Raw genomic sequence first — 57,469 nt, 5'->3', positions numbered from 1 at the left:
ACACCTACACCTTGTGGGCCTCAGGACACGCATTTGGCTTCGCGACTTACTCTGGCCGCAAAGCAGCCCAAAATGCCCTTGAATACATCAAAACCGGTAAATGAGCGGAGACATTATGACTAAGTTAGCAGTTTTAGCTTCCGCCTTGGTGACTGCGAGTTTGTTCAGTAGCAGCGTACTGGCAACTGAAGGCGGTGGTGGTGTTTACCCGAACGGAGCCGAAGGCTATATGGCAGGAGCTTTGCCACCTGCAGGGCTGTACTATCAGAATTTTCTCAACCACTACACCGTTGACCGTCTAAACGATGCGGATGGTCACAACAGTGGCGTGAAAATCAACCTGCAGGCCAGTGCTGATGTATCGCGTTTTATCTACATGACGCATTACCAACTGTTGGGGGCCGACTACGGCGTGTATACCACCATTCCATTGGTACACATCAGTGGCTCTCTGCAAGCGGGTAGTACAGATATCAACTCCAGTGTCAGTGGTTTGGGCGATATTTCCTTCGCTCCCATCATGCTAGGCTGGCACTTTACCAACTGGCATTTTGGCGCAGCGCTGGAATTTACAGCACCTACCGGTGAATACAATCAGTACCGCTTTGCCAATCCTGGCCGTAACTATTGGGTAACAACGCCAGTATTCGTTGCGACTTATCTGAATAATGGCTTCGAAGCTTCTGGCAAGTTTATGTACGATATCAACGCCAAAAACGATGATACCGACTATAAATCCGGTCAGGAATTCCACTTCGATTACGCGCTGGGCTACCATTTGGCAAACTACACGCTGGGCGTAGCTGGATACTATTACCAACAAACTACCGACGATAAAGTGGGCGGAGTTGTTTATCAGGATGGCTATAAAGGCAAAGCTTTTGCTATTGGCCCTGCGGTAAAAATCGATGGTCAAATGGGCTCTCTAGAATTGAGATACCAAAAAGAAGTGACGGCGGAAAACCGTCCCGAAGGGGACAAATTCTGGGTCAAAGTGACCTTACCGCTCTAGCCTTCATCCTTGTTCAAATTGTGTTGTGTTACGAAATCCGCTGTGGTTAACCACAGCGGATTTCCCCTCAAAAAGTCACCTTTTACGCTCTCAAGAACCGCACTGTCACGCTGGTAAATACTGCAAGTTGATACCGTTGCAACAGCTATTGCCGCAACGCTTAAAGCAACGCACATCTGTCAGACATCATCAACCGTGCAATAGCGGCAGATCTTCTTAGTTCGTATTCTTGAAGAACGTTGCCATCAATCGCGTTATCGGCAGCGGTCTACTGAAGAAGAATCCCTGAAAATGACCACAGCCATGTTGTAACAGAAAATCTCGCTGCGCAGCCGTTTCTACCCCTTCGGCGATCACCTCCAAGGATAGCGAGCGGCAAATGCCCAGAATTGCCTCCACGATGGCCGCATCGCCAGGGTTATCCGTCACATCTTTAACGAACGAGCGATCAATCTTGACCTGATCGACAGGCAGTTGTTTCAAATAGGCTAACGATGAATAGCCGGTACCAAAATCGTCCAGGGCAAACTGCACGCCAGAGGCTTTCAACTGCAATATTTTCTGCTTGGCAGACTCGACATCCTGCAACACCGTACTTTCAGTCAACTCCAGCTTCAAGCGGTCAGCCCTCGCACCAGAGGTTGCCAGCTCATGGAGCACTTCGGTAACGTAATTACTGCGTAAAAACTGACGGGCACTGACGTTGATAGCAATGTGTAGTGCTTGGGTTGGCGACGATTGCTGCCAACTAACGAGTTGTCGGCACGCCTGCTGCAGTACCCATAAACCAATCTCATTGATGATCCCTGACTCTTCCGCTATCGGAATAAACTGCTCTGGCGACACCAGTTCACCCTGGGCATTTTGCCAGCGCAACAGTGCTTCCACCCCGAACATCCTGCCATGACTATCTACCTGCGGTTGGTAATAAAGCTGCAGTTCATGTTTCGGAATTGCTTGTTTTAATGCGTGCTCAATGTGACTACGGTAAGAGATGGCTTGCTGGATAGTCGCATCAAAAAACTGGATATTGTTGCGGCCACATGACTTAGCCTTGTTGAGTGCCATATCCACCTGCGTCAGCATTTCATCAATAGAGATGTCATCACCGCAGAAAATCGTAACGCCGATGCTGACCGTCGCCATATGCCCGACAAGCAACTGATCGATATCAAACGGCTGCAATAACTGCGCTCGAACTTTTTGGGCTATGGCGGTAGCCTCGGTAACCGCAATACTGAATTCTGAAGCGAGTCCTTCTAGCAGGATCATAAATTCATCACCGCCGATACGAGCGAGGGTATCCTGCTTCGGCAACATTTGTTGAATGCGTTTGGCAACTTCGACCAAAAGTCGGTCGCCCACACTATGGCCCTGGGTGTCATTAAGCATTTTGAAATTGTCGAGATCCAACATCAACAGCGCATCATAACGACCGCTGCGAGCACTGTTGATGCGCGCTGTTTTCAAACGCTCCAGCAGCAATCTACGATTGGGCAGCGCTGTCAGCGGATCATAAAAAACCAAAGTACGGATCTGCTCTTCCGCCTGTTTGCGTTCAGTAATATCGCGCATGACTGCCACAAAATAAGTTTCGCCACTTTGCTGCCAACTGCTCAGCGACATCTCAATCTGCAATTCGTGACCAAGGCGATGATTTCCCACCACTTCACTGATGCGCCCTACATAAGCTGCTGAACGCCCCAACGTCAGCCCGCCACTAGATAACCGCTGTGGCAGGTAGCGACTGGGGATCAAATTGGCTAAGGGTTTACCCACCATTTCATCTTCACGATAGCCAAATAGCAACTCGGCAGCATGATTACAAAAGATCACATCCCCCTGCTGATTAGCCTGTACGACCCCATCTTGTGCCACTTCAACCAACGTTCGGAATTTTGATTCACTTTCCTTCAGCGCGGCTTCCTTTTGCTTAATACGGGCAACCATCTGGTTGAATGCATGACCAATGCGACTGAATTCACCGGGTAAGATTTCCAATTGTGCTACTGGTGTTTTGCTGTCCCCCATGCTCTCAATGCCCTGGCTCAGCTTGGCAATCGGCCCAATAACATTGCGTTTAATCAATAGCAGAATCACCAGTAACAACAGCGCCGTGGAACAAAAAATCCACCAGAACTGCATGGTAAAAATATGCTGAACCCGCTGTGCCACAATCACGCCGGGGATTTTAATACTGACAATGCCGCGCAAATTGCCCACCTGATAGTTGTAGGCAGAGTCGTAGTGCGCACGAATAGTCGCTGGTGCCGATGCCTTGGCACCGTGGCAGCTCAAGCAATAGGGTTCCACCCAGATCGGTCGAGCATAATGATAAAACGCTCGCCCTTTGGTATCGGTGAAGGGGACAAACAACCGCTGCGCTTGCGGGTGTTGCTTAAAGTAGTCAATTGCCGTCTGTTCAACAGCATCTGCCTGGTGATCAGCATTACGAGGGACATCAGACACATTGTTGAATGAAAAACCGGATTGTTCCCAATGGGGGATATCCTTGGAGATCAATCCCAATGCGTGGGCGGGTAAGAAGCCTAACGTTTTATCCGTTAGTGGTAGGCCGCTTTCAAGAAACTGATGGTGGTAGACGCGGCGAGTCGCCATTAATACCGCCCGGATCCGCTCAGCTGACTGGAGTAGCTCCTCTTCTGACTCTCGCTGAATAAACCTATAAGTGGCGTATTGCAGAATAAAAAAACCTGCGACAAACACCGCCAGCACGGCAAATAATATTTTGCTGCTGAGTGACATTGACTGTGTCCTTGTCAAGCTAAGGCTGAAAAACACTAACGCTAATAAGGTTATTTTGCGGCCAGAAAGTCCAAAAATTCAACAAACAGCTAAGCTCTTTTAGCATAGTGCAAAACAGATCAAGTCACAGGTTGATATATTGTCATTTTTTCCAATCAAGACAGCAGGTTCCATCCAACCGATACCCGGCAACATTTGTCAGCACTAATCCGCAGAGTGCAGATTCTCACGCATCTGTTGCAGTACCTCATCTAGCTGTTGTAGTTGTGATGTGGAGATGCCTAACGTCATCTTGCTCACCACTTGCTGTTGTAACACGTCAGCCTGCGCCAGACAGGAAGCGCCTTTGGCCGTTAGTTGCAGTAATACACTACGGCGATCCTGCGGATGCGGGAGCTTCTGTAGCAGTCCTTGCTGCTCCATTTCAACCACCAAACGGGTGACCTGAGCCTTATCACGGTGCAGCTTCTGCGCTACTGACTGAGGGGTAATACCGTACCCCGCCCCCACTTGCCGCAGCACGCGAAAATATAGCAATGACATTTCTGGCAGCTCACGGTTAAACCGTTTTTGCAAGGCGGCTTTGTGCGATTCGAGCAACGCAAACAGGGATTGATTGATATTCATTGGTTGACTTTATCAACTAATCGGGATTTAATTGATTTTATCAACTAAATCTATAAAACAAAACTGTGACGGTGACGAATCACAGCGGGAATTTTCCTATGGCGCACCAATATCGTATTACGGTCGAAAAAATGGTAGACAATACCGCAGTGCAACAGATGAGCTTTGATACCACTAACCATGACGACATCTTTGCTATTCTGGACAAAGTAGATGACCGCTTGGATTTCAGCCATGAGCAAACCCAAGGTTTTATCGTGGGTTTGAAACTGTTTAGCGAAGTGATGCTGGCAGAACGTCAACATCCGCTGTTCAGCGAATTTGGCCCACAATTTAAACTATTTATGAAAAAACTAAAATCTGGGCGCTGAGTTACAGCGCCAACACCGTCTGCAACTGAATGCTACAAGTTGCCACTCGGCCATCGCTGAAGCTCCCCGACTACGTTATCGATAACCTTCCCAATAAAGCGGTCGTCCAGCCCGGTTGCTCATTAGTTGATTCGCTCGCCATCAACCGGCCAACTACCGATAATTTCGGCTCCACCCGCAACAACACCATCTAAGAGTTAATCTAGACAAAGCCCCCTGCTCTGCAATCAGCCGCAGAGGCCAAGTGGCAACCGCTATATCGTCACAATAAAAGGCCACAGATGGCTTACTGTCAGCGATGTGAGCCGATGTCATAGGTAAGAAATGTAGCCATCAAGCGACGATGAACTCGCCGCGGCTGGTAATGGTGGGAGATTGCTCCAACGGCACACAACACGATTGCCGCTAATTTCAGCGACCAAACCACAGTATGCCAATAGTCACAACAGCGCTGGAACCGTTCGCTATTCATGGTGGAGATTATGTGTACTCCCCCCCCAAGCTGTGGCGAATGTTTTACATACAGAGCGGGTGTTGAGCCGCAATAGTGTAGACTTCAAATTACTCAAGCGATGCTCGGCGCACCTTGTCGTTGCTGTCAAACTCAATCACACAACGATAATACCCTAAGGTGTAAGGGCTATCGGCCACTATGCGACTGCCATCGTTCAACGACTGCACGGACAGGCGTAAAAACTCGCCGGTTGCCAATTGTCTAAGCACTGAGGTTTTACTGACGCCAGGGGTAAAATTGCCGCAGAGAAAAACTACCTCATTCCGCGCTTCTCGCCAGACAAACAACCCGGTCAGTAACCAAGCAATCACCAGTAATGCGGCCACGATCAATACAGCCTTTTTCATAGCGCGCCTCACAAGGCTTATCTCTTTGATATTATTATGGCTTAATTTAGAAAACTTGCTTGATTACACCGCCTGTTCAACGATTGCTGGCAAGCCCACGCGCTGACTGCGACGTTCCATAAAGGCAACATCGCGCCAGACACCATGCAACTGTCCGAGTTTTTCGCGGATCCCCAGCAGTTTAAAGCCATACTTTTGGTGCAGTGCAATACTGGCAAGGTTTTCACTGAAAATCCCAGCTTGTAAGGTCCAGAAACCAGCCGCTTCCGAATCATCGATAAGACGATGCATCAAGGCCGAACCCACACCGCGCTGTTTAGCTTCATTAGCCACATAGATGCTGACTTCCGCAACTCCGGCATATACTGGCCGCGCCGATACTGCAGACAGCGCCGCCCACCCCAGTATGTTGTCACCAGATACGGCCACCAGCCGACACTGCGGCAGCATGGAGCCGTCCCACTCTTGCCAGCTTTTGTTGGCGACCTGAAATGTCGCTTTACCACTCGCAATACCTTGCTGATAAATGGCGCAGACAGCTGGAAAATCTGCCTCAGTAAACGCCCTGATGTCTAACATTACGGCTCCTTACTACAACTAAATACTGTGGCGTTATTCAGACGGTTCCTGCTGCCATTGCTCAATCACCTCTTTTGCAGCGCGAAAGGCTTCGATCCCCGCTGGCACCCCGCAATAAACGGTGGTCTGCAGCAATACATCCTGAATTTCGGCAACACTACAACCATTACGCAATGCCCCGCGCACATGCACTTTAATCTCTTCGCTAGCACGCAACGCCACCAGTGTTGCGATAGTGATCAGACTGCGAGTCCGAGGTGGGATCACCTCACTGCTCCAGATTTCTCCCCAACAATTGGCGGTGATCAACGCTTGTAGCGGCCGAGTGAAGTCAGTGGCATTTTTCAGCGAGTTATCAACATAAGCATCCCCCAGCACTGCCCGCCGTATCGCTAACCCTTGGGTATATTTATCCTGTGCCATTGTTTGCTCTCCATCGATTATTTCAGATAAGAGCAGCAATAATCGGTGACACTGTGCACTTTTAATGAAAAGCTGCTGTTACCCGGTACCGCAAACTGCTCACCCGCGGTTACGGTTAACCACTGCTCGCCACCGGGTAGCAGCACATCCAGTGCTCCGGCCTGGATCTGCATCAGTTCTGGCGCATCGGTGCCAAACTGATATTCCCCCGGCAGCATGATGCCCAGGGTTTTGACTGAACCATCCGCAAATGTCAGCTTGCGACTGGTCACTTTGCCATCAAAATAGATATTGGCTTTTTTCGCCACAGAGACTTGCTGAAACTCTGCCATATAAACCTCTTAAACCGGGGAAGCTCACCAGCATTTATTGGTGAAAGATTCGATTCTGCGCCAAGTTTCTCAGCATGAACAGTACTTTTGTTGCACTAACGTTAAAAAATATGCGCATGTTAAACGACACCAGATGGCCCATGTCTGTCAGCGCTAACGTGGCACCTTCACGCTATTGACTTACCATTGACGGTGACAGGCACAGCTAAGTTTATAGCAAGTGTTAAAGCTATCCCGGCAGAGCCACTCTGCCCGTCGGCAAAAATCTCTATGGAACTTTTACCAAGCAGGTACTGCGAAATTGCGGGGACAGCCGTTTACACTGACACCTCAAGACTACCAGCGACCACGTTGACCAGCGCATTCAAGGTATTGAGCGCTCAGAGCAGAAAGGTGTCACAGTTAAAGGCAAACGGCATTGCTCAACGACTAAGTCAATGGCCAGTTGCTGGGCGATGTTCATAGTTAGTCACCCGCAATTTGCAGATTGCTCTGAAGATCAAAACTGAGCTTTACTGACAGTGAATCAATTGATGCTAATATGAACAAGACTTCAGACCGTTACCAACATGGATCAACCGACAAGGAGTGTAAAATGAGCAATCTGCAGCAATCCACTTCCAGCCAATGCGACATCCATCAGGGATGTGGTGCCATAACGCAAATTATCCATCCGAAAGATAAAGATCTCGGCGGTTTCAGTGTCCGCCGGGCACTGCCTAATCAACAGATACGTCAGGTCGGCCCTTGGATATTTTTCGATCATATGGGGCCAGCAACCTTTGCTGCGGGAGAAGGCATAAATGTTAGACCCCATCCTCACATCAATATCGCGACGGTCACTTACCTATTTCATGGCGAAATCCTGCACCGGGATTCCATTGGTAGTGTGCAAGCAATCCGCCCAGGAGATATCAATTTGATGGTGACTGGCAGTGGCATGGTACATTCCGAGCGGGAAACGGCAGAGATTCACAATAGCGTCCATCAATTGAATGGCATACAACTGTGGCTGGCATTACCAGAGCAGGATGAAGAAACGGCGCCGGCCTTCTATCACTATCCTGCGTCGACTTTGCCGCAACTGCAACAGGATGGCGTGCCGCTACGGGTGATGATTGGCAGCGCTTATGGGGTCACCTCGCCCGTCAAAACCTTCAGCAGCACTTTGTATGTAGAAGCCCAACTGCGACAGGGGCAATCACTGCAACTGCCAGAAGCCCGCGAGCTGGGTTTATACGTGGTCAATGGTGAAGTGTCGCTCAAAAACACTGTGATTGCCGAACACGATATGGCCATCCTTGATGCCACACCCAGCTTAATTGTAACTGCCAGCCAAGACACTCAAATAGCCATTATTGGAGGAGATCCACTCGGCCATCGCTATATCGATTGGAATTTTGTGTCTAGTCGCAAGGAACGGATTGAACAAGCAAAACAACAGTGGTTGGCGATGGCATTCCCGCTGGTACCAGACGATGACAAGGAGTTCATTCCGTATCCGACACCCAAATAGTCATCGTCAGCGATTAATGAATATGCACATCGCGAAAATGCTCTGCTTACCGTAGACAAATCACATTATTAATGACGAGTAAAAAACCACCTACTACCATAGATGGTGTTAGTGTTGGCAATCTCAGCCGTGACTGCCTTTAAGGCCGGTCACTGTCACTGAAAACCAGGAGATAGCTGGAAGGTAGTACGCTTCTTAGAGCCTTCCATTGACGGAGCAAAGGCAAGCCCTATATTGTTGATAATCAAACCATCCACCAACAACGCAAGAGATAAATAGCTCAACTCCGATCCCAGGCTTGTATGGGCTTTGATGTGATGGACGCTAGAAAGGAGGTGCGTCCATCACATCAAAGCCGCTTGTTTGAGAAGAGGAACGCGAGCTGCGCCTCACGCTCCATCGATGGAAAATACTACTTTTTAATCTGTTACCAACGCAGTTCCGCCCCGATACCAATCACCCGTGGCGCCCCGGAAATGACATCCACATCGTCCCGCAAATATTGCACATAATTTTGATCGAACAGATTGTTGGCGAACAGGTAGGCACTCCAGTCGCCCTTATCATAGGCAATACGCGTATTAAACAGGGTTCGTGAAGACACGCGGGTACGATCAATGCCCATATCTGTATATACCTTGCTACGGTAATTGGCATTCAGATTCCAGCTGAGATGGTCAGTAACATAGATGTTAACCCCAGCGGCGGCAGTGTGATTTGGCGCGTAACTGAACGCCTCACCGGCATAGCTAGTGGTAGTGCCATTCACTATGGAATCAAAATCATCAAATTCGGTTTGAGAATAGCTGTATGACAGATACCAGTCGATGTCTTGCGTCAATTGCTGTTTGAAGGAGGTTTCTACGCCGTACAAATGGGCTTTACCGGCATTGACCGTATTGTAGTCATAACTGTTGAGGCCAAAATTGGCAGTAACCTGTTTGTCTGTCCAATTTACATAATACAGGTTGGCATTGAATACCCCATCGATGGCGGGCAAGGATTGCCGCCAGGCCAGCTCATAGTTGTCGGTATATTCCGGGTCATAAGCCACGACCGTACTACGGGCGATATTCAGGCTACTGCCCCCCGAGCGGTAAGCGCGCTGGTATGTGGCAGTAATAGACGTGTTGTCATCAATGTTAAAACGGGCACCAATCTTAGGCAGAAAGGTATCGGTGGTTGTCTCAGTTTCGGGACTACTGCCGCTGGCCTGTGCCACTAATCCCAATACGGCATTATTAATGCCCCCCGCCAGTTGATAAAGGAGGCTGCCTTCGGCACCAAAAAGCGTTGGTTCGGGCAGCATCCCGGCAAAACTGGAATCAGTATTGGCACTGAACCGATACTGCTGATGGTCATAGCGGAAACCCGCTTGCAGGCTCCAGCGACTGTTCAAGCGATACTCCATATCGGCGAACACTGCCTGGTTTTCTGATGTGCTGTCGTTAAGCGATTGGTAATCTACCGGAATTTGTGGCAGTGCCGAACCATAAAGGTTGGCAACTGAAGTGGCCGAGCTGCTATCGAGACCATATCCTTGCAGCAAGGTAGCAATAGTTGTCACCGGGGTATCGATATTGGTCAGGCTACCGAGCAAGCTATGGTTATCATGTTTGGCGGCATAGAGCCCGACCAATCCACTCAGCGCTTCTCCTTGGTAGTTAGCGCGAAGTTCTTGGGTGAACACTTTATAGTGGCTGTCTTGGTTCCCATAGTTGATGTCCTCGGCGCGCAAATCGACATCGTAAATGCGATCCACATCTGATTTACTGTAGGACGTAACAGACGAGAGCTGCCAGCGATTGTTTAACTGATACTCCACATTTAACGACGCCAACTCGGTGACAGCGTCGGAACGGTTATCACGATTAGAGGTATTCACTCTGCCAGCAAGATCGCGCCGATTGTAGGTGTACATGTATGGACCATCGCGATCGTCCCGGGTATAGCTGAGCAGTACTTTCAAACCATCAACTGCGGTCGGAGTCCACAATAGTTTTCCTCTAAGCATCAAAGAATTGAGTTCATCTTCTTTGCCACCGTGGGTGATGTTATCTGTAAACCCTTCAAACAGACGCTTATCTGCCGCGAAGCGAAACGCTAGCTCGTCTTCAATCAATGGCCCAGCAACGGCAACCGACATACGCTTGTCATCAGGATCAGACCATTGCACGCGCGCGCGGCCACTCCAGTCCATCGTAGGATCTTCGGTTTTAATCACCACAGCCCCCGCCAGCGCATTTTCCCCCTGGATGGTAGATTGCGGTCCCCGCAGCACTTCAACCTGCGCAACATCCCAGAGATCACTGGGGCCAGTGTCGCTGATCTGATTGGGCAACGGCACACCATCTACATAAATAGATGCGAGGGGATTATCAGCCCCCGATTCATTACTAATACCACGAATGGTAAAACCACGATTGCCGTACATCTGCGAAATATTGGGAGTTTTATTAAGAATGTCATACAGCGATTGAATATTTTCCTGCTCCAGTTTGAGTGCAGTAGTCACATCTACGCTCGCCGCAGTATCTTGAATAGAGCGGCGGGTTTTCTCCCCCATTACGGTAATTTTCTCAATGTTGCCGACCTCATCGGCAACAGCTGTTTGGCTGGTGACTAAGGTTCCTAATACGGCAAGTGACAGCATGGTTTTAGTCCGAGACAAATGTCCCATAGTTCCCCCTAGATTGATCTCTATCTTTAAAAAACAATGTGTTGGATACGTGTTTCAATATTTAGTAGGCAACAAGAGTCCTGCGCAATGACGTCGCCATTGCTGCAAAAACCTATAAAAATAAGGGAGCTAGCGCATCAGCCACGCCGCTGGCAGGGGCCAGGAGGTCACCAATGTGTTTCCTTGCCAAGTTTCCAGCGTCAACCACAGACGATCTCCGGTACTGAAACGTTCAGCGGCGAGCGCATGTACATGCTGTCCATAACGGGAGCCATGAAGGATACCCAAGTCACCACGCTCCATTTGAGATAGGGGTAAGGCGGTTTGGCCGATATTCATATAAGCCTGGCGAATTTGGGTAACATCGCCTTGCTTAAAGGTCACCATGAAATCTTTGATGTACTCGCCATCGTGCTGATATGGTGGTCCATCTTCCAGTGGCATTGGGACAATGCTGAACTCTCCTAACGATAATTCAGCCATAGCAGCAGGGAAACTGGGATGCAGCGAACGGTAAAGAAAATATACTGGCAGCAATAACAACAGGCCGCTTAGTTTAAATTTATTGCGATTCCAAAAGCTGGAGTTAAGTCTAGCCATCAGCAATGCTCCTCGACTTTCTTCCAAGAAGGTTGTGGCACAGCAGCTTTGGCCTTGACCAGACGCTGACTCCAAATAATAAAGCCAGTGATCGACATGCCCGTCAGCAAGCTGCCAAATACAAACCAGATTATCTTGGTCCAGAGCCCGCCAAAGGTACCGTAATGCAGCGGATCCGCAATATGCATGATACTTTGGATACCATTCATGTCCTTTGGCGAGGTGGCTTGCATAATTTCGCCCTGCCAAGGATTAACCGCAACCTGATAAGAATAATGGTCAAAGAAGATCTCGCCGCCACTACCATACAAGTGGTAGCTATCACGGTTATGCTCTGGCAACCCGATATAGCTGGGGCTGAAATTGGGATAGCGTTGCTGAGCCAACTGCAAAGCTTGCTCTAGCGATACCGGAAATACTCGTGGCTCAGTGGTCGGCAGTAATTTCCCTGAAATTGCCGGGGCATGAGGCTCAACTTCGATTCCTGTATGATAGATAACTCCCTGGATTAAATACCAAAATCCGGTCAGACTGATAATCAGAATGAACCAGATTGACCATACTCCCACCAATCGGTGCAGATCGGCTAACAAAGTCTTTGTACCTTGTTTGGTACGGATTTTAGGGGCGGAGAAAGCTTTCCAGAATTGCTTGTAAATCATGAGTCCACTGACGAGTGAACCCAGCATGACCAAACTCATAGCACTGACGAGGTAGTAACCAATGCTGTAACCATGTTGCCAGGGAAACAATAGCCAGCCGTGCAGCATGCGCATAAAGCCGATAAAAGTCAGACCGCTATTGATCTCTTGGATCTGACCACTGTATTGATTGACATAAGCAATAGCCATTGGTTGGTCATGATCACTAAATATCACCGCACTGACCAGATAAGGATCCATCACCATGACTTGCCCAATATCGGCCGTCGGGTGAGCCTTTTCAACAATTGCAACGAGTTCCGCCGGACTTTTGGCGGGCAAATTGTCGGGATTGGCGGCTCTAGCATGAGGGTTGGTCAACCAAGTGAGCTCGTGGCTGATGACGGCAATGGTGCCTGTCAGGCAGATAAAGCAGAACAAGACCCAAATGGGCAGTGAACACCAGCCGTGGAAAGAAAACCAGAACCTATTCGAAACCCTGAACATACCTTGATCCATTGTCACAAGCAGATTTGCGAATGGTATAGCCATTGATAATCATTATCAATAGAATAAGTCACAATGATGCCTTTTTATTGGCACATATCTCAGATACTGCCGATAGTGTGCTGTATGCATCGCGGAAATCTGCGATTAAGTCATTGCCTTGAGGCTTAAATCCACCGAAATTTCTTTCTCTATTTTTTCAGCACTAATGTTCCCGTTTTGACCAAAATCCGCAGCTTTAGCCAGTTTACTGGCTTATCACCCGATTTTAGGTAGTCTTCGGCTCATACCTTAACATCTGCTCTACTCTCACTATGTTGACCAACGCCAATAAAATCGCCAGATGGTTATCGTTTTATAGCAGCTTTCACAAAACCTCACTGGTACTTAATGATGCGAAACAGATGTTCTACCTTGGCTCAAATGCGGGCCTTCAGGTACTCAGTTCTGATGGGCACTTTGTTGAGTACGTGGATATTGCTTGAGGGTTCTGACTTTGTCTAGACATGCTGCTAAGCCAATCAACTTGCTCATCTACAAGGGGCTCACGCTTTTCTGCACCTTGATAACCAGCATGGGGGCTGACACACATTGCGCTTCACCGTGCAGTAAGTTGTCCAGCTGATTTAAATCGTGTTCATTCGCTGAGGTGGTCACCAAGCTAAGTTGTTGGGACTATTTCTGGCAAAGATTATATGAATGATATTCAAGTACTACCGGAAGCCATTTTTAACGCTAAATAAAACCTTCCACACATTTGCGTAACAGAAAGGGCGACATTCTGCGCCCTTTCTCATTATCACAAGCGTAATTACTGCTGCAATTTTTCCTGATTATCAGCTGTCATCATCAATGCTTTACCGTGTATTAGGCAGTCTGTCATTTTATAACGTGCAGATTTAACTAGATTCGCCAGTGTTTGACGCGAAACACCCATCTCTTGCGCGGCTTGCTGTTGCTGCATTCCCTGAAAATCCACCAATCGCAACGCCTCGAATTCATCAGCGGCCAAATAGACCCGAGGCAGTTCCGTCATCGGAATGCCGTTGGGTTTAAAACATGAGTCTGCCGGTCTACCACAGATCCTGCGTGGAATTTTCGGACGCCCCATAGCTGCTCCTGAAAAATTAAGGTTATTTTAATAGAGTAAGCATTCAGCAACGTGAGTAAAGCATTATCTGCCGTTACTATGACCTGTATCGACTGATGTTGTCACCTACAGGGGCCATTTCAATAAAAAACCAGTCATAAAGACTGGTCTTTGCGACTCATGAATAGCTTATTTAACCAGAGTGAGATGGGCGCGACGCTTCGCCTTATCAGGTGTCGCCGAGACATCAGCCTTTTCATCTGCTTCAGGCTCTGAGTCCTCAACAACATTGAGAAAAGACTCTTCACCCTCTTCCAGCAGATAGGCATCTTCCATGTCAAACACAGTGCCAGCACCATTTTCTCGCGCATAGATAGCGACAATTGATGCCATTGGCAGTATCACCTGTTGTGGAACGCCACCAAATCGAGCGTGAAACTCGACACTGTCATTCCCCATCTGTAGACCACCAACCGCAGAAGCTGCGATATTCAGTACAATCTGTCCATCTTTAACGTACTGCAATGGCACCTGTGTACCCTGTACATTGACATCCACGACAACATGGGGAGTCAGATGGTTATCCATCAACCATTCATAATACGCCCGTAACAAGTACGGGCGACTAGGGGTTAAACCTTTCATTACAGGCCCATGCGCATTTCGCGCTCAGCTTCAGTCAGAGATGCTTTAAATGAATCCCGTTCGAAAACGCGAGTCATATAAGCCTTGATATCCTTGGCTGATTTGCCTTCCAGTTCAATCCCCAATGCAGGCAAACGCCATAATAATGGGCCAAGGTAGCAATCGGCCAAGCCGAATTCTTCACTCATAAAGAAGGGCATTTCGGCAAACACAGGCGCGATAGAAAGGATGCTGTCCAACAGTTCCCTACGGGCGTCGTCAGCACGATCACTTTTGCGAATGCGGTCAACCAAGCTATACCAATCTCGCTCGATACGATGCATCATCAGACGAGTCTGTCCGCGGGAGACCGGATATACGGGCATTAACGGCGGATGTGGGAAACGTTCATCCAGATATTCCATAATGATACGGCTTTCATATAACACCAGTTCCCGGTCAACTAGGGTTGGCACTGAATTGTAGGGATTGAGTTCCAATAGATCTTCCGGCAGATCATTAGGGTCAACCTGCAAAACATCCACTGTCACCCCTTTTTCAGCTAGCACAATACGTACCTGATGGCTATAGAGATCGTCAGCCCCGGAGAACAGGGTCATGATAGAGCGTTTATTGGCAGCGACAGCCATTGATACCCTCCAGAATCGAAAAAAACAAATGTAAACGAGGGGCTAAGCCCCCCGTTTACATTATGCGGATGGTATATTCTACCTTGTAACCGCAGTTAGTGTACATCTTTCCAATACTCTTTCTTAAGCATCCATGCGAGAAACAGAAATAACAATAAGAAAGCCATCACCCACAAGCCAATATGTTGTCTTTGTTGCTTCATGGGCTCCGCGGTGTAGGCAAGATAACTGACAAGATCTCGCACTAAGCGATCATACGCCTCGGCGGAAAGTTGCCCGCCCTGAGCGGCCCCTACCCCCACAACTTTCTGTCGGCTGCGACCATCAACTGTTTCTGTCTTATAAATAGGTTCAGCAAGACCCTGCAAATCCTGCAACACATGTGGCATAGCAACATAGGGGTACTGCAAATTATTCACCCCAAATGGCCGTTTCGGATCATGATAAAAACCGTGTAAAAAACGGTACAACCAAGCTTCCCCGCGCACCCTAGCGACCAGGGTAAGATCCGGCGGCGCCATACCAAACCAACGCACAGCCTCTTGCTTAGACATGGCATTTTCCATCAGCTCAAAGGGTTTAGCATCGGTCACAATGGACGACTGCAGTTGAGCTTCAGACAACTGTAAGTCTGTCGCAACTTGATTATAACGTTGGTAATGAGTGCTATGACAACCGGCACAATAGTGCTGAAAGGCAGCGAAACCGCGCTGCATTGCTGGCAGATCGGCATTGCCAAGATCTGTCGGTAACGGCGGAATACCATCTGCCGACAGCGCCAATCCCGGCAACAGGAGTAATAAGGTCAGCAATCGCCTCATCTGAAAGTCACCCTCTCTGGCACAGGTTTGGTGGGTTCACGTTTACTGTAGAACCACAGCGCCACAAAAAAGCCAAAATAACCTAGAGTTAAAATACGGGCGATCACCTTGAGCAGCATGGTCTCCTGCATCAAACCTATTACCCCTAATGCAATAAAACAGCAGGCAAACTGCAAGAGATTAAGTTTGTGCCACCAACTGCGATAACGTACGGATTTAACCTTACAACGATCCAGCCAAGGAACTACAAACAACATACCCACCGCCATCGCCATCACCACCATGCCCCCTAATTTATCTGGAATCGCCCGTAACATGGCGTAAAACGGCGTGAAATACCACACGGGCGTAATATGATCCGGCGTTTTCAGCGGGTCGGCAGCTTCAAAATTAGCGCCTTCTAGCAACAAGCCCCCGCCTTGCGGCATGAAAAAAATCAGATAGCAGAACACCAACAGAAAACCGGCAATTCCCACTAAATCCTTAACGGTGTAATAGGGATGAAACGGAATACCATCCAGTGGCCAACCATCTTCATCCTTATACTTTTTAATCTCTATGCCGTCGGGATTATTCGAACCAACTTCATGGAGTGCAATAAGATGTAAGAATACCAGCACGACCAAGATCAATGGCAAGGCAATGGCATGTAACGCAAAAAAACGATTGAGGGTGGCGCCGGAAACCACATAATCCCCTCTTACCCACAGCGCCAAATCATCACCAATAACCGGAATGGCACCAAACAATGAAATGATGACCTGCGCCCCCCAGTATGACATCTGACCCCACGGCAACAGATAGCCCATAAAAGCTTCTGTCATCAACACCAGAAAGATCACCATACCAAAGACCCACAACAATTCGCGTGGTTTCTGGTAAGAGCCATAGAGTAAGCTACGGAACATGTGCAGATAAATAACGAAAAAAAACGCCGACGCACCGGTAGAGTGCATATAGCGCAGCAACCAGCCATATTGCACATCTCGCATAATGTATTCAATGGAAGCAAATGCGCCTTCTACGGTGGGAACATAGCTCATGGTCAACCAGATCCCAGTGAGCAACTGATTCACCAGCACCAACAACGATAATGCCCCGAAAAGGTACCAGAAATTAAAATTTTTAGGTGCGGGATACTGACCCACATGCCGTTTATAGGTAGCAGTTACCGGTAAGCGTTCATCGAGCCACTGTAACAATCTACTCATCAGCCAATTTCCTCATCCACGCCGATGATTACCCGTTCATCGTCCAGATAACGATGTGGCGGTATCACCAGGTTAAGTGGCGCCGGTTGCCCTTGAAATACCCTTCCCGCCATATCAAATCCTGACCCATGGCAGGGACAAAGAAATCCCGCGGCAATGCCTTCCATTTGCCCTGAAAAACCATCACGCTGATAAACAGGAGAGCAGCCCAGATGAGTACAGATACCAACCGCAATAAAAACGTCTGGCTTTATCGAACGAGTCGTATTGGTGGCATAAGCCGGTTGTTGAGGCTCAAGTGACAGTGGATCGCGCAGTTTGTCATTGTGAAGCCCCAAGTCTTGCAGCATCTCCTGTGTGCGGCGCACCACCCAAATGGGCTTGCCCCGCCATTCGACACGGATCATCTGCCCTGGCTCCAGCTTGCTGATATTGACCTCAACCGGCAATCCTGCCGCCTTCACCCGCAAGGTTGGGTTCCATGACTTGATAAACGGAATCGATGCCGCTGCTACCCCTGCACCACCAACGGCCGCTGTTGTAATCGCCAAAAAGCGGCGTCGACCGTTATCAGTTGCTGCATCACTCATCCATTATCTCCAAAACTTCTTGGCATTCAGTTATTTTTCTTAAGCTGTTAATGCCCGACTACCATACAGACAGATGACCTGCGGCGCATTATAAAAAAAAATCAGATGCAAATCATGATAATTACACAAAAGGTAACGAACCATTGCTGCCCCGCCGCAGTTGAGGTGGTACTGAAGGTCTCGGTTATTGGCTAAGTGATAAATAAAGAAGCCCGGTACTTACCGGGCTTCATTCAACAACAGCGTTTTAATAATCGATTAATTATTATCTTCTTTCTTCATGTATTTGAAGAAATCACTGTCGGGGGCTAACACCATCACGTCAGATTTGCCATTGAAGCTGGCACGGTAGGCGTCCAAGCTACGCAGGAAGCGATAGAATTCCGGATCTTTTTTGTAGGCATCCGCGTAGATCTTAGCCGCAATGGCATCGCCCTCGCCTCGCATGACCTGCCCTTGGCGTCTAGCATTTGACAAGGTAACCACGACGTTAGCATCAGTACGCGCTCGGATTTTTTCCGCCTCTTCCTTACCTCTAGCACGGTGTTCCTTGGCCACTGCTTGACGTTCAGCTCGCATACGTTGGTAAATGCTGTTACTGACGTTAGCGGGCAAGTTGATCTGCTTAACCCTCACATCAACCACTTCAATCCCAAGGTCAGATGCACTTTTCGCCGCATTTTCCAAGGCTCGGCGCTGCAGTTCATCACGGGTACTACCTTCTCCCTGGCGACTAGCATCTTCACTGACCCCAGACACAATTTCCTTAATGGTGCGTTTACCAAACTCAGTACGCAAATCACTGTTGATCTTACGTTGTAATAACGCTTCGGCATTAGCTTTAATACCGCCATTAGTGGCCAGATAGTACATTTCAAAATCTTTGATACGCCACTTCACGTAAGAGTCCACCATCAGGTCTTTCTTCTCGGAAGTAACGAAACGATCTGCGGCACCATCCAACGTCTGGATACGAGCATCCAGATAGCGGATTTTATCGATCAATGGGATCTTGAAGTGTAACCCTGGGGTGTATACCCGGGTCACCATCTTACCATCAACATTGTCTTTCACCACTTCACCGAAGCGCGCCACAATTGCCCGTTCGCCTTCGTTCACCACCATCAGCGAAGACAGCACAATCCCAACACAGAAAACAGCAACTACCAATAAAATTCTGTTCATGGATTATTCCCTCCCCTGGCGAGTACGATCTTCACGGGGAAGCCGTCCAGAAATACTGGTATCGCTGTCTCCAGCGTTACGAGACTTCATGCCGAAATTAGTGACAGGATCGCCGCCATGACTATCGGTCGCGGCCGATGTTGGCGATGGAGTCGCTGTGTGCTGTCCTGATAACAATTTATCCAGCGGCAGATACAACAGGTTGCCGTTGCTTTTCGTATCGACTAACACCTTGCTGGTATGGCTATAGACATCCTGCATAGCATCCAAATACAAACGGTTGCGAGTCACCTCTGGCGCCTGTTTATATTCAGGTAATAACTTTTCAAAACGAGCAACCGCACCTTCAGCATCTTGGACAACCTGCTCTTTATAAGCACGAGCATCTTCACTGATACGTTGTACCTGACCACGCGCTTTAGGCTCAATTTCTCGTTCATAAGCTTCGGCTTGACGAATATAGGTCTGCTCATCTTCCTGTGCAGCGATGGCATCATCGAAAGCTTCTTTTACTTCTTCCGGTGGTCGTGCTGGCAGGAAGTTCACATCGACGATGGTCAACCCTAAATTATAAGGTTTGACTATCCGTTCAATTTCCGCCCAGGTGTCATCACGGATCTGTGCCCGGCCTGTGGTCAGGATATCATCCATATTGGAGTGACCCACCACGTAACGCAGAGCGCTGTCTGTCGCTTCGCTGAGGCTAGAACGCGGATCCACTGCACTGAACAAGAACTGGTAGGCATTAGTCACCTTATACTGCACATCCAGTTCCACCTGCACGACGTTTTCATCACCGGTCAACATGCTGCCAGAGGCCGGCAATGAGCGAACAGATGAAATATCCACAGGTGTGACGCTGTCGATGAATGTCGCTTTCCAGTGCAAACCGGCACCAACGTCCCCAACATGCTGGCCAAAACGTAACACCACGCCACGCTCAGCTTCCTTGATGGTGTAAAAACCAGAAAAGGCCCATACAGCCACAGCAATCGCCAGCACAATCACTACTGCGCCGATGCTAAAACCTGATCCGCCTCCTTTGCCACCAAATCGTTTGGACAGATTGCGGAACACTTCGTCCATATCTGGCGGTCCTTTGTCATTGCCGCCCTTATTTCCCCAAGGATCATTACCCTTGTTACCGGGCTCATTCCAAGCCATTTAATACTCCGTTAAAGGATGAATTAAAGAGAATATTAACAGACTGCATTATCTTCTTCAGGAATGTAGACCAGACGCATAATCTCGCCTTCACTCTGTTTGATAAGCCGCTGCCAATCCGCTTCAGGCAAACGCACGGACAGAATACAGTTCCCCAAGTCGTCATACGCTTTCTGCTGTATCGCGTCCAGGTTATAAAACTGGCCAAGATAATGGCCTTTCGCGGCTGGGATTTTTAGCGTCACACTGACAATTGTGCTGCCGGTGATCTGCTCAATCGCCTGCTTCAACAGATCCAGTCCCAAGCCTTTTTGCGCTGAAATCCATACTCGAGAAGGATGTCCATCAGCGTCGATATCTATCTTAGGTTCCACCTCATCAAGCAAATCAATCTTATTGAAAACAACTAGCTGCGGTATTTCACCAGCATCAATTTCACGCAGCACTTCCTGTACTTGTGCAAAATTGTCATCCATATTGCCATCGGCACAATCCACTACGTGCAGCAACAAGTCTGCCTGACGAGTTTCCTGCAATGTCGCTTTAAATGCCGCGACCAATTCATGAGGCAGATGACGGATAAACCCCACGGTGTCCGCCAAAAATACTGCACCATGTTGCAGATCCAGTTTACGTAATGTTGGATCCAACGTTGCAAACAACTGATCCGCTGCATAGACAGTGGATTCAGTTAACGTATTGAAAAGCGTAGATTTACCCGCATTGGTGTAGCCCACCAGAGAAACTGTGGCAAGATCGCTGCGCTGACGAGCTCGACGGCTCTGTTCGCGCTGCTTGTCCACTTTCTCCAAGCGGCGATTGATATACTTGATGCGACCGCGCAATAAACGACGGTCAGTTTCCAACTGTGTTTCACCGGGGCCACGCAGACCAATACCACCTTTTTGTCGTTCAAGGTGAGTCCAGCCCCGAACTAGGCGCGTTGACATGTGGCGCAATTGCGCTAGCTCCACCTGCAACTTACCTTCGTGGGTACGGGCGCGTTGGGCAAAAATATCGAGGATCAGCGTGGTACGATCCAACACCCGGCACTGGCACAACATTTCCAAGTTGCGCTCTTGAGCAGGACTCAACGCGTGGTTAAAAATCACCACATTAGCCTCTGTCGCCGCTACCATTGTGGCTAATTCTTCGGCCTTACCGGTCCCGACAAAATACTTGCGATCAGGTGCCTTCCTGCTACCAGTGATTACCCCAACCGACCGAGCGCCGGCAGACTCCACCAGTAACTGCAGTTCCAGTAAATCTTCCCGACTATCTTCATCGGTAAATTCAATGTGCACCAGAACGGCAGTTTCCCCCGCTTCATAGCGTTCAAACAAGAAGTAACCCCTCGCTATTACTGCTCACTGCTGCTGTCATCACCGGCCGTATAACCAGCGGCTTGCGCGCCTTGATGACCACTTCCCATATTGAATGGACGGGAAGGTACCACTGTTGAAATCGCGTGCTTGTATACCATCTGACTTACAGTGTTTTTCAGCAGAATCACAAACTGATCAAAAGACTCTACCTGCCCCTGCAACTTAATGCCGTTAACCAGATAGATTGAAACCGGAACACGTTCACGGCGTAACGCATTCAAAAATGGGTCTTGTAAAGATTGCCCCTTAGCCATTTTTATTTCCTTTTTGCTTTATATGTATTAATCCAACAGTGACACTTTCTTATTTAGTTTTAGTATTATACAGCAAGGACCATTAAGCTAGCGGCATTGATGTATAAGTGTAACTAAATTTCCTGCTGCACCGCTCTCGAGCCAATTCAGTCCAGGCCATCCCCGTAACCATGTTAATTGACGCTTAGCCAATTGCCTAGTGGCGGCTATGGCTTTTTCTGTCATAGCAGTGTAGTCATAATCGCCATCAAGATACTGCCAACATTGGCGATATCCGACACATCGCATCGAAGGCAAATCCAGATGCAGATCACCCCGAGCTTTTAAATTGGCTACCTCATCGATAAAACCGGCAGCCAACATCTGTTCAAACCGCAACGCAATACTTTGGTGGAGCTGTGCACGCTGCGCTGGAGCCACTGCAAATTGCACCACGTCATAAGGCAACGCATTACCTTTCGTCTGCGTTAGTTCGGTCAACGTCTTGCCACTGATGCGATAGACCTCTATGGCCCGCGACAAGCGCTGCGGATCGTTAGGATGGATCCGTGCGGCGGCATTCGGATCGATCTGAGCGAGTTGTTCATGCAGTGCCAACCAGCCGTTGCTGGCAACTTCTGCCGCTATCTCCGCCCGGACGTTTTCGTCAGCACTAGGCAATGGCGATAATCCGTCCAGCAATGCCTTGAAATACATCATGGTGCCGCCCACCAACAGTGGTGTTTTCCCTTGTGCCAGCACCGCTTCAATCTCCCGCAGACAATCTGCGCGAAAATCCGCTGCGGAATAACTTTGCAACGGGTCCAGAATATCAATCAAACGGTGCGGAGCCCGTTGTAACTCTGCCGCCGAGGGCTTAGCGGTACCTATGTCCATCTGCCGGTAAATCAGTGCCGAATCGACGGAAATGATTTCACAGTTGTGGTGCTCCGCTAGCGCTAACGCCAGTGCTGTTTTTCCGGAGGCTGTCGGCCCCATCAGGGTAATAACTCTGGGTAATGCCTCAGTCACACTACAGTTCCAACCATTTACGCCAAGGCAATACCTGGGCCAATTTAAAAATCCGCGCCTTAGCCGTGTCGTCCAACACGCTGAGCATCTGCCAAACGGTTGGGGCTGAGACAAAGCCTTGCGTACTCTTTTGCGCTAGCCATTGCGCCAATTCGCTATCTGCCGGAACGCCTTGTAGCAACCACTGCAACAGTTCCGGCACCAGTTCCGCAAGCTGCGTGTCTCTGAGATATGGGGGTACTTTTTTGATTATCAACTGCTGATAACGAATATTGAGTTCTAACCCCAAGCGATTCAGTAACACTTGCTGTTCCTCAAGCACAGACTTCCATTCTTCGACAAGATCCAGTGCCACGGGCATCAACAGCGGCTGCGCAGGTAATCCCTGAGGCAGCTTATCGGCAATCTGCTGATATTTGAGTTGCTGCGCCACAGGTTTTATCGGTAACAACAGCAGTTTGTCAGCGTCAGTCAGTACCCAGAATTCACCATCCAGCAGCGGCGGCATTGTGGGCACAACATCGCTTGTTTCATTGACGTGTCCAGGAGTACTGAGCAACGCCCCGTAGCTGTGCAGAACGGCTTTAGATGGCGTTGTAGGTGCCGTGGAAGTCCTTCCGCCACCGCTATATGTCGCTGTGGAACTTGTTTCCCGTTGAGGAGCAAAACTCCGGTCATCAGCAGGTTGCGAAGCAAATGACCGCGGCGGCTCACTATACGGATACTCGCTTAATTGCGGCTTAATGGGAAATGGGGCTGTCGGCAACAATGTTGCCGATTGTTCCAATGCCGACGTTAATGCCTGCAGAATAAAATCATGTACGTATCGCGCCTGATGAAAGCGGACTTCGTGCTTAGCCGGATGCACATTCACATCCACTTGATGAGGGTCTAACTGCAACATCAACACATAACCTGGCTGCTCGATTTCATCAAGATCTGCAAACGCCTGCCGCACCGCATGATTGACCAGTCGGTCACGCACGAGTCGGCCATTGACATAAAAGTAATGGGTGTCCTGTAATTCTCGTTGTTGTGGTGATTGCAGATAACCGCTCAGAGACAGATCATCATGCTGGCATTCAATTTTTACGGCTTGCTCGGCAAAACTGCGGCCAGTGACCTGTGTTAAGCGTTGTAAGAACTGGTTGTCAGTATTGGCGGGCCGATAATGCCGTACCTGCTTGCCGTTGTGCTTGAGTGTTAGCTGAATATCCGGGCGCACCAACGCCATGCGTTTCAACCATTCATCAATATGGGCAAATTCAGTCTTATCACTTTTGAGAAAACGCCGACGCGCCGGAGTATTGAAAAACAGATCGGCCACTTCAATGGTCGTCCCCACGGGATGTGCCGCAGGTTGCAGCTTCACCGCCATTTCTGAACCTTCGGCGTATGCCATCCAGGCCTCGGACTGTGCAGAGGTGCGGGATGTCAGCGTCAAACGAGAAACTGAACTGATACTTGCCAAGGCTTCCCCACGAAAACCAAAGCTAAGAATCGCTTCCAAATCATCTAAGGTATGTAGCTTTGAGGTGGCGTGCCGCGACAACGCCAGCGGCAAATCATTTTGTTCGATGCCACTGCCATTATCCTGAATACGGATCAGCTTGGCCCCACCTTTTTCAATGTCGATATCGATGCGGGTTGCGCCCGCATCAAGACAGTTCTCAACCAGCTCTTTAACGACTGACGCCGGACGTTCTACCACTTCACCGGCAGCAATCTGGTTAGCCAGTTGCGGCGGCAATATCTGAATAGCCATGTCAACCTCAGGCTCTAGGAATGATCAGCTGCTGACCGATACGCACGACGTCTGATTTCAGATTATTGGCCTTTTTAATCGCGGCCACAGACACCTGATAGCGCTGCGCAATAATGGATAATGACTCACCGCTGGCAACCTTATGTTTGATGTTGCCGCGTTTAGCCAACAAGGTGCCTTCCGGTGGATAGCTCTCAAAATACTGGCGGATCCCCTGCGCGATTGCAGTGGCCAGTTGTTCCTGATGTGTTGGGCTTTTCAGCAGTTTTTCTTCTGACGGATTAGAAATAAAACCGGTTTCCACCAGCAAAGAGGGGATGTCTGGTGCCTTCAGCACCGCTAGGCTGGCATACTCTGGATTTTTCTTATGTAAACGCGTCACTTTGCCAAGATCACTGAGAATATTGCTGGCAACCCGATAGCCTGTTGAGCGGGAATTATCCATTGACATGTCGATCAACGTCCGCATCAAATACTGTTCATTATCGGTGTTTTGAACAATTTCACCCACGCCGCCGAGCAGATCGGACACCTTTTCACTTTGTTCCAGTAATCGTCCCATTTCACTGTTGGCGCGACGATTGGACAATACCCACACCGATGAGCCTCGGGGTTGCGGTGAGGTAAATGCGTCGGCATGAATCGACACTAGCAGATCGGCTTTAGCTTCACGAGCCAACTCAGAGCGCCGATTGAGTTCAACAAAATAGTCTCCGGCGCGGATGCGAACCGCCTTAATTCCTGGAACTGTGTTCAGTTTAGCCGCCACTCGATTGGCAATCTGCAACGCGACCATTTTTTCGTAAGTACCCGAAGGGCCAATAGAACCTGGATCATCACCGCCATGCCCCGCATCAACAGCAATCACCACATCACGGTCGTCCGCTGCGCGATTATCCACTTCGCGGGCGATGCTGCTGGTGCCACCGAGTTCAAAGTCCACTACCAGTCGATCACCATAAGGGCCGGTGGGCGGCAATGAAAACATATTGGCTTTCGCTGGTTGGTTGAGGTCAACCACCAAGCGCAACGTGCCCTTTGCCGGTGGTGAACTGAAGCGTATACGTTTAACCAGCTTGCTGTTATGGCTGAGTTTTTCAAGGACTGACTTGGCACCACGGGTATCGCTCAGGTCAATCACCAGGCGTTCAGGATTTTTTAGGGTAAAAGAGTCGTACTGAGGCTTTGTCGCAAGGTCGAACACTACCCGTGTAGAATCCGGTGCTGCCCAGATCCGTACACTGTTGAGTGTATTGGCCGCCTCGGCAGGAAAAACCACCGTAAAAAATAGAAAAAAAACTATATATTTTAATAAGATGTTATTAGTTCTAGGCATCGTTCTGTAATTTTTCTAATAGCATCCTTCCGGAATCCGAGCAGGCGCTGATGACAACTTCTCGCTCAGTATTAACATACTTAATATGCAGCTGTATATCCGCTGGTGGTAAACAGCCGTCACCGCGTTCTGGCCATTCAACAATGCACACGCTGCGGTTGTTGAAGTAATCACGGATCCCCATGTACTCCAACTCTTCGGCGGAACTTAGCCGATACAGATCAAAATGGTAAACGTCCAGCGGTTCGAGCTCATAAGGTTCTACCAACGTATAGGTTGGGCTTTTCACGTTCCCCTGGTGACCGAGTCCCTGGATCAGTCCACGACTGAAAGTGGTCTTTCCCGCCCCAAGTTCACCGGTAAGATAAATCACCAACGGCGGAGCCAATAAGCCAGCAAAGCGTTGACCTAAAGCCACGGTTTGTTGTTCATCCTTAAGATGCAAAATTAATGATTGCAGACTTGTCATTTTCTCAGGGATCCAAGCTCAGGGCCTTCTGGCCCGTGTTATTCCGTATTCACTAGACGACGGATCCAAGGCATCAGATCACTGGCAAGCATCCCACGTTCACCGTCGCGCGCTGCGAGGTCTGCCGCCTCACCATGCACTACGACTGCGGCAACTGTTGCTCGGCAGTTATCTAACCCTTGCGCCATCAGCGCGCCGATTATACCAGATAACACATCACCACACCCACCGCTGGCAAGGCCTGGATTGCCAACCGGTGCAACATACAGCATTTCACCATCGCAGATCAGTGTGCCCGCACCTTTTAACAGTACCGTACCACCATATTTCTGTTGCAATGCACGCACCGCAGCAAAGCGATCGGTCTCGACAGTTTGTCCATCGCAACCGAGCAATCGGGCGGCTTCTCCGGGGTGAGGCGTTAACACCCACTTGGTTTGTTGTTCTGGTTCACTACTGAGCATATTCAGGGCATCAGCGTCGACAACCGCTCGTTTATCCGTCAATCCCGCCGCCTTAAAGAGGTTATAACCCCAGTCTTGACGACCAAGGCCCGGTCCCAACACTAAGACATCAGCCCAGCCGAGTCGCTGATACACTTCCATATCCACCAGCTCACAACTGCGAAACATCAGTTCCGGGCGACCATCGTTGATGGTCAACTGATGTTCAGGACGGCTGATGACGGTGACAAGACCAGCACCGGCACGCAGACAGGCCTCACCGGCGAGTCGGATAGCACCTGCCATGCCGTGGTCACCGCCGATAACCGTCACCTTACCTGACTTTCCCTTGTGACTATCACGTGGTCGCGCCTTAAAACAGGCAGACAAGAAATGCCGATCCACCCGTAATACATTGGATTCGGGCAAATAAGGTGTCAGACCAATATCGGCGAATGACAGCTCACCGCAACAATGACGGGCTCGACCGGTAAGCAGCCCCTGTTTGACCGCCCCCATAATCAGAGTGATATCCGCCATAACGGCAGCACCGGTGGCGGCGCCAGTATCTGCCACAATACCTGAAGGTAAATCCAGACTGAAAACCAAGGCTTGGCTGTGATTAATACGTTCAATCAATGCCGCCACCTGTGGTCGCAATTCGCCACGCACACCGGTTCCCAGCAACCCATCGACAATAATGTCGGCTTCAGGCCATTCATCAGCAGTTATCTGTGCAAACTGGAACGCCTGCAACTGTTGCCAGGCCTGCTGCCATTCGGCGGTGGGCATGCGGGCAGGATGCAGCAGCAACGATGCCTCAACCCCGGCCTGCAGTAAATGGCGCATACATACCAAGGCATCGGCGCCATTATTGCCTTGTCCGGCAATGACCAAGACTTTCTGAGGTAATTTGAGATGTTGTTTGAGCAGCTCGAATGCCGCTTTACCAGCGCGTTCCACCAGTTGATAAAGAGGCCCTTCGTCAGCCGCAACCCAGGCAAGTTCAGCCTGTCTGACCGCGGCGGCGGTATACAAACGAGAAGGTAAGTGTGACAAGTCCTGTGCCATAGCTGTTCTCCGGAACTTTCTGTACTGCCGAGATATAAGTTCTGTCAGCGTATTGCTGATCTTACGTTAGGCAGACTAACAACCCTGTCACCAGCGGTTTATGACCTATATCAGAAGATCATACTATTGCCATAAAAAAGCCCGGTGAAAACCGGGCGCAATAAAAGTGCTATTTATCAACCGTAAGCATTAAAACTTAAATGTCTTCCATTCTGATAGTGCTGTGAACCAGACGATGCTGGTGAATTTTTTCCACCCGCACGAGGTCTTCCAGCGCACTTTTTACTTCCGCTGAAGAGGAGGAGGCTGCGGTTTTTTCCAGCAATGCAATCAAAGCATTGTCGAGTTCGAGATGCAATTCAAGTACATCATCTTCACTCATGTTCGCTGGTAACATCACATCCTGACAACGCTTTTTAAAATCTTCAAACACAAAGTCTTTATACCAAGCATCAAGGATCTTTGACGGTGCCGCGTCGATATAGTCTTCCAGATGCTGGGCGACATCTTTCTGGTGTTTTTCAAAATATTCCAGCACCAGTTTTGCCCGGGAAGAATCAGCCTGATTATGTAATCTGTGATACATCTTGGCCATATCAAGACGACATTCAGCGATATAATCCAGAAGTTCACGCAGTTGTTGGATACGCATCCGGCACCCTCCATTTTGGTAGCGATTTGCTGAGGTTGATTCGAACTGTGTTCATTATGAAAGCAAACGCCTGTTGAATACATGACTGCCGTCATAATTTGCAGGTAACGGCCAACCTTATATTAGTGATCATGCAACAAACCTGCGATGGATCACGAAATCCGTCTCGTCAATCCTGAACACAGCAACAGTTATTCCGCGCCAGTATAATCTGCTTTAAAAAAGAAAAGCCAATGTATACAGCAAATAAGCAATTTTGATTGCCGCTGCTATGGCTAGCTAAATAGGGCTGAAAGGGAAGATTGGAGCGACATACCGGGTTCGAACCGGTGACCTATACCTTGGCAAGGTATCGCTCTACCAACTGAGCTAATGTCGCAAAGAGAAAAACACCCGAACTTGGAGCGACATACCGGGTTCGAACCGGTGACCTATACCTTGGCAAGGTATCGCTCTACCAACTGAGCTAATGTCGCATCTACTGTCAAAAACAGTAACACTATTCGGGAGTTGGAGCGACATACCGGGTTCGAACCGGTGACCTATACCTTGGCAAGGTATCGCTCTACCAACTGAGCTAATGTCGCACCGCATTCCTACCAGTGTTGAGAACCAGCAGGAAGGTGAGGCCGCATTATAGGCAAATTTCTACCCCCTGCAACCCCCCTGATGACAATTATCTGTCAAACGCTCAAATTTTAAATACCCGCTCCCGGTAAAACTTCAGTTCCGCAATAGATTCCTGAATATCCTGTAAGGCTTGGTGGGTATTTTGCTTTTTGAAATCTTTCATAATTTCTGGCTGCCAGCGCCGCACCAGCTCTTTGATGGTACTGACATCAATATTGCGATAGTGGAAATAATTTTCCAGCTCAGGCATGTATTTGTTCAAAAAACGCCGATCCTGACCGATGCTGTTGCCACACATGGGAGACACACCTTGCGGCACATACTGCTGCAAAAATGCAATCGTTTCACGAATGGCATCCTGTTCACTGTAGTGGCTGGCCTGCACCCTGGCGATCAAGCCAGATTCGCCATGATGTTGCTGATTCCAGTCATCCATGGCCGCCAATACTGCATCACTCTGGTGGATGGCAATTACCGGGCCTTCGCCAACAATATTGAGCTGTTTGTCTGTCACCAAGGTGGCAATTTCAATTATGCGGTCAGTTTCCGGCTCCAGTCCGGTCATTTCCAGGTCTATCCAAATCAGGTTTTCTGCATCGGCTGCCATAGTGCGCCCTTCTCTCTGCTGCCATATTCAGGCTTTTTTATTCAAGACCGTGTATCATACTGCTTTTTTAAGCCAGTCAACAAACCAAGGTATCCGTGAGCAAAAAGAAGCTGACCCATGGCCAGTTGCGCCGCATGAAAGCAAACCATGAAAAACGCTTGCAACGCGGTAGTAGCACTGAGACTACAGCCACTGAATTACAGGATAATCTGCTGGGGCCAGAACAGGAAGGCACAGTGATATCGCGCTTTGGCCAACATGCTGATGTGGAAACAGACACCGGTGAGCTAGTACGCTGTAACCTGCGCCGTACCATAGGCAGTTTGGTGTGTGGTGATAAAGTGGTTTTTCGCCAAGCGATTGATGCTAATCACACAATTCCAGGGATCGTGGAAGCCGTGCATGAGCGCCACTCCAGCCTTACCCGCCCTGACCTTTATGACGGTGTGAAAGTAGTGGCGGCCAATATTGATCAGATCCTGATTGTTTCCTCCGTGGTCCCAGCATTTTCCAGCCAGATCATTGACCGTTACCTAGTGGCCGCTGAAGACTGTGGTATTCCCCCGGTGATAGTGCTCAACAAAATTGACTTACTGACAGAAGAACAGGCTCCCGTAATTGATAAAGCGTTAGAGCAGTATCGCGCTATTGGTTACCAAGTGTATGAAGCCAGTGGCCGCACTGGCGCTGGCATTGAAGAGTTAAAAGCCTTGTTGGATGACAAGGTCAGCATCTTTACCGGCCAGTCAGGTGTAGGGAAATCGTCGCTGATCAATGCCGTGTTACCCAATGCCAAACTGCTTATTGGTGATATATCAGACAACTCTGGGCTGGGCCAACATACCACGACAACATCAAAACTATTGCACCTGCCATCAGGTGGCGATCTGATTGATTCTCCCGGTGTACGAGAATTTGCCCTGTGGCATCTCAGCGCCGAGCGTGTTAGCTGGTGCTTTGTAGAATTTCGTGATTATCTGGGCGGCTGCAAATTCCGTGATTGCAAACATCTGGACGACCCCGGTTGCCGATTGCGAGAAGCAGTCGAGCAAGGCAAAATTGCCCAGGATCGCTTTAACAACTACCACCGCATTATTGCCAGTCTCGATGAACAACGTCATGCACGTCAGTTCCGCGCTGGTGTGGATGATTTTTAAACATCGTAAAGAAGGAACTCTACCTTGGACAAACTGAAGATTGCACTGCAATACTTGTTGCCCAAACATCTGCTTTCTAGAGTGGTTGGCAAATTGGCTGCCGCGGAAGCTGGCGCGTTGACAACTAACGCCATTCGCTGGTTTATTAAACATTACGGCATCAATATGGCCGAAGCGCAGCTCCCAGAGGCTGCAGATTACCGTAGTTTCAACGCATTCTTTACCAGAGCGCTAAAAGCGGGAGTCCGTCCATTGTGCAATGACCCGCTGTATCTGGCCCATCCAGTCGACGGTACCGTCAGCCAATGTGGCGCCATTGTGAATGGCAGGATTATTCAGGCCAAAGGTCATGACTATAGCGCGTTGGCGCTGCTGGGCGGTGAAGAAGCGCTCGCGGCACGTTTTGATGGTGGTGACTTCGCCACTATCTACCTAGCCCCTAAGGACTATCATCGTATTCACATGCCAATAGATGGCGTGCTGTCAAAAATGATCTATGTTCCCGGCGAACTATTTTCAGTCAATCCGTTGACCGCCCGCCATGTCCCAGGACTATTTGCCCGTAATGAACGGGTAGTGGCAATTTTTGAAACCAGCATCGGCCCGATGGCGATGGTATTGGTAGGCGCAACGATTGTTGCCAGTATTGAAACCGTCTGGGCGGGGACAGTAACGCCACCAACCGGAGATAAGGTATTCACCTGGGATTATGATACCCAAGGAGACAACGCCATCACCCTGCGCAAAGGTGAAGAGATGGGGCGTTTTAAGCTCGGTAGCACAGTAGTATTGCTGTTTGCTAAAGATGCACTGGCGGAATTTGCTGAGGGCGTTGAAGCGGAAGCAGTGACCCGTATGGGTGCTGCTTTTGCCAAGATTGCTGACAGCACCGAGATCTGAACAGATGTTTACGATGTCGGATATCGCCATCGCAATGAAAGGCTGATGTGGTTGTGAGAGGCTGATTATGTTGGTTTTTGCACATCGAGGTGCCAGCGGCTATGCGCCAGAAAACACCCTCAAGGCGATGATGTTAGCTGCAGAGCTAGGTGCTGATGCCGTCGAGCTTGATGTACATAATGTGGAAGGTGAGTTGTTGGTGTTTCATGACCGGCAGTTGGCTCACAAAAGTACTGGCAGTGGCCTAATCCACCGTAAAACACTGCAAGAGATCGCCGAATTACGGGTGGGCGGTGAACCGATCCCGACACTTAAGCAAGTGCTACAAGCGTTGAATGGCCGCTTACTGGTCAACATCGAATTGAAAGGGATCGGCTGCGTGGCGCCATTTCTAGTGCAATATCCAGAGTACCTTAACGCGCTCGGATACCGTCCTGAACAACTATTGATTTCCTCCTTCAACCACCCTTACCTACGCCAGGTAAAGTTACAGTATCCAGAGGCACATGTTGCACCATTGCTGGCCAGTATTCCTGAAGATCTGGCGGCCTGCGCCAGTGCCTTAGACGCTGTAGCACTGCATGTGGATATCAACTTTATCAGCCATCAGTTGGTTGCCGATGCCCATCGCCGTGGTCTGAAAGTAAATGTCTATACCGTTGATGATGCTGACGATATTCGTGCCCTCCAGCAACTCGGCGTCGACGGCATTTTCAGTAATTTGCCAGATAAAGCCAAGCAAGTCCTTGGGGAGACTGGCGCGGAGAATTACAGCGATTGGTTTGAGTAAACTCAGCTTTGATTATTGCGCTGCGCCCAGCTACCTACAACAATGAAGGTAGCGACAACCAGTAATAACATCCACATGGCTGACATATGCGCCAACTGTCTGGCAAGCCAAGGGCTGACAACCACGATTAACATGCCGTAACCAAATGCGTTCAACACAATGAAAATCAGCGTGCGCACAACGAAGTTGCGTGCGCCCAACTGGCGCCGCAACCAGCGGTTTACATCGGCACCAAACACCAGCACGATGCATGCAACCATAGCAGTAGCAATTTCACTCAGCCAAGGATGCAGCATAGCGCCAAATTTGGTTAAATATTCAACAAGATAATGCATTTTATAACAAGCACTGGTCGTAGATGACTGCCAGCATATAGGTATCTGAAATGGTTCACAAGTTGCTACTGCTTACCCGTGAAAATCAACACTACCAGACACTACTGCAACAACTGGCATTACCAGAACTGACATTACTGGATGATTCACCTACGGCTATTCGCGAAGCTGATATCTGGTTAGCCGAACCTGCGCTGGCAGCGCCATTATTGCCTCTCGCCGCTAAACTGCAGTGGTTGCAATCGACTTTTGCTGGGGTGGACAAATTGCTCACGCCCAAGAGTCGTCAAGATTATCAACTTACCAATATCAAGGGGATTTTTGGTCCGTTGATGAGTGAATACGTTTTTGGTTATCTGTTAGCACACTGTCGTCAACAGCAGCGGTATCGACAACAGCAGCAACAAGCGTTGTGGTCTCCCGGCGAATACAACAGCCTACAGGGAAAACAGATGTTGCTGTTAGGTACAGGTTCTATCGGTTGTCATATTGCCACTACCGCGCAACATTTTGGCATGAAGACCATCGGGCTCAATCGCAGCGGAAAATCAATAATGCCGTTTGCGCAAATCATTACTGAAAGCCAGCTAACGCTAGCGTTGGCGGCAGCCGATGTGGTCGTCAATACCTTGCCAGCATCAGCTGCAACCACAGAGATACTCAATAGAGAACGTCTTAACTGTCTGAAACAAAGAGCGTTACTGTTCAACGTCGGTAGAGGCAACGCTATTGACTTAGAAGCACTGAGTGAATTGTTGCTCAGCCGGCCCGATATCACCGCCATCCTGGATGTGTTTCCACAAGAGCCCTTGCCTGCCAACCATCGCTTATGGCAGCAGACTAATGCATTCATCACACCACACATATCAGCACCGAGCTTCCCGACACAAGTGGTAGAGATTTTTGCTGATAACTACCAACGCTGGCGACAACACCATTCGCTGAAGTATCTAGTGGATTTCAGCCGTGGTTACTGACGCTATCGAATATATCGCACCTAATCATTAGGTTTTGACGCCCTCAAGAAATGTAACCTTTTGAATTTTTTATTGATTAAAAAACAACATGTGATCCCCCCAGAAAAACCATCAAACACTATTGTTATTGAGAACTATTTTTATTTATAATAATAACAATTCCCATTTCAAGTGTTCTGGAGTCTAGCAGTTATGTATGTTTGTCTGTGCCACGCCATTACGGATACTCAGATAAGACAGGCTGTCAGCCAGGGAGATACCAGTCTTAAAGAAGTTCGCCAGCGTTTAGGTGTTGGTGATCAGTGCGGTAAGTGTAGCCGTATGGCAATGCAGATCATCCAGCAGCAACTGGAGCTGGAACCTAACTACTACGAAGTCGCTTGACGTCAATTCTTAATAATGAAAAAGCCGCAGAGAATGCGGCTTTTTCATTACGCTTCAGTCATTATCTAACGGGACATCGCTACTGGTATCTGCCACTGGCGCGTCCTGATTGATCTCAACACTGTCTACCCGCTGCAAGCCTCTTGGCAATTTCGCACCACGGCGCCCACGTTCACCACGATAATATTCCAAGTCACTGCTTTTCAGGGTTAACTTACGTTTACCGGCCCACAACGTAACACTGGCGCCCTGCGGCACCAGATACAGGTGCATCAACAGCTCTTCACGCAGTTTCGCACGCTCTGATGGAATGCCGATGATTTTGTTCCCCTTGCCCTTGGCAAGTTGCGGTAAGGCATCAACCGCGAACAACAACATCCGCCCTTCATTAGTGATCGCTAGAATGGCGTAATCCACCCCGCTTTCCAAGCGCCGTGGAGTTAACACCTTGGCATTGGCCGGTAGACTCAATAAGGCTTTGCCCGCTTTATTGCGTGAGACCATTTCCTTGAATTCACATACAAATCCATAGCCAGCATCACTTGCCAGCAGGAACTTGTTGTCATCGTCGCCAAGCAACACATGTTCCATAGTCTCACCTGGAACTAAGTTAAAGCGAGTGGTGATAGGCTCGCCCTGACTACGGGCAGAAGGCAGTGTATGCGTTTCGGTAGCAAACGCTCGTCCTGAACCGTCGATAAATACTGCCTGCTGATTGCTACGGCCGGTGGCCGCACACAGGAAATTATCTCCCGCTTTATAGGAAAGTCCTGCAGCATCAATATCGTGGCCTTTGGCACAACGGACCCAGCCTTTCTCCGACAGAATGACCGTAACGGCTTCAGTCGGGACCAGCTCCTGTTCTGACAACGCCTTGGATTCTGCGCGCACCACCAACGGTGAACGACGATCGTCACCGTAAGTTTCTGCGTCTGCCTGCAGCTCTTTCTTAATCAAAGTCTTAAGGCGACGTTCGGAACTCAGCAACAGTTGCAATTGTTCCCGTTCTTTTTCCAATTCATCCTGCTCAGCGCGAATTTTCATCTCTTCGAGCTTGGCCAAATGCCGCAGTTTCAGTTCCAGAATGGCTTCAGCCTGCTTGTCACTGAGATTGAAACGGCGCATCAGTTCTGCTTTAGGTTCCTCATGAAAACGAATAATTTCAATAACTTCGTCAATATTGAGGAAAGCAATCATCAAGGCTTCGAGAATATGCAGTCTGGACAAGACCTTATCTAAACGAAATTCCAGACGCCGACGTACCGTGGTGGTGCGGAAAGTGAGCCATTCGCTGAGCAGTTGCTTCAGACCTTTCACCTGTGGCCGACCATCCAATCCCAATACATTGATGTTGATGCGATAGCCTTTTTCCAGATCGGTAGTGGCAAATAGATGTGCCATCAATTGTGCGCAGTCCACCCGGTTAGAACGCGGCACAATGACCAGTCGCACTGGGTTCTCATGATCCGATTCATCACGCAGATCGGTCACCATTGGCAGTTTCTTGGCTTGCATCTGCGCGGCAATCTGTTCCAGCACTTTGCTAGAACTGGATTGATGCGGCAACGCAGTTACCACGATTTCACCATCTTCCACGGTATATACCGCACGCGCTTTGATGCTGCCACGCCCGGATTCGTAGATTTTGGCAATCTCTTCCGGCGGCGTGATAATTTCCGCTTCAGTTGGGTAATCGGGGCCGGGAACGAACTCCATCAAACGCGGCAGATCCGCAGTGGGGTTGTCCAGCAATTCAATACATGCCAACGCCAGTTCGCGAGCATTATGGGGCGGAATATCGGTGGCCATCCCCACCGCAATACCGGTAATACCATTCAGCAGAATATGTGGCAGTCGCGCCGGTAACACTATCGGCTCTTTAAGAGTCCCATCAAAGTTGCTGCCCCAATCTACAGTGCCCTGCCCCAGTTCACTGAGCAGCACTTCCGAAAAGCGCGACAGACGCGCTTCAGTGTAACGCATAGCAGCGAAGGATTTTGGGTCATCCGGGGCGCCCCAGTTTCCCTGACCGTCCACCAGCGGGTAACGGTAAGTAAAGGGCTGAGCCATCAACACCATCGCTTCATAGCAGGCACCATCCCCATGTGGGTGATATTTACCCAGCACATCGCCCACGGTACGAGCTGACTTCTTATATTTGGCGGTCGCTGCCAGCCCCAATTCGCTCATCGCATAGATGATGCGCCGCTGCACCGGTTTCAGGCCATCACCTATGTGAGGCAGTGCGCGGTCCATAATGACGTACATTGAGTAATTGAGATAGGCATCTTCCGTGAAACGCCGCATCGGGATCTGTTCCACGCCATCCATACTCAGGGCCAATGGATCACTCATGATCGTTTTCCTGTACCGTAGTTATGATTGTTATTCATCAGCTTCATCTGCACTGTTGCCTTTATAAAAAAGCCGGTAGATGTTGCCTTTCAGATCGTCAGAAATATATACCGAGCCATCGGGAGCCAATGCCAGAGAATAAGGCCGCGCCACGGGGAACTCACCATCAAGGAAACTTACCAAGGTAGAACGGCTGACGACTTTATCGCCCTCCATTTTTAACAGCACAACCTGGTAGCCCACTTTACTGGAGCGGTTCCAGGAACCATTTTCCGCCACCAGCATCTGGTGCTGATATTCCGCAGGGAACTGACTGCCGTCATAAAACAGCAACCCCGTGGGAGCGACATGGGCGGGAAGCTCAAACACGGGAGGTTCGATAATGAGGTTTTTCGGTTTGTCATATGCGGGTTCCTTAATGGATTTACCATGCATATATGGAAAGCCGAAATGCTCACCTGAGGCATCAACTCGATTAATTTCATCTGGCGGAATATTGTCCCCCATCCAGTCGCGACTGCTGTCGGCAAACCACAGTTTGTTATTCACCGGATTCCAATCAAAACCGACGACCTGACGGATACCAGTAGCAATCTGCTGCGATTCACCGCTATCCACATCTAGGGCGATGATACTACCAAACGGCGCGACGGGCTCACACACATTGCAAGGTGCGCTAATTGATATATACAGCCGTCCATCCGGCCCGAATTTAATACCGCGGGTACTTTTATTCCCTTTGCCAGGCAACCGGTCATAGATCTCCTTTGGTCGACTTGGCCGCTTAAGCCTTTGTTCAATATTGTTAAACACCACAATACGATCATCCAGAGCGGCATAGAGATCACCGTTATGAAACGCCAGTGCTTCTGGATAACTCAGATCTTTAGCCACCAAATACCGCCGATCGACTCGACCATCGTTATTACTATCGACCAATGCGGTTATAGTGCCACTCTTACGAGAACCCACAAACAGCGTTCCCTGATCCCCCACAGCAATCTGCTTGGCATCACCTAACTCTGTGGCATAAAGAGAAACGCCAAATCCTTTGGTTACGGTGATCATTATCGACTGCGCCGCATTAGCGGTGCCGTATCCTAAGGCTGTTCCCAGCAGTAACAAACCTGCACCGGCCTTCCTGCCGATTCTGTTACAGAAATTCATCATAACCTTGCCTTTGCTCTTGGTTTCAGGCATTTGTGCAATCAAAACTCGGCCAGATCTCCTTTGGTTTCCAGCCAAGATTTGCGATCACCAGCCCGCTTCTTCGACAACAGCATATCCATCATTGCGTCGGTCTCCTCCGCATTATCAATGGTAAGCTGTACCAAACGGCGGGTATTGGGATCCATGGTGGTTTCCCTAAGCTGCAGCGGATTCATCTCCCCCAGCCCTTTAAATCGGGTCACCTGCACTTTGCCCTTTTTGTTATCTGCCGCTAAGCGGCTGAGGATGCTTTGTTTTTCTTCTTCATCCAGTGCGTAATACACCTCTTTTCCTATATCAATACGGAAAAGTGGTGGCATTGCTATGTAGATATGGCCCTGTTCAACCAAGATTTTAAAATGTTTTAGGAATAATGCGCACAACAACGTCGCGATATGCAAACCGTCTGAATCGGCATCCGCCAACACACAGATTTTGCCATAACGTAATTCGGAAATATCATTGCTGTCTGGATCGCAGCCAATTGCCACCGAAATATCGTGAACTTCTTGTGAACCAAGCACCTGCGAACCATCAACTTCCCAGGTATTAAGAATTTTACCGCGCAGCGGCATGATAGCCTGAAACTCTTTGTCACGTGCCTGCTTGGCACTGCCGCCGGCTGAGTCACCTTCCACCAAAAACAGTTCTGTGCGGTGATTGTCTTGACTGGTGCAATCGGTCAGTTTCCCTGGTAACGCTGGTCCGGCAGTGACCTTCTTACGTGCAATTTTCTTGGCGGATTTGAGCCGTTTTTGCGCGTTGCTAATGCACATTTCAGCCAGCAACTCGGCTTGATCCGTATGACTGTTAAGCCATAAACTAAATGCATCCCGAACGATACCGGCAACAAATGCAGCACATTGGCGGCTGGACAGCTTCTCTTTGGTCTGTCCAGCAAACTGGGGATCCTGCATCTTTACCGACAGCACAAACGAGGCTTTATCCCAGATATCTTCGGGGCTCAGTTTAACGCCACGTGGAATAAGATTCCGAAACTCACAGAATTCGCGCATGGACTCCAATAATCCTTGCCGAAACCCGTTAACATGAGTGCCCCCCAATGGGGTTGGGATCAAGTTGACATAACTTTCGTTAAGGCAGTCGCCACCTTCTGGCAACCAAGTAATCGCCCAATCAGCAGCTTCAATCTTGGTGCTAATGCTGCCGACAAAGGGCTCTTCCGGCAACGTCAGCGCATCTTTAATAGAATCTTTCAGGTAATCGGTCAGACCGGCTTCATAGAACCATTCTTGTTCTTCACCCGACTGTTTATTGACAAAACGAATGCGCAGACCGGGACACAACACCGCTTTAGCACGCAGTAAATGCGTCAGCTTGCTGATGGAAAAGTTGATCGAATCAAAGTAGCGCTCTTCGGCCCAGAACTGCACCCGGGTACCGGTATTACGGCGCCCACAGCTCCCAGTAACATGCAACGCTTCAACACGATCGCCATGCTCAAAGGCAATATCATAGACTTGACCATCGCGGCGAACGGTAACTTCAACCCGCTTTGATAGCGCGTTAACTACCGAGATACCCACACCATGCAGCCCGCCAGAAAATTGATAATTTTTATTGGAGAACTTACCACCGGCATGCAGTTTGGTGAGGATCAGCTCAACGCCAGGGATGCCTTCTTCCGGGTGAATATCCACCGGCATACCACGGCCGTCATCAATGACTTCCAGTGAGTTGTCTGGATGCAAAATCACATCTATTTTACTGGCAAATCCCGCCAACGCTTCATCGACACTATTGTCGATCACTTCCTGCCCCAGATGGTTGGGCCGCGTGGTGTCCGTATACATGCCGGGACGACGTTTGACCGGATCCAGTCCGTTCAGAACTTCAATGGCATCAGAGGTATATTGATTTGTCATAGCGCGTACTTTTTTATTTTTCCGGCCATCGTGGGCCGCACAGATCTGATTGTCAAGGTAAGCATAAAAAACGGCTCACCGCATCCAGCTTATCGCCATAGCCCACAAAACTGTGATTGCCACCAGCCTCAAGCAGCATCTCACAACAATGATATTTAGCCAATGCTTGACGATAATCCAACACCTCATCGGCGCTCTGTAACATTACCAAAAAACGCTCAGGATTGAGAATGACGGGCGTATCATATTGCTGTAACTGCTGCTGATGTTCCGGTAACAATTGATAGTGTTCGCCGGTATAAGGGTTGAACTGCGGTCCGAGGTACTCGGCAAATAGCTCGTAGGGCTTTACCGCTGGGTTTATCAGCACCGCCTTACCACCGTACTGCTGTACCAACCAACTGGCAAAATAGCCCCCGAGTGACGAACCGATAAAACACAGTTTTTCACCCTCAGCCAGCGCCTGTTCCGTGATAACTTGCAGTAATGCCATCGCGGGCTTTGGCGCCGCAGGCAACTGCGGTGCCACCACGCGCAGTTGGGAAAACTTCTGCTGCATGTAAGCTTTGGTTATTCGCGCTTTATCGGAATCGGGTGAACTGTTAAAACCGTGAATATAGAGCAGCATAGTTCCTCACACTGGCAGCCACGCTGGGGAACAGATCAGTAGCCACTCGCCTGAATATCTGGGGCAAAACGCTCCCCGGGGATTCGGTGTACATTGGTCAGCATGCTACCATCCGCTCGCAACTCCAGCAATCGATAGCCAGGTTGCAGCACATCCAGTGCAAAATAGGGCGACAGCGGTTTGAACTGAATGCAAGTGGATGGTGTCGCCATCAGCTTAATTGACTGCTGCTGGCCTTGATAATGGCTATCGAGCTGCTGATGTACATGTCCCCACAACATCCCCTTCACCTGCGGTAACTTGGCCATTTGCTGCAAAAACTCATCACCGTTATCCATCCAGTGTTGATCCAGCCAGGCACAGTTCACTTTAATCGGGTTGTGATGCATTACTAACAAAACATGTAATTCAGGGGCAGCCTCAATGGCACTGCGAATGATGGCAAACTCTTCTTCGGCCAAATGGCCGCCCGGCTTTCCCCGCACGGTAGAGTCCAGCATGATAATCTGCCAGTTACCGGCCAAGATTCGTCGTTGACCATAGATTTGCTTTCCCTGCATATGCAGATGCATTATGCGCGGATCATCATGATTACCAGGTAGATAATGACAGGGAAGATTAAGCGGTCCGATAGCTTTAACAAAACTTTGGTAGGATTCACCAGAGAAATCCTGGCTGAGATCACCGGTTGCCAGCAATAGATCGGCAGGATAACTGAGCGCCTTGATGGTGTTGATAACGGCTTCAAAACTATTGGCAGTATTGACACCCAACAAATGCCCTTCCGGATCGGCAAATAGATGAGGATCGGTAATCTGCACTATGCGTACGCTATGATCCTTTGGAATACGATAAGTGATAGCCTCTTTCAGCACATTGATTACCTAATACTATGACTGACAAACAAGGCGCGCACGACAGTCGATTTTCAACAACTCCTCCAGAAAGGCGTTAACCTGATATTTCTCATTCCGGTGATACATACGCAGGTTCGGGTAATCGTACACCGGTCGCAACTGGGAAATCTGCTGGCTGCTTAACACTTCTGCTAATTTAGCATCGTGATAGACTCTCACCGTTACCTGTGGCACTGGCACCAAGTGTGCCGCACCCATGCCCATAGGTCGCGAGATACTCACCACCTGTGTATACGGCGTACTCTCAAGCAAGCTGACCTGCAAGCAGCCAAACTCGCCCTCCACCAGCCACTGCGCACCAGTGTGACAATCGTCGGGTAACCAGCGGGTAATGTGGGCGTAATTTCGCCCACACAGCGCCAGAAAACGGCTGACATCCGGTTGATATTTATCTTTTGCTTTCTGCATCCACATTCATCAGTTGTTGATAATTTAGTTGCAACCACTGCAACCCAAGGACAGTCGACGCATTGTCGATACGACCATCCGTGGTCATGGCATAAGCCTGTTGCCGCGGCAACACTACCACGCGAATATCTTCGTGCTCTTCTGCCAAGCCGTGAATCCCACTCGCTTGACTGGCATCAACGGCCGCCCAATAGAAATAAAACCGCTCAGTACTACCACCCGGACTAGAAAGAAAACTACTGATGAATTGCATACTTCGCGCTTGCAGACCGCTTTCTTCCTGCAGTTCACGACGAGCAACCTGTTCCGGGGTTTCGTCGCTATCTATCATACCGGCGACTAATTCCAGCAACCAAGGAGAATCACTGGTCATTAAGGCTGGAAATCGTAGTTGCTCAATTAATACCACCTGATCAGTCAAGGGATCGTACGGCAATACAACCACTGCATGACCGCGCTCAAATACTTCGCGGCGCACCTCTTGGCTCCAACCGCCAGCAAACAAACGGTGACGGAAGCGGTATTCTTCCATAGAAAAGAAGCCGGAATAAAGTGTTCTTTTCGCTAAAATCTCAATATCAGTTTTGGAGAATTTTTCAGGTTTCATTATTGCTCCGTTTCTGCGATAACTTGTCCACACCGCAACAGATATTTCGTCACAATTGAGCGGCATCATTTATTCATAAAATCTGTTACACTTCGGAGTTGACTGGAAATCAGATGGTTTTTAGTATTCTGCCAACAAGTTTTGCTGTATCGGGAAGCGTCGGGAAGCGCAAACCGCCTTTTTAAGGCATTAACAGTCTAACGAAGTTAAACCACCTGTACAGGGTGTTTGTCTATAAGGACAGCTAATGAAATTCAAGATCCGCACTTTATGCGCGGCGTTAACGCTCGCAGTTTCTGCATCTTCAGCGCACGCCGATGATTTGCTTCAGATATACCAGCAAGCACTCACGAATGACCCAGTGGTTCTGCAGGCTAAAGCACAACGCGACCAGCTATATGAAGCCATTGAAGAAAATCGTGCACCGTTGCTACCAAGCATCAGTGCTGCTGTAGGTTACAATAAAGCTTGGCTGGATCCGGGTAACGATACTCGGGGGCTGACTGGCACCGTATCGCTAAACCAAGTGATCTATGATCACTCTGCGTGGGTCGGGCTGAGTCTGGCTGAGAAAGCGGCCTCCCAAGCTGATGCGATTTATGCTACCTCGTTGCAGAATCTTATCACTAGGGTGACAACAGCCTATTTCAACGTGTTGCTGGCTAACGATACTTATGCTTATCAGATTGCTGAACAGCGCGCGATTGAGCGGCAGTTGGAACAGACCAAACAGCGTTTTGCCGTTGGTTTGACTGCAATTACTGACGTCCATGAAGCACAAGCACAATATGATTTGTCCACCGCATCGGTGATTTCAGCCAAAAATCAGCTGACAAATAGCTACGAAGCGTTACGTGAGATTACCGGTTTGGATCACTCAGATCTGAAAGTACTGGATACCAACCGTTTCTCAGCTTCTATGCCTATGCCAAGTAAAACCGAAGAATGGCAGAAAATTGCTGAAGATAGTTCACTGTCTTTGCTGACTGATAGAATTGCCAAGGATATTGCCCAGGAAACTATCTCCCTGCGTAAAGCGGGCCATATGCCATCGGTGAGTTTGAATGCCGGTTACACCAAAGGGCTGGATCAAAACACCAATGGTACCAGTGAACCTGACTATGATCAGAGCAGTGTTGGTTTGAATCTAAGCATTCCAATTTTTGAAGGTTTCAAAGTAACATCTCAGGTCAAACAAGCACAATTTGCTTATGTTGAAGCCAGTCAGGCATTGGAACAGACTCATCGTCAGGTGATTAAGAGCGTACGTAGTGACTTCAATGACGTTGCGGCGGCCATCAGTTCCATTAAAGCCTATGAGCAGTCTGTGATCTCTTCTGAAAGTGCACTTAAAGCTACTCAGGCAGGTTTTGAAGTCGGCACCCGTACTATCGTAGACGTACTGAATAGTACCAGAACGCTCTATGATGCCAAGCGTCAGCTTGCTAGCGCCCGTTACAGCTACATTAATTCAGTCATGGCACTGAAACAGGCCGCAGGAACATTGAACGAAAACGATATCGCCGGAATTAACAGTGGTTTGACAGCCGAAACGCAGCCTCAGCCATAAGTGATGATGATATGCATAAAAAAACCGCCTTTCGGCGGTTTTTTATGTTAAGTGGGCTTAAAAAACCACTTCAACACCTGCAAAGATGCCATCAAATTTCATGTCGGCGCTAATGTCGTCAATATCATCGACATCAAAGTTGAAGGTACGATAGCCAGCATGGACTCGAGTATCCAGCGCAATACCATCAAACTGCCAACCGACACCTATCTGATAATCATAAACACTAGACTCATCAATACCGGTGAGAATATCGGCATAGGCAAACAATCCTGTTCCCGGCAACCCAAGTTCAGCATTGGCATACCCCATAAACACGCCTTTACTTAACTCCAGTGTAGCCGACTTGCTACCCTGGTAGACGCGGAACGAACCATCAAATTTCTTGTATCCGGCACCCACGTCCAACGACAGAATATCGTTATCCAACAGTTCGTAATAGCCAATAAAATCCGTGTTACTCAAATCGATATTGGCGTAGGTTTCTCCGGTATAACTGATCCCGGAAAACGACATGTCGGCATCCGCCAATGTGCCATCCTCATCTAGATGGTTTTCACGGATCTTCAAATTAGGCAAAAATGGGATCGGGTGTTCAATAGCAAACCACAAACTGTAGCGAGATGAAGAGTCATAGCCAAACTCCTGTTGAGGCTGCCCTTTTTCAGCAAACGTACCACTGGCATCCGCGTTCCAGTAATCCCCCCCGACTTTAAACCCGAGTACAGTTGCCGCTTGTACGGAACCCGCAGTCATGGCAGCCAGTAAGGCTACCGCCATCAATGTTTTTTTCATCACTTAACCCTGTGAAAGTAAATTGGTTAAATCAATCACCGCCGCATTGGCACGAGATACATAATTGGCCATCACGAGAGAATGATTGGCCACAAATCCAAAACCTGAGCCATTGAGAATAATCGGACTCCACACGGTTTGTTGAGTGGACTCCAGTTCGCGAATAATCTGCCGTAGACTGACTTCGGCATTTTTCTTCTTTAAGACATCGGCAAAGTCAACTTCGACCGCCTTCATAAAATTGAGTAAGGCCCAAGTGGAGCCGCGCGCTTCGTAAAATACGTCATCAATCTGCCACCAACCGGTTTTCACCTGCATTTGCGATTGCGATGGTGTTGACTGCCGCGCCGCACTGTCACCGGCAAGATCGGTATTCAACCGTTCCTGGCCAACACTGGCAGACAACTGTTGTGACAAACTACCCAAACGCTTCTGTACCTCTTTCAACCACTCATTAAGATTGTCGGCGCGGGCATAAAACTGCGCGTCCTTATTCTGGGGGTCGGCCATACGGGCACGGTAAAGTTTCAGTAGTTTCACGGCATCGCGGTATTCACCTTCAGCACTGGGCACTAACCAGCTGGTGTGATCGATATTGAGTTTGGAATGCGCTTCAAGCAGATCTTTATCGGCAGTGGACTGCGATTGAGAGCGGCTAAATTCTTTACGCATCACCAAAGCTAAATCGCGGATTTGCTCCAGCGCACCAAATTCAAAGGCTGGCATATTGTCCATCATCACTGAGGGTGGCATGACGTCATTTGACAACCAGCCGCCTGGCTTATCCAGCAAGGTATCGATGGTGTCAATCAACGATGTCGTTGTGGCATAACCGATAACTGGTTGACCACTGCTATCATTAAGTACCTGCGGTTCCAGTACATCCGGTTCAACACTCCACCAAACACTTATTACATACATGACCACTGCTAACAACACGGCAGTTCCGGCGGCATATTTCCACTTTGCTTGCATCCTGTGCATTCTCCTCTATGTGATATGCGGCTATTGCGGGATCCAGCATTTATCAACACTCAAAAGTGCGTTGCCGACCATTACCGCTCAAGAAAACTCAAACAACTGTTTGAATATGGCATTGCTTGCCTTACACTGCCAATCAGGCAACGTAACTATCAGGGCAGATATCATGACCACCATACAGGTTCACGACACTCAGGGAGTACGGGTACTCAAATTCAACCGCCCGGAAAAACGTAATGCGATCGACCTCGGTATGTACCGACAGCTCACAGAATACCTGATCCAAGGGGACACCGACAACGACATCCGTGCCTTCATGCTGTGCGGTAGCAGTGATTGCTTCACTTCTGGCAACGATGTTGCCGAATTTTTGCAACACCCCGATTTGGGGCCAGAGCATCCCGCTGTACGCTTTCTACATTGTCTGAGCGAGCTGAAAAAACCGCTGTTAGCGGCGGTCAGTGGTGCAGCAGTGGGCATTGGCACCACCTTGCTATTACACTGCGACCTAGTTTATGCCGATGAGACAGCCCGCTTTAAAATGCCATTTGTCGACTTGGCGCTGGTGCCAGAAGCCGGTGCCAGTCTGTTATTACCACGGCTGGTGGGTTATCAGAAGGCAGCGGAACTACTACTGCTCAGTGAAAACTTTGATGCTGACCAAGCAAATCAGTTTGGACTGGTTAATCAGGTAGTCAGCGCAAACCAATTATACGAATTTGCGTTAAGCAAAGCGGCTGCTATTGCAGCCAAATCGCCCAGCGCGGTGCAGCAAACCAAGGCCTTGATGCGCGTAGGTAAAGAGGCACTGCAGCAACAGATGCAGCTAGAACTGACATTCTTTGGCGAACGCCTGCAAAGCCCGCAAGCCAGGGAAACCTTTATAAAATTTCTGCAGCGCTAGGTGTCAACAAACCCCCGCAGATAATCAACGTTGAGGTGGCTGCTCTCGTAAAAGCGGCTAACTCAACGCTGGTTATCTGCCTGTAACGTCTTACCTACGCCCCATGCGGCCAACACCAATAACAATAACGGCCACAATAATGAAAAACCACTGAGCAACATTACCATCGCGGCACCACTACATATCACGACAACCAATGCCATTAAGCTGAACGCGGCACAGATCCACAGCAATAACAACAGCGCCGTTAATCCGGCCAATAATAACGTCCAAATACCATCATCCAACCACAACAGCCCAGAAGGATCGAACAAAAACATCGCGCCGCTATGACCAAATGTGATTGCCAATAGGACGAGTACACCAACAAATCCCCACACCAAAAATTGCGGCCGTCGCCGATAACGCCGATAATTCCCCATCGACTAGCTCCTTATCTTGGGATAAACCATTCCGCCAACAAAATACAACACCACACCCCATAATGGCATCAGCAGCGTCACCGCCACCCACACCAGTCGCAGCCAGAATACAGACCATCCAAAGTCACTGGCTAACTGACCACATAAACCACAGACCCACTTACTCGGATCACGCAAACGTTGCTCTAATCTCATCTGTTACTCCGAAATCCGTTGTAGCACAGCAAGTCCAACAGCGTTATTTCTTGGCAGTTAAATCGGCTACCGCAACGTTATTTGCGGGAGTTTCTGCAATGGTATCCAGTGTTTCTTGTACCAATTCATCAGTGACTGCCGCGATACTGTTACCTAATTCCCGCTGCAGCGAAGCCATGATTTCGGCTTTGGCACTGTGTAACATTTCTTGAGCCTGCACCGTCAGCGTAGTGCTCACAGCATTCAACACCGCGCCTTTGCTAGGCAAATTATCATCGGCCATAACAGTGCCACACATCAGGCTCCCAGCCAGAACAGCAGTTATCGCAAATGTAGAAGTTAAGCTTTTCATGATTGTCGTCCTTTTCCAGTTAAGCTGAACTATTTCAGCGTTCGCAGGAGATAATTCAAGCGGTGTGCCAACTTGGAAAATATTTCATAACATCATGTTTAATAAATATTTTATTTCAAACTTTAAGATAAAAAATAAAACTCGGAAGGGAGAATAAGAATAGAATGGCGAGAATCACCAGATCTGTAGCAATTTTCGCCAAATTTTGTCGTTAGCGTTGATAAACACTATTTCTGGCTGCTAGCAGTACCTCAATGCCAGCCTCAGGTTTATGCGCATTTTCACTGAGATAACGGCGCCAACTACGGCCCCCAGCAACACCTTGATAAAGACCGGTCAGGTGCCGGGTAATATGGTTTAAACGCCCACCCGCTTGGAGATGTTGCGCTACATACGGCAACATAGCATCCACCACCTCATCACGGCTTAGAAGCGCACGGTTCATGCCAAATAGTCGCTGATCAACCTCCGCTAGCAGATAAGGATTTTGGTAAGCCTCGCGCCCAACCATCACGCCATCGAGCTGTTGCAGGTGTTGCGTAATATTGTCCCAGCTTTTAATACCACCGTTAATACTGATGTTTAACGCCGGGAAGTCCTGTTTAAGTTGATAAACTCGAGGATAATCCAGCGGTGGAATTTCCCGGTTTTCTTTCGGACTCAGCCCCTGCAACCAGGCTTTACGAGCATGGATGATAAAAGTATTACAGCCCGCCTCACTGACCTTACCCACAAAATCGGTGAGGAACAGATAAGAATCTTGCTCATCGATACCAATACGGGTTTTTACCGTTACCGGAATGCTGACCTGTTGCTGCATCGCATTGACACAATCCGCTACCAACTGTGGCTCAGCCATTAAACAGGCGCCGAAACGACCATTCTGCACGCGATCTGAAGGGCAACCCACATTAAGATTTACCTCATCATAGCCCCGTTCCTCAGCGATCCGCGCACATTGCGCCAACGCTTGAGGATCGCTGCCGCCCAGCTGCAATGCCAACGGATGTTCAGCTTCGTTGTATTCAAGGTAATCCCCTTTACCAAACAAAATGGCGCCGGTCGTTACCATTTCGGTGTACAGCAACGCTTGTGATGACATCAGCCGCGCAAAGTATCGATAGTGTCTATCAGTCCAATCCAGCATCGGTGCCACCGAAAAACGGCGATGTTTTGTCAAATCCGTTACTGTTTTTGCCGAATAATCTGTCACTTATTAAAGTTCCTCAAATACCTGGTGTCATGGGTGGTTTCATTGTATGGTGCCGTACAGTGCGCTATAAAATGAATAGCACGAATGAAACAGTGCATCGGATTGTTGATGAAACCGTCACTTCAGGCAGGGGCGCGATTATACACAGGAACAACTGAATAATCAGCCGTTGTAAATGTACGTGCATGGTGACATAAACCGCCGACACAGGAGCATAAATGCAGGATAAAAGGGCTGTACAGGTGGGCATTATCGTAATTCTCACGATTGCGGTAGTGTTGGTGCTGTACTTTACCTCAACGCCGAGCAAAGATAATTTCCGACCGGCAACGCCAAAAACGACTAATATTCAAGCAGTTCAACCGATTGAACAACGACCACCCGCGATAGATATCAACCGTAGTTGGCCTACGCAGATTGCGGCGTTAGCGCGCCGAGCGATGTCCTATACCGTAATAAAATCGCAACTTGTCCACGAACGCCGCCCCACCCTGTTGGTTGTGATTACATCGCCCTACGCTAACGGCTATGAGCAGTTTCTTGGGACTGCCATCAAAGTTGCCCGCAGTATGGCGATTAGTCGTAACGTGGCCGCGGTACATGTACTACTTGAACCAAATGAAGTGCTTATTGGGAAAGGCTATCAACTCGCTGACGTAGCATTATACACTGATGGCAAAGGTGAAGATGGTCAGACGTTTAATGGGGTTTACTGGCAAGCCTCGGCCATGCAAAACCCTTATTCACCTCAGCAATTGCAAGTAGCTAATCTCTGGTTTCAGCACCAGAGTGAATATCTGGATAGTCATGGCAAAATCAACGAGTCGGAATTAAAAAGCTATATTGCAGAACAACTGAATATTCCCGATTTTGCCGTCAAACTGCCACAGTCAAATCGGTTGCCACTGACCATCGATAATCAACCGTCCGACTGAGCTAACGTATTGGCAATGGCGGCATATGTGAGCATCAGTTCTGCCAGCGAATCAACCTGCATTCCGCGCATCAGATTCGCTCGATGGATCTCCACGGTACGCACCGCGATAAATAATTCATCGGCAATCTGCTGATTTTTATAACCTTTAGCGATCAGTTTCAGGATTTCTCGTTCTCGCGGCGTTAGCTTTTGATACGTTTGTAGTTGCTGCAGTCTTAGGGCGTTAGCCTGTGAGCTTTGCATCGCCTTGGTAACCGCTTGTGCCAGCATGGCGCCATCTGCTGGTTTCTGGAAAAAATCTACCGCCCCCTGTTTTAACGCATCCACCGCCAATGGCACGTCGCCATGCCCGGTCAGATAGATCACTGCCAGTGGACTCTGATGTTGCCTCAGCAATTGATGCAGCTGTTGACCACTGAGTCCGGGCATCCGCATATCAAGGATCACACAGCCGGTCTGTTGCCAGACCTCTGCGGCAATGAAAGCTTCCGCACTGGCAAACTCGCGTACCTGGAAATCGTAGCTTTCCAGCATGAAACTCAGTGAGCGCAACACGGACGCATCGTCATCCACCAAATACACCGTGTGTTTATCTTCAACCATCGGTTTGTTCCTTTAAAGACAGGCTCAGCTGTACCAGGCAACCACCTGAATCGGCATTACTCATCGACAGCTTCCCGCCGTGGCTTTCCACAATTTCGCGGCAAATCACCAATCCTAATCCCAACCCTTGGCGTTTGGTGCTGGTAAATGCCTGCATCAGTTCACAGGCATCACGGCTTAGCCCTGGGCCATTATCCTGGATCTGCACCATTACCTGCTGCGGCTGGCGGTAATCCAGTAACACCTCAATCCGTTTATCTGTCTGTGGGCATTCTGCCAGCGCATCAATGGCATTTTTCAGCAGATTAACTAGCAGTTGTTGGATGGCGACAGGTTCCAGCCATTGCCGCTGTTCACGACCCAGTAACTGCCACTGTAACTGGATCTGCTGTTTATCCAGTTCGAACTGCAACAGTTCGACCGTATCCAGTAACAGCGGTCGCAATAATTGCTGCTGTTTCGCAGCGGGCTGTTTTTTCAATAGACCGCGCAATCGTTGAATAATCGCCCGAGCACGCCCAACTTCAGCGTCTATCTGCTGTAATGCTTGCGGCAACTTTTCCAGCTGCCCTTGCTGCAAACGCACACTGGCACCATGGCAATAATTACCGATGGCCGCGAGCGGTTGATTCAGCTCATGGGCCAGACTGGCCCCCAATTCCCCGGCAACAGCTGCGCGTTGAGCGTGTTCCAGCAGTACCAGATTCTCACTGAGTTTACGTTGCGCTTGCGCCAACTGGTGGCCGCGACGGTTAAAACGATATTCCAGCCAGAAATGGTAGGCGTTAAGGGAAATCAGCAGTAGCAGAATACTCCAGCCCCATTGGCTGTGCTCTTTGAGCCACACCATCGCCCGTTGCCACCAAGGTGCCTGCAATGGATGCATGTCGAGATCTTTATACATTCTATCTATGGTCAGTTGGCTAACGGCTGTGGTCCAACCGAGTGAATCTGCCGCAGTGGCTGCTGCGCTTTGCTCCGGCAATGCCAGCAAAGCTTGCGTTACCTGTTTTGCCAGTTTCTGCCCGGCGCGACTGGTCTTGGCCAATGACCAGTTAGGATACAGTGCTGTGGAAACCTTGCAGCCCAAACCCGCGGGAGTGTGGTCTTCCACTATTCGGTAATTATCGGCATTAAGTAAATGCTCAGCAGCCATCTGTTCTAGCTGACACACAGGCACCACAGCCGCATCGGCTTTGCCATCGCGCAAGGCGTACAACAGATTGTCCAACGGGAATCCTGTCGGTAGCAATTGCGCAACCGTATTGGGCAGATCAATCTGCTGCTTCCAGGCGGCATACACCAAGGTCAGATAACCGCCAAAGGCGTGTGGGGAGACAATAGCTAAACGCTTATCTTTTAAATCCGCAAACGCTTGGATCGGCGAATCGCGCCGCACCACCAGCGCCGACCCCACCTGCATCGGCTGACCGCCGTTGAGGCGACTCTTCAATGTCGCCAGCCAGCTTAGTGAATACTGCCGCGCCAGCAATACCGACTGCCCAGGATTGGTGATCACAAAATCCAGATCCTGTGTGGCAACGGCATCGGACAGTTCATCTAGCGTCATCGGATGCAAACGGAAGTAAGTGCCGGGGATCTGCTGCTCCAGCCACTGCATGGTTGGTTGCCAGCGGTTGATGCTATCGCGATAGCCGCGAATAGCCAGCACACCAACATCCACTAGCGCGTATTGGGTTTCATCCACCGGCAGCGTATCTGCTGTTACCGACGCATTTATCGACAGTAATGGCACTAGCAACATCCAAAGATACAAGCAGCTCAGCTGAGAGGTTTTGCGCATAGCCGTGACGTTTTCCCAAAAATTTTACTCAGTTTGCCGGTCATTCTAACGGGATTTTATTGTTCTGGATCAACCCTGCGCCCGGTATGTGGAAAACCACTATAGAGCCATACTGGTCACTCTGCCGAGAATACACTCAAGGCGCCCACCATGGGAAAGCCGCCCACCAAGCTTCAAGGAGTGTGTAATGGATACTTCAAAACGCCGGTTACTGGGGCAAATTGCCGCCATTACCGCCGGTGCGGTGTTTATCCCATTGGCCGAGGCCGATGGTGACAGCACCCCGACCAAAGGCAAGCGCTATGGGATGTTAATTGACCTGCGCCGCTGTGTTGGCTGTCAAGCTTGCACTGTCGCCTGCACCATTGAGAATCAACCGCCACTGGGCCAATTCCGCACCACAGTGAATCAATACGAAGTGACTGAAGGCGACAACAGCGCCTTTATGATGCTGCCACGCTTATGTAATCACTGCGAAAATCCGCCCTGTATCCCGGTCTGCCCCACAGGGGCCACGTTTCAGCGTCAAGACGGTATCGTGGTAGTCAACAACGACTGGTGTGTTGGCTGTGGCTATTGCGTGCAGGCTTGCCCTTATGATGCGCGTTTTCTCAATCACGAAACTAACACCGCCGATAAATGTACTTTCTGCGCCCACCGTCTGGACGCCGGATTACTCCCCGCCTGCGTTGAAACCTGTGTCGGTGAAGCTAGGATCATCGGCGATCTTAACGACCCTGATAGCCGCATCAGCCAACTGCTGACACAACACCGCAATGATATCAAAGTACTGCGGCCCTCCATGGGCACCCAACCCCGGGTGTTTTACCTTGGCATGAACCAAGCGTTTGCCGAACGTATCCGCGGTGAAGCACCAGTGCGGACGCTAATGACCGCTAGTGGCAAGGAGTTACATCATGGACATTAAAGAACTGCTGACCCCAGACTTTGCTATCACCTGGCTGCCGTGGGCCGTGCAATATTTTTTTTTGATTGGGCTGGCCTACACCTCGGTATGGATTGCCGCCATTGCGGTGCTGTGGCCGGGTCAACGGCAACAACGCCTGCTAACGCTATGCGGCAGTCTGATTTTCAGTGCCGCGATTGTGGCACCGGTAGCGTTGCTGGCAGATCTGCATCAGCCGCTACGCGCCTGGCACTTCTACATGCAACTGCGCCCCGATTCCTGGATGTGGTTTGGCGCCTGGTTGTTGCCGGTGTTTATGGGCTCAGGCTTACTGTTTGGCTATCTGTTGCTGCGGCCGTCACTGCCGACCACAGCCACTGACCGTTGGAGCCAGCTTGGCTGCTGGTTGCGCTTTGGCCGTTGGTCAGAAAAACCCCTGTTAAAACCGGTAGCGGTATTAGCCTTCCTCAGCGCTTGCAGCATTGCCTTGTATACCGGCATAGAAACCATGGCGGTACAGGCGCGGCCACTATGGCACAGTCACTGGCTACCACCATTGTTTGCCGCCAGTGCGTTGTTGGCTGGCAGCGGCATGCTGGTGTGGCTCAATTTTCTGTTTAAAGGCCATAACACCAATACCGATCGCTATCTGCTGTTGTGGCTGCGCGCGGCCTTTACTCTGTTTGGCCTATTACTTATCGGCTGGGCGCTGGCAGGCGGCAAAAGTGCCGCTGAGGCACGCATGCTGTTAAGCCACAGCCCTACTTGGCAGTTGGCCGCAATCTGGGTCTTGAGCACGCTAGCGGTGCTGGCGCTATTACTGGCCACCAGTCGCCAACCACACTGGTTATTGCTGCTCGCAGGCTTTGCTGCTGTGCACCTCGCTTGGGGCTTCCGCTGGCTGGTACTGATCCAGGCGCAGACCGACCCGAAATACGGCGCTGGCACCTATTTCTATGAACTACCTTGGGGGCCAGAAGGCTTGCTGGGCATTCTTGGGACCTTCGGCCTGTGGCTGGCATTAATCACCCTGATTTCTGAGTTAGTACGTCAAACCGCGATGACTCAGGAAGGAGCAGCATAATGGACAAGAGCAAACGCAGATTTATTAAAGGTGCGGCCATTACCGGCGGCGCCGGTTTATTTGTCGCAGGTTACAGCCATACACTAGGGCAACTGGGCAAAGGTATTGCCACCGGCAGCTCTGGCACAGTCGCCGACTCGGCGATTCACGGTAATTCGTTAGCGCCTGAACTACAAATCGACCTGAAAACCGGTGCCATGACTGCCAACGCCGAGCAGCGCTTGGCGAACTCTATGTGCCTTGGCTGCTGGACTCGCTGTGGCGTACGAACCCGCATCGACAATAAAACGGACAAGATCCTGCGCATTACCGGAAATCCTTACCATCCGTTGTCCGCCAGAGAACATCTGGATTTTGACACTTCCATCAAAGATTCGCTGTTACATACCAGCGCCTATCAGGAGCAAGGCCTGGATGGCCGCTCTACCGCCTGTGCTCGCGGTAATGCCATGCTGGAACTGCTAGACAGTCCGCATCGGGTCACCCACTGCTTAAAACGTGTTGGCCCTCGCGGCAGCGGCAAATGGCAGACTATTGCCTTTGAACAACTGCTACACGAAGTCGTGGAAGGTGGCGATCTGTTTGGCGAAGGCCACGTAGATGGCCTGCGGGCCATTCATGACATCAAAACACCGCTGGATGCCGATAACCCAGAATATGGCCCAAAGGCGAATCAGCTGTTAGTCACCAACGCCTCAGATGAAGGCCGCGATGTCTTTATCAAACGCTTCACTTTTAACAGTTTTGGGACCCGCAACTTTGCCAACCACGGCTCCTACTGTGGCTTTACCTACCGCGCCGGCGCCGGTGCGTTACTGGACGATCTGAAGAAATACTCCCATCTGAAACCCGACTGGGATAAAGCCGAGTTTTTGCTATTTATCGGCACCTCTCCGGCGCAATCTGGCAATCCCTTTAAACGTCAGGCCAGACAGCTGGCATACGACCGCACTGAGCGTAACTTCAGCTATGCGGTGGTATCGCCAATGCTGCCTAACAGCTCCAGTTTGGCGGCGGCACCGGATAACGTCTGGCTGCCCATTCGCCCGGCCACTGATGCCTCGTTAGCCATGGCGATGCTGCGCTGGATTATTGATAATAAACGTTATGCAGCGGCCTTCCTTAGCGCACCTAATGCCAAAGCCGCCGCTGCCGCAGGTTACCGAGGCTTCAGCAATGCAACCTTCCTGATCCATAGCGATCAACAAGATCCGCGTTATGGCCAGTATCTGCACGCCAGCGAACTCGGCTTCCCCTTTAGCGGCGAAGCTTTCGGCAAAGAAGACCCAATACTGGTGCTGGACAATGACAGCGGTAAACCGATGGCGGCAGGCAAATGCAATCAAGCACGGCTAGAAGTCAATGAAATCATCAGCAACGGTGTTATCAATATTCGTTGCCAGAGCAGTTTCAGCCTGTTGGCGGAGTCGGCCCGCAGCCAGACCGTTGAGCAATACAGCGCCGAATGTGACATTCCGGTTGCCGACATTATTGCCTTAGCTGACAAATTCACCAGTCATGGCACCAAAGCCGCAGTAATTACTCACGGCGGCACCATGAGCACTAACGGCTTTTACAGCGCCTGGGCGATCATGATGCTGAATGCCATGATAGGTAACATCAACCAGCCAGGTGGTGCGCTGGCTAAAGGCGGCGCTTATCCGGCTTTCGGTAGCGGCCCACGCTACAATCTGGCGGAGTTTGACGGCATGGTGCAACCTAAAGGGGTGTTTCTGTCCCGCTCAAAATTTCCTTATGAAAAAAGCTCCGAATACAAACGCAAGAAGGCTGCCGGTGAGTCGCCTTACCCCGCTAAAGAACCTTGGTTTCCGATCTCGTCGCCACTACTCAGTGAACATCTGACCGCCGCCGTGGCAGGTTATCCTTATCACCTGAAAGCCTGGATAAACCATATGGGGAATCCGCTTTACGGGCAGGCAGGATTAGTTACCGCCATTGGCGAACAACTGAAAGATCCCAAAGTGCTGCCACTGTTGGTCAGCATTGACAGTTTTATCAACGAAACCTCAGCACTTTCTGATTATATAGTGCCCGATACGCTGACCTATGAATCCTGGGGCTGGACCTCTGCCTGGCATGGTACCATGACCAAAGTATCAACTGGGCGCTGGCCGGTAGTCACACCCCGAGTAGAACACACCAAAGACGGCGATCCTGTGTGCATGGAGAGCTTTCTCACTAACGTTGCCCTCAAACTGGGGTTGCCAGGGTTCGGTGACCATGCGGTACAAGCGGCTGACGGTTCGTTGCACCCGTTGACTCGCGCTGCCGACTACTCACTTTACGGTGCGGCTAATGTTGCTTGGGCCGGTCAACCCGTACCCGATATTGATGACGAAGATCGGCGCTGGTCTGGAGTTGAGCGCATCATCCCCGAACTCAAAGCACGCTTGCAACCCGAAGAAGTTGCCAAAGCCGCCTATTTGTTTGCCCGTGGTGGTCGCTTTGAACCTATGGCAAAAGCACGCGATGCCGATGGCAACCCAACCCATGTCTGGCCCAAACCATTGATGTTATGGAATCCCGAAGTTGGCAGCCGTCGTAATAGTCAGAATGGCGAGTTTCTCAGTGGCTGCCCGCGCAGTTACGGGCCGCGACTAGCCAATGGTCAAGCCTTGCGCGAAGCCTTTAGCCGCGAACAATGGCCATTATTGCTTTCCAGCTACAAATCCCATGTGCAGAGCGCTATGAGTATCGGCTCTGATCGACTCCGGCAGGTGCATCCCAACAACCCGGTGCGAATTAACAAAACCACCGCTGAACGGCTTGGTATCCACACTGGCGATACCGTGCGTATCAGCACGCCAAACGGTAGCGTTATCGCGCTGGTAGAGTGTGTCTCTGGAGTGCATCCAGAATGTATTGCGATAGAACATGGTTTTGGGCATAAGGAGTTAGGCGCCCGAGATACCATCATTGATGGCAAACTGATCGCGGCGAATCCGCTGACTCAGGTTGGCGTTAATCTGAATGACCTGTCAATTCTGGATCCTAGCCGTCACGGCCGCTATCCACTCGTGGACTGGGCCAGTGGTTCTGCCGCACGTCAGGGATTACCCGCCAACATCGAAAAAATTACGATATAACTTCGCTCAGTCAATACTCATCAGTAAAAAGCCCGGCAAATGCCTAATGCCGATCGCTTTAAGTAATTGAACGATCCTGAGCAGACTTCATAATCGGTCTCAACATTGTTGAGGCCGATTTTTTATGTCCGAATTTTCTAAAGAATTACAGGTTACCGCCGAGTTTTGC

Annotated in this window: 58 protein-coding genes, 3 tRNA genes and 1 pseudogene (1 of these 62 cut by a window edge); 16 read left to right on the top strand and 46 right to left on the bottom strand. The window is 49.6% G+C overall.

Features of this window, described 5'->3' with window-relative positions:
* Together IE064_RS11800 and IE064_RS11795 are read left to right on the top strand one after the other, a co-directional pair.
* Positions 1–104: the end of an FAD-dependent oxidoreductase gene (locus IE064_RS11800; protein ID WP_189617994.1), read on the top strand. 1,423 nt of this gene lie to the left of the window's left edge; only the last 104 of its 1,527 coding nucleotides appear in the window; the start codon falls outside the window, past its left edge; its stop codon occupies positions 102–104.
* 11 nt (positions 105–115) lie between these two features.
* The gene (locus IE064_RS11795; RefSeq protein WP_189617993.1) at positions 116–1,012 is read left to right on the top strand and encodes a SphA family protein; all 897 of its coding nucleotides are present in this window, start codon (positions 116–118) and stop codon (positions 1,010–1,012) included.
* A gap of 216 nt (positions 1,013–1,228) precedes the next feature.
* On the opposite strand, the gene IE064_RS11790 is transcribed toward IE064_RS11795, so the two are convergent.
* Both IE064_RS11790 and IE064_RS11785 read right to left on the bottom strand, forming a co-directional pair.
* On the bottom strand, positions 1,229–3,778 hold the full coding sequence (locus IE064_RS11790) for an EAL domain-containing protein (RefSeq protein WP_189617992.1): 2,550 nt from the start codon (positions 3,776–3,778) through the stop codon (positions 1,229–1,231).
* Between the two features lie 204 nt (positions 3,779–3,982).
* Positions 3,983–4,405 carry a MarR family winged helix-turn-helix transcriptional regulator gene (locus tag IE064_RS11785; protein ID WP_133037930.1) on the bottom strand — a complete coding sequence of 141 codons (423 nt, stop codon included), beginning with the start codon at positions 4,403–4,405 and terminating at the stop codon, positions 3,983–3,985.
* Between the two features lie 98 nt (positions 4,406–4,503).
* Here IE064_RS11785 and IE064_RS11780 point away from each other — a divergent pair, with 98 nt between their 5' ends.
* Together IE064_RS11780 and IE064_RS11775 are read left to right on the top strand one after the other, a co-directional pair.
* The gene (locus IE064_RS11780) at positions 4,504–4,776 is read left to right on the top strand and encodes a DUF3861 domain-containing protein (protein WP_189617991.1); all 273 of its coding nucleotides are present in this window, start codon (positions 4,504–4,506) and stop codon (positions 4,774–4,776) included.
* A 29-nt stretch (positions 4,777–4,805) separates the two neighbouring features.
* Entirely contained in the window at positions 4,806–4,970 is a 165-nt protein-coding gene (locus IE064_RS11775) for a hypothetical protein (RefSeq protein WP_189617990.1), read from the top strand.
* A gap of 367 nt (positions 4,971–5,337) precedes the next feature.
* Here the strand turns inward: IE064_RS11775 and IE064_RS11770 are convergent, their stop codons facing one another.
* The 4 genes from IE064_RS11770 to ppnP all read right to left on the bottom strand — a co-directional run bounded on the left by IE064_RS11770 (position 5,338) and on the right by ppnP (position 6,971).
* A complete protein-coding gene (locus IE064_RS11770) occupies positions 5,338–5,637 on the bottom strand; it encodes a hypothetical protein (RefSeq protein WP_189617989.1) in 300 nt (99 codons plus the stop codon).
* Between the two features lie 63 nt (positions 5,638–5,700).
* On the bottom strand, positions 5,701–6,216 hold the full coding sequence (locus IE064_RS11765; RefSeq protein WP_189617988.1) for a GNAT family N-acetyltransferase: 516 nt from the start codon (positions 6,214–6,216) through the stop codon (positions 5,701–5,703).
* A 33-nt stretch (positions 6,217–6,249) separates the two neighbouring features.
* Positions 6,250–6,639, bottom strand: coding sequence for a carboxymuconolactone decarboxylase family protein (locus tag IE064_RS11760; protein ID WP_189617987.1), 390 nt, complete (start codon positions 6,637–6,639; stop codon positions 6,250–6,252).
* Positions 6,640–6,656: 17 nt separating this feature from the next.
* Entirely contained in the window at positions 6,657–6,971 is a 315-nt protein-coding gene (gene ppnP, locus IE064_RS11755) for a pyrimidine/purine nucleoside phosphorylase (protein WP_189617986.1), read from the bottom strand.
* A 595-nt stretch (positions 6,972–7,566) separates the two neighbouring features.
* Between ppnP and IE064_RS11750 the strand changes: the two genes are divergently transcribed.
* Positions 7,567–8,487: a pirin family protein gene (locus IE064_RS11750; protein WP_189617985.1), complete on the top strand. Its 921-nt coding sequence runs from the start codon at positions 7,567–7,569 to the stop codon at positions 8,485–8,487.
* Between the two features lie 427 nt (positions 8,488–8,914).
* Here the strand turns inward: IE064_RS11750 and IE064_RS11745 are convergent, their stop codons facing one another.
* The 24 genes and pseudogenes from IE064_RS11745 to orn form a co-directional block, all read right to left on the bottom strand.
* Positions 8,915–11,167 carry a TonB-dependent receptor gene (locus tag IE064_RS11745; protein ID WP_229800008.1) on the bottom strand — a complete coding sequence of 751 codons (2,253 nt, stop codon included), beginning with the start codon at positions 11,165–11,167 and terminating at the stop codon, positions 8,915–8,917.
* Between the two features lie 129 nt (positions 11,168–11,296).
* Positions 11,297–11,767 (bottom strand): PA2404 family protein, encoded by a 471-nt coding sequence (locus IE064_RS11740; RefSeq protein WP_189617984.1) that lies wholly within the window; start codon positions 11,765–11,767, stop codon positions 11,297–11,299.
* Complete coding sequence (locus tag IE064_RS11735) at positions 11,767–12,915, bottom strand: PepSY-associated TM helix domain-containing protein (RefSeq protein ID WP_189617983.1); 1,149 nt, start codon at positions 12,913–12,915, stop codon at positions 11,767–11,769. Before IE064_RS11735 ends, IE064_RS11740 begins: the two co-directional genes overlap by 1 nt.
* A gap of 268 nt (positions 12,916–13,183) precedes the next feature.
* Positions 13,184–13,578: pseudogene (locus tag IE064_RS18140) on the bottom strand (transposase); the annotation flags it as partial.
* A gap of 148 nt (positions 13,579–13,726) precedes the next feature.
* On the bottom strand, positions 13,727–14,026 hold the full coding sequence (locus tag IE064_RS11730; protein WP_189617982.1) for a DUF134 domain-containing protein: 300 nt from the start codon (positions 14,024–14,026) through the stop codon (positions 13,727–13,729).
* A gap of 168 nt (positions 14,027–14,194) precedes the next feature.
* Complete coding sequence (locus IE064_RS11725) at positions 14,195–14,650, bottom strand: ClpXP protease specificity-enhancing factor (protein WP_189617981.1); 456 nt, start codon at positions 14,648–14,650, stop codon at positions 14,195–14,197.
* The gene (sspA, locus tag IE064_RS11720) at positions 14,650–15,279 is read right to left on the bottom strand and encodes a stringent starvation protein SspA (protein ID WP_133037944.1); all 630 of its coding nucleotides are present in this window, start codon (positions 15,277–15,279) and stop codon (positions 14,650–14,652) included. The genes IE064_RS11725 and sspA overlap by 1 nt, the downstream gene beginning before the upstream one ends.
* 95 nt (positions 15,280–15,374) lie before the next feature.
* Positions 15,375–16,100 (bottom strand): cytochrome c1, encoded by a 726-nt coding sequence (locus tag IE064_RS11715; RefSeq protein ID WP_189617980.1) that lies wholly within the window; start codon positions 16,098–16,100, stop codon positions 15,375–15,377.
* Entirely contained in the window at positions 16,097–17,311 is a 1,215-nt protein-coding gene (locus IE064_RS11710) for a cytochrome b (RefSeq protein ID WP_373295266.1), read from the bottom strand. Before IE064_RS11710 ends, IE064_RS11715 begins: the two co-directional genes overlap by 4 nt.
* The gene (gene petA, locus IE064_RS11705) at positions 17,311–17,901 is read right to left on the bottom strand and encodes a ubiquinol-cytochrome c reductase iron-sulfur subunit (protein ID WP_189617979.1); all 591 of its coding nucleotides are present in this window, start codon (positions 17,899–17,901) and stop codon (positions 17,311–17,313) included. Before petA ends, IE064_RS11710 begins: the two co-directional genes overlap by 1 nt.
* Before the next feature lie 258 nt (positions 17,902–18,159).
* Positions 18,160–19,086 (bottom strand): protease modulator HflC, encoded by a 927-nt coding sequence (gene hflC / locus IE064_RS11700; RefSeq protein WP_189617978.1) that lies wholly within the window; start codon positions 19,084–19,086, stop codon positions 18,160–18,162.
* A gap of 3 nt (positions 19,087–19,089) precedes the next feature.
* Positions 19,090–20,250: an FtsH protease activity modulator HflK gene (hflK, locus tag IE064_RS11695; protein ID WP_189617977.1), complete on the bottom strand. Its 1,161-nt coding sequence runs from the start codon at positions 20,248–20,250 to the stop codon at positions 19,090–19,092.
* A 35-nt stretch (positions 20,251–20,285) separates the two neighbouring features.
* On the bottom strand, positions 20,286–21,593 hold the full coding sequence (hflX, locus tag IE064_RS11690) for a ribosome rescue GTPase HflX (protein ID WP_189617976.1): 1,308 nt from the start codon (positions 21,591–21,593) through the stop codon (positions 20,286–20,288).
* 17 nt (positions 21,594–21,610) lie between these two features.
* On the bottom strand, positions 21,611–21,889 hold the full coding sequence (hfq, locus tag IE064_RS11685; RefSeq protein ID WP_133037951.1) for an RNA chaperone Hfq: 279 nt from the start codon (positions 21,887–21,889) through the stop codon (positions 21,611–21,613).
* An 87-nt stretch (positions 21,890–21,976) separates the two neighbouring features.
* Entirely contained in the window at positions 21,977–22,867 is an 891-nt protein-coding gene (gene miaA, locus IE064_RS11680) for a tRNA (adenosine(37)-N6)-dimethylallyltransferase MiaA (RefSeq protein WP_229800018.1), read from the bottom strand.
* A gap of 34 nt (positions 22,868–22,901) precedes the next feature.
* Positions 22,902–24,665, bottom strand: a complete 1,764-nt coding sequence (gene mutL, locus IE064_RS11675; RefSeq protein ID WP_189617974.1) for a DNA mismatch repair endonuclease MutL — start codon at positions 24,663–24,665, stop codon at positions 22,902–22,904.
* Between the two features lie 7 nt (positions 24,666–24,672).
* Positions 24,673–26,001 carry an N-acetylmuramoyl-L-alanine amidase gene (locus tag IE064_RS11670; protein WP_189617973.1) on the bottom strand — a complete coding sequence of 443 codons (1,329 nt, stop codon included), beginning with the start codon at positions 25,999–26,001 and terminating at the stop codon, positions 24,673–24,675.
* The gene (gene tsaE, locus IE064_RS11665) at positions 25,994–26,461 is read right to left on the bottom strand and encodes a tRNA (adenosine(37)-N6)-threonylcarbamoyltransferase complex ATPase subunit type 1 TsaE (RefSeq protein ID WP_373295267.1); all 468 of its coding nucleotides are present in this window, start codon (positions 26,459–26,461) and stop codon (positions 25,994–25,996) included. The genes IE064_RS11670 and tsaE overlap by 8 nt, the downstream gene beginning before the upstream one ends.
* A 47-nt stretch (positions 26,462–26,508) precedes the next feature.
* Positions 26,509–27,984: an NAD(P)H-hydrate dehydratase gene (locus IE064_RS11660; RefSeq protein ID WP_189617971.1), complete on the bottom strand. Its 1,476-nt coding sequence runs from the start codon at positions 27,982–27,984 to the stop codon at positions 26,509–26,511.
* A 196-nt stretch (positions 27,985–28,180) separates the two neighbouring features.
* Positions 28,181–28,636, bottom strand: coding sequence for a ferritin family protein (locus IE064_RS11655; RefSeq protein WP_133037956.1), 456 nt, complete (start codon positions 28,634–28,636; stop codon positions 28,181–28,183).
* A gap of 303 nt (positions 28,637–28,939) precedes the next feature.
* Positions 28,940–29,015: transfer RNA gene (locus tag IE064_RS11650), tRNA-Gly, on the bottom strand.
* A 21-nt stretch (positions 29,016–29,036) separates the two neighbouring features.
* Positions 29,037–29,112, bottom strand: a tRNA-Gly gene (locus IE064_RS11645).
* Between the two features lie 35 nt (positions 29,113–29,147).
* Positions 29,148–29,223 (bottom strand) — tRNA-Gly (locus IE064_RS11640).
* Between the two features lie 104 nt (positions 29,224–29,327).
* Positions 29,328–29,873: an oligoribonuclease gene (gene orn / locus IE064_RS11635; protein WP_189617970.1), complete on the bottom strand. Its 546-nt coding sequence runs from the start codon at positions 29,871–29,873 to the stop codon at positions 29,328–29,330.
* 95 nt (positions 29,874–29,968) lie between these two features.
* Between orn and rsgA the strand changes: the two genes are divergently transcribed.
* From rsgA to IE064_RS11620, 3 genes are all read left to right on the top strand, one after another.
* Positions 29,969–31,030, top strand: coding sequence for a small ribosomal subunit biogenesis GTPase RsgA (gene rsgA, locus IE064_RS11630; protein WP_189617969.1), 1,062 nt, complete (start codon positions 29,969–29,971; stop codon positions 31,028–31,030).
* Between the two features lie 24 nt (positions 31,031–31,054).
* The gene (gene asd, locus IE064_RS11625; protein ID WP_189617968.1) at positions 31,055–31,930 is read left to right on the top strand and encodes an archaetidylserine decarboxylase; all 876 of its coding nucleotides are present in this window, start codon (positions 31,055–31,057) and stop codon (positions 31,928–31,930) included.
* Positions 31,931–31,997: 67 nt separating this feature from the next.
* The gene (locus IE064_RS11620; RefSeq protein ID WP_189617967.1) at positions 31,998–32,720 is read left to right on the top strand and encodes a glycerophosphodiester phosphodiesterase; all 723 of its coding nucleotides are present in this window, start codon (positions 31,998–32,000) and stop codon (positions 32,718–32,720) included.
* Positions 32,721–32,722: 2 nt separating this feature from the next.
* Here the strand turns inward: IE064_RS11620 and IE064_RS11615 are convergent, their stop codons facing one another.
* Positions 32,723–33,055, bottom strand: a complete 333-nt coding sequence (locus IE064_RS11615; RefSeq protein ID WP_189617966.1) for a DUF3392 domain-containing protein — start codon at positions 33,053–33,055, stop codon at positions 32,723–32,725.
* 50 nt (positions 33,056–33,105) lie between these two features.
* Here IE064_RS11615 and IE064_RS11610 point away from each other — a divergent pair, with 50 nt between their 5' ends.
* Together IE064_RS11610 and IE064_RS11605 are read left to right on the top strand one after the other, a co-directional pair.
* Complete coding sequence (locus IE064_RS11610; RefSeq protein ID WP_189617965.1) at positions 33,106–34,032, top strand: D-2-hydroxyacid dehydrogenase; 927 nt, start codon at positions 33,106–33,108, stop codon at positions 34,030–34,032.
* A 192-nt stretch (positions 34,033–34,224) separates the two neighbouring features.
* Complete coding sequence (locus IE064_RS11605) at positions 34,225–34,416, top strand: bacterioferritin-associated ferredoxin (RefSeq protein WP_133037963.1); 192 nt, start codon at positions 34,225–34,227, stop codon at positions 34,414–34,416.
* 54 nt (positions 34,417–34,470) lie between these two features.
* On the opposite strand, the gene parC is transcribed toward IE064_RS11605, so the two are convergent.
* The 7 genes from parC to nudF form a co-directional block, all read right to left on the bottom strand.
* On the bottom strand, positions 34,471–36,771 hold the full coding sequence (gene parC / locus IE064_RS11600; protein WP_189617964.1) for a DNA topoisomerase IV subunit A: 2,301 nt from the start codon (positions 36,769–36,771) through the stop codon (positions 34,471–34,473).
* Positions 36,772–36,801: 30 nt separating this feature from the next.
* Entirely contained in the window at positions 36,802–37,839 is a 1,038-nt protein-coding gene (locus IE064_RS11595) for a PQQ-dependent sugar dehydrogenase (protein ID WP_229800016.1), read from the bottom strand.
* Positions 37,840–37,979: 140 nt separating this feature from the next.
* Entirely contained in the window at positions 37,980–39,866 is a 1,887-nt protein-coding gene (parE, locus tag IE064_RS11590) for a DNA topoisomerase IV subunit B (RefSeq protein ID WP_189617963.1), read from the bottom strand.
* A gap of 52 nt (positions 39,867–39,918) precedes the next feature.
* Positions 39,919–40,494 carry a YqiA/YcfP family alpha/beta fold hydrolase gene (locus IE064_RS11585; protein WP_189617962.1) on the bottom strand — a complete coding sequence of 192 codons (576 nt, stop codon included), beginning with the start codon at positions 40,492–40,494 and terminating at the stop codon, positions 39,919–39,921.
* Positions 40,495–40,529: 35 nt separating this feature from the next.
* The gene (gene cpdA, locus IE064_RS11580) at positions 40,530–41,369 is read right to left on the bottom strand and encodes a 3',5'-cyclic-AMP phosphodiesterase (protein WP_189617961.1); all 840 of its coding nucleotides are present in this window, start codon (positions 41,367–41,369) and stop codon (positions 40,530–40,532) included.
* A gap of 15 nt (positions 41,370–41,384) precedes the next feature.
* On the bottom strand, positions 41,385–41,819 hold the full coding sequence (locus IE064_RS11575; protein ID WP_373295265.1) for a DUF1249 domain-containing protein: 435 nt from the start codon (positions 41,817–41,819) through the stop codon (positions 41,385–41,387).
* Positions 41,800–42,426 (bottom strand): ADP-ribose diphosphatase, encoded by a 627-nt coding sequence (gene nudF / locus IE064_RS11570; RefSeq protein ID WP_189617959.1) that lies wholly within the window; start codon positions 42,424–42,426, stop codon positions 41,800–41,802. Before nudF ends, IE064_RS11575 begins: the two co-directional genes overlap by 20 nt.
* Positions 42,427–42,673: 247 nt before the next feature.
* On the opposite strand from nudF, the gene tolC reads away from it, so the two are divergent.
* Complete coding sequence (gene tolC, locus IE064_RS11565; RefSeq protein WP_189617958.1) at positions 42,674–43,996, top strand: outer membrane channel protein TolC; 1,323 nt, start codon at positions 42,674–42,676, stop codon at positions 43,994–43,996.
* A gap of 57 nt (positions 43,997–44,053) precedes the next feature.
* On the opposite strand, the gene IE064_RS11560 is transcribed toward tolC, so the two are convergent.
* Complete coding sequence (locus tag IE064_RS11560) at positions 44,054–44,791, bottom strand: TIGR04219 family outer membrane beta-barrel protein (protein ID WP_189617957.1); 738 nt, start codon at positions 44,789–44,791, stop codon at positions 44,054–44,056.
* Positions 44,792–44,794: 3 nt separating this feature from the next.
* A complete protein-coding gene (locus tag IE064_RS11555; RefSeq protein ID WP_133039309.1) occupies positions 44,795–45,766 on the bottom strand; it encodes a DUF2333 family protein in 972 nt (323 codons plus the stop codon).
* 172 nt (positions 45,767–45,938) lie between these two features.
* On the opposite strand from IE064_RS11555, the gene IE064_RS11550 reads away from it, so the two are divergent.
* A complete protein-coding gene (locus tag IE064_RS11550; RefSeq protein ID WP_189617956.1) occupies positions 45,939–46,676 on the top strand; it encodes an enoyl-CoA hydratase-related protein in 738 nt (245 codons plus the stop codon).
* A 62-nt stretch (positions 46,677–46,738) separates the two neighbouring features.
* Here the strand turns inward: IE064_RS11550 and IE064_RS11545 are convergent, their stop codons facing one another.
* The 4 genes from IE064_RS11545 to dusA form a co-directional block, all read right to left on the bottom strand.
* Positions 46,739–47,098, bottom strand: coding sequence for a hypothetical protein (locus IE064_RS11545; RefSeq protein WP_133039311.1), 360 nt, complete (start codon positions 47,096–47,098; stop codon positions 46,739–46,741).
* Between the two features lie 3 nt (positions 47,099–47,101).
* On the bottom strand, positions 47,102–47,293 hold the full coding sequence (locus IE064_RS11540) for a PspC domain-containing protein (RefSeq protein WP_189617955.1): 192 nt from the start codon (positions 47,291–47,293) through the stop codon (positions 47,102–47,104).
* A 43-nt stretch (positions 47,294–47,336) separates the two neighbouring features.
* Positions 47,337–47,645, bottom strand: a complete 309-nt coding sequence (locus tag IE064_RS11535) for a hypothetical protein (protein WP_189617954.1) — start codon at positions 47,643–47,645, stop codon at positions 47,337–47,339.
* 211 nt (positions 47,646–47,856) lie between these two features.
* Positions 47,857–48,858 (bottom strand): tRNA dihydrouridine(20/20a) synthase DusA, encoded by a 1,002-nt coding sequence (gene dusA / locus IE064_RS11530; protein WP_268244758.1) that lies wholly within the window; start codon positions 48,856–48,858, stop codon positions 47,857–47,859.
* Between the two features lie 218 nt (positions 48,859–49,076).
* Here dusA and IE064_RS11525 point away from each other — a divergent pair, with 218 nt between their 5' ends.
* Entirely contained in the window at positions 49,077–49,793 is a 717-nt protein-coding gene (locus IE064_RS11525) for a DUF4875 domain-containing protein (RefSeq protein WP_189617953.1), read from the top strand.
* Here IE064_RS11525 and IE064_RS11520 read toward each other — a convergent pair.
* Together IE064_RS11520 and IE064_RS11515 are read right to left on the bottom strand one after the other, a co-directional pair.
* Complete coding sequence (locus IE064_RS11520) at positions 49,778–50,398, bottom strand: response regulator transcription factor (RefSeq protein ID WP_189617952.1); 621 nt, start codon at positions 50,396–50,398, stop codon at positions 49,778–49,780. The genes IE064_RS11525 and IE064_RS11520 overlap by 16 nt on opposite strands.
* Positions 50,391–52,163, bottom strand: coding sequence for a sensor histidine kinase (locus IE064_RS11515; RefSeq protein ID WP_229800014.1), 1,773 nt, complete (start codon positions 52,161–52,163; stop codon positions 50,391–50,393). Before IE064_RS11515 ends, IE064_RS11520 begins: the two co-directional genes overlap by 8 nt.
* Positions 52,164–52,389: 226 nt before the next feature.
* On the opposite strand from IE064_RS11515, the gene dsrO reads away from it, so the two are divergent.
* Genes dsrO through IE064_RS11500 form a run of 3 tightly spaced genes read left to right on the top strand, consistent with a single transcriptional unit; the run spans position 52,390 to position 57,300 of the window.
* Entirely contained in the window at positions 52,390–53,130 is a 741-nt protein-coding gene (dsrO, locus tag IE064_RS11510; protein ID WP_189617950.1) for a sulfate reduction electron transfer complex DsrMKJOP subunit DsrO, read from the top strand.
* Entirely contained in the window at positions 53,120–54,193 is a 1,074-nt protein-coding gene (nrfD, locus tag IE064_RS11505; protein WP_189617949.1) for an NrfD/PsrC family molybdoenzyme membrane anchor subunit, read from the top strand. The genes dsrO and nrfD overlap by 11 nt, the downstream gene beginning before the upstream one ends.
* On the top strand, positions 54,193–57,300 hold the full coding sequence (locus IE064_RS11500) for a tetrathionate reductase subunit A (RefSeq protein ID WP_189617948.1): 3,108 nt from the start codon (positions 54,193–54,195) through the stop codon (positions 57,298–57,300). The genes nrfD and IE064_RS11500 overlap by 1 nt, the downstream gene beginning before the upstream one ends.
* The last annotated feature ends 169 nt before the right edge of the window (positions 57,301–57,469 follow it).

This window comes from Shewanella fodinae (assembly GCF_014651955.1).
Classification (GTDB): Bacteria; Pseudomonadota; Gammaproteobacteria; order Enterobacterales; family Shewanellaceae; genus Shewanella; species Shewanella fodinae.
This window is presented reverse-complemented; position numbering and strand designations above follow the sequence as displayed.

What these genes read in the sequence shown, in the direction of transcription:
- IE064_RS11740 (WP_189617984.1), bottom strand. Translation starts at nt 11,767, where the DNA reads ATGGCTAGACTTAACTCCAGCTTTTGGAATCGCAATAAATTTAAACTA.
- IE064_RS11500 (WP_189617948.1), top strand. Translation starts at nt 54,193, where the DNA reads ATGGACAAGAGCAAACGCAGATTTATTAAAGGTGCGGCCATTACCGGC.
- IE064_RS11760 (WP_189617987.1), bottom strand. Translation starts at nt 6,639, where the DNA reads ATGGCACAGGATAAATATACCCAAGGGTTAGCGATACGGCGGGCAGTG.
- IE064_RS11725 (WP_189617981.1), bottom strand. Translation starts at nt 14,650, where the DNA reads ATGAAAGGTTTAACCCCTAGTCGCCCGTACTTGTTACGGGCGTATTAT.
- IE064_RS11785 (WP_133037930.1), bottom strand. Translation starts at nt 4,405, where the DNA reads ATGAATATCAATCAATCCCTGTTTGCGTTGCTCGAATCGCACAAAGCC.
- IE064_RS11560 (WP_189617957.1), bottom strand. Translation starts at nt 44,791, where the DNA reads ATGAAAAAAACATTGATGGCGGTAGCCTTACTGGCTGCCATGACTGCG.
- hflK (WP_189617977.1), bottom strand. Translation starts at nt 20,250, where the DNA reads ATGGCTTGGAATGAGCCCGGTAACAAGGGTAATGATCCTTGGGGAAAT.
- IE064_RS11775 (WP_189617990.1), top strand. Translation starts at nt 4,806, where the DNA reads ATGCTACAAGTTGCCACTCGGCCATCGCTGAAGCTCCCCGACTACGTT.
- IE064_RS11790 (WP_189617992.1), bottom strand. Translation starts at nt 3,778, where the DNA reads ATGTCACTCAGCAGCAAAATATTATTTGCCGTGCTGGCGGTGTTTGTC.
- orn (WP_189617970.1), bottom strand. Translation starts at nt 29,873, where the DNA reads ATGGCAGCCGATGCAGAAAACCTGATTTGGATAGACCTGGAAATGACC.
- IE064_RS11715 (WP_189617980.1), bottom strand. Translation starts at nt 16,100, where the DNA reads ATGAGGCGATTGCTGACCTTATTACTCCTGTTGCCGGGATTGGCGCTG.
- IE064_RS11525 (WP_189617953.1), top strand. Translation starts at nt 49,077, where the DNA reads ATGCAGGATAAAAGGGCTGTACAGGTGGGCATTATCGTAATTCTCACG.
- IE064_RS11555 (WP_133039309.1), bottom strand. Translation starts at nt 45,766, where the DNA reads ATGCAAGCAAAGTGGAAATATGCCGCCGGAACTGCCGTGTTGTTAGCA.
- IE064_RS11735 (WP_189617983.1), bottom strand. Translation starts at nt 12,915, where the DNA reads ATGTTCAGGGTTTCGAATAGGTTCTGGTTTTCTTTCCACGGCTGGTGT.
- IE064_RS11550 (WP_189617956.1), top strand. Translation starts at nt 45,939, where the DNA reads ATGACCACCATACAGGTTCACGACACTCAGGGAGTACGGGTACTCAAA.
- hfq (WP_133037951.1), bottom strand. Translation starts at nt 21,889, where the DNA reads ATGGCTAAGGGGCAATCTTTACAAGACCCATTTTTGAATGCGTTACGC.
- nrfD (WP_189617949.1), top strand. Translation starts at nt 53,120, where the DNA reads ATGGACATTAAAGAACTGCTGACCCCAGACTTTGCTATCACCTGGCTG.
- IE064_RS11670 (WP_189617973.1), bottom strand. Translation starts at nt 26,001, where the DNA reads ATGCCTAGAACTAATAACATCTTATTAAAATATATAGTTTTTTTTCTA.
- IE064_RS11660 (WP_189617971.1), bottom strand. Translation starts at nt 27,984, where the DNA reads ATGGCACAGGACTTGTCACACTTACCTTCTCGTTTGTATACCGCCGCC.
- IE064_RS11615 (WP_189617966.1), bottom strand. Translation starts at nt 33,055, where the DNA reads ATGCATTATCTTGTTGAATATTTAACCAAATTTGGCGCTATGCTGCAT.
- IE064_RS11605 (WP_133037963.1), top strand. Translation starts at nt 34,225, where the DNA reads ATGTATGTTTGTCTGTGCCACGCCATTACGGATACTCAGATAAGACAG.
- parC (WP_189617964.1), bottom strand. Translation starts at nt 36,771, where the DNA reads ATGAGTGATCCATTGGCCCTGAGTATGGATGGCGTGGAACAGATCCCG.
- IE064_RS11515 (WP_229800014.1), bottom strand. Translation starts at nt 52,163, where the DNA reads ATGTTGCTAGTGCCATTACTGTCGATAAATGCGTCGGTAACAGCAGAT.
- mutL (WP_189617974.1), bottom strand. Translation starts at nt 24,665, where the DNA reads ATGGCTATTCAGATATTGCCGCCGCAACTGGCTAACCAGATTGCTGCC.
- petA (WP_189617979.1), bottom strand. Translation starts at nt 17,901, where the DNA reads ATGAGTGATGCAGCAACTGATAACGGTCGACGCCGCTTTTTGGCGATT.
- tolC (WP_189617958.1), top strand. Translation starts at nt 42,674, where the DNA reads ATGAAATTCAAGATCCGCACTTTATGCGCGGCGTTAACGCTCGCAGTT.
- hflC (WP_189617978.1), bottom strand. Translation starts at nt 19,086, where the DNA reads ATGAACAGAATTTTATTGGTAGTTGCTGTTTTCTGTGTTGGGATTGTG.
- dsrO (WP_189617950.1), top strand. Translation starts at nt 52,390, where the DNA reads ATGGATACTTCAAAACGCCGGTTACTGGGGCAAATTGCCGCCATTACC.
- IE064_RS11540 (WP_189617955.1), bottom strand. Translation starts at nt 47,293, where the DNA reads ATGAGATTAGAGCAACGTTTGCGTGATCCGAGTAAGTGGGTCTGTGGT.
- IE064_RS11795 (WP_189617993.1), top strand. Translation starts at nt 116, where the DNA reads ATGACTAAGTTAGCAGTTTTAGCTTCCGCCTTGGTGACTGCGAGTTTG.
- IE064_RS11535 (WP_189617954.1), bottom strand. Translation starts at nt 47,645, where the DNA reads ATGAAAAGCTTAACTTCTACATTTGCGATAACTGCTGTTCTGGCTGGG.
- sspA (WP_133037944.1), bottom strand. Translation starts at nt 15,279, where the DNA reads ATGGCTGTCGCTGCCAATAAACGCTCTATCATGACCCTGTTCTCCGGG.
- IE064_RS11730 (WP_189617982.1), bottom strand. Translation starts at nt 14,026, where the DNA reads ATGGGGCGTCCGAAAATTCCACGCAGGATCTGTGGTAGACCGGCAGAC.
- IE064_RS11655 (WP_133037956.1), bottom strand. Translation starts at nt 28,636, where the DNA reads ATGCGTATCCAACAACTGCGTGAACTTCTGGATTATATCGCTGAATGT.
- IE064_RS11750 (WP_189617985.1), top strand. Translation starts at nt 7,567, where the DNA reads ATGAGCAATCTGCAGCAATCCACTTCCAGCCAATGCGACATCCATCAG.
- IE064_RS11610 (WP_189617965.1), top strand. Translation starts at nt 33,106, where the DNA reads ATGGTTCACAAGTTGCTACTGCTTACCCGTGAAAATCAACACTACCAG.
- nudF (WP_189617959.1), bottom strand. Translation starts at nt 42,426, where the DNA reads ATGAAACCTGAAAAATTCTCCAAAACTGATATTGAGATTTTAGCGAAA.
- IE064_RS11585 (WP_189617962.1), bottom strand. Translation starts at nt 40,494, where the DNA reads ATGCTGCTCTATATTCACGGTTTTAACAGTTCACCCGATTCCGATAAA.
- IE064_RS11545 (WP_133039311.1), bottom strand. Translation starts at nt 47,098, where the DNA reads ATGGGGAATTATCGGCGTTATCGGCGACGGCCGCAATTTTTGGTGTGG.
- IE064_RS11765 (WP_189617988.1), bottom strand. Translation starts at nt 6,216, where the DNA reads ATGTTAGACATCAGGGCGTTTACTGAGGCAGATTTTCCAGCTGTCTGC.
- IE064_RS11595 (WP_229800016.1), bottom strand. Translation starts at nt 37,839, where the DNA reads ATGATCACCGTAACCAAAGGATTTGGCGTTTCTCTTTATGCCACAGAG.
- miaA (WP_229800018.1), bottom strand. Translation starts at nt 22,867, where the DNA reads ATGGGGCCGACAGCCTCCGGAAAAACAGCACTGGCGTTAGCGCTAGCG.
- IE064_RS11770 (WP_189617989.1), bottom strand. Translation starts at nt 5,637, where the DNA reads ATGAAAAAGGCTGTATTGATCGTGGCCGCATTACTGGTGATTGCTTGG.
- IE064_RS11745 (WP_229800008.1), bottom strand. Translation starts at nt 11,167, where the DNA reads ATGGGACATTTGTCTCGGACTAAAACCATGCTGTCACTTGCCGTATTA.
- IE064_RS11575 (WP_373295265.1), bottom strand. Translation starts at nt 41,819, where the DNA reads ATGCAGAAAGCAAAAGATAAATATCAACCGGATGTCAGCCGTTTTCTG.
- IE064_RS11780 (WP_189617991.1), top strand. Translation starts at nt 4,504, where the DNA reads ATGGCGCACCAATATCGTATTACGGTCGAAAAAATGGTAGACAATACC.
- parE (WP_189617963.1), bottom strand. Translation starts at nt 39,866, where the DNA reads ATGACAAATCAATATACCTCTGATGCCATTGAAGTTCTGAACGGACTG.
- IE064_RS11520 (WP_189617952.1), bottom strand. Translation starts at nt 50,398, where the DNA reads ATGGTTGAAGATAAACACACGGTGTATTTGGTGGATGACGATGCGTCC.
- IE064_RS11620 (WP_189617967.1), top strand. Translation starts at nt 31,998, where the DNA reads ATGTTGGTTTTTGCACATCGAGGTGCCAGCGGCTATGCGCCAGAAAAC.
- ppnP (WP_189617986.1), bottom strand. Translation starts at nt 6,971, where the DNA reads ATGGCAGAGTTTCAGCAAGTCTCTGTGGCGAAAAAAGCCAATATCTAT.
- IE064_RS11710 (WP_373295266.1), bottom strand. Translation starts at nt 17,311, where the DNA reads ATGAGTAGATTGTTACAGTGGCTCGATGAACGCTTACCGGTAACTGCT.